This window comes from Polaromonas sp. (assembly GCF_029945925.1).
Lineage (GTDB): Bacteria > Pseudomonadota > Gammaproteobacteria > Burkholderiales > Burkholderiaceae_C > Polaromonas.
Genome location: NZ_JAQSDN010000036.1, coordinates 115344 through 170723, shown reverse-complemented (window position 1 = coordinate 170723; position 55380 = coordinate 115344). Strand labels below are relative to the sequence as shown.

The 55380-nt window shown below is 64.1% G+C and carries 58 protein-coding genes (2 of these 58 running past the window's edge); 36 read left to right on the top strand and 22 right to left on the bottom strand.

All coding sequences use genetic code 11. The annotated features are described in order from the left end of the window. Positions 1–595: the 3' portion of a ribose-phosphate diphosphokinase gene (prs, locus tag PSV40_RS10895; RefSeq protein ID WP_300537332.1), read on the top strand. It extends 365 nt beyond the left edge of the window; only the last 595 of its 960 coding nucleotides appear in the window; the start codon falls outside the window, past its left edge; its stop codon occupies positions 593–595. Here prs and PSV40_RS10890 read toward each other — a convergent pair. The 6 genes from PSV40_RS10890 to PSV40_RS10865 all read right to left on the bottom strand — a co-directional run bounded on the left by PSV40_RS10890 (position 564) and on the right by PSV40_RS10865 (position 6462). After that, positions 564–1646 (bottom strand): hypothetical protein, encoded by a 1083-nt coding sequence (locus tag PSV40_RS10890; protein ID WP_300537330.1) that lies wholly within the window; start codon positions 1644–1646, stop codon positions 564–566. The two genes, prs and PSV40_RS10890, sit on opposite strands and share 32 nt — an antisense overlap. Positions 1647–1949: 303 nt before the next feature. After that, positions 1950–2612: an esterase gene (gene ypfH, locus PSV40_RS10885; RefSeq protein WP_300537329.1), complete on the bottom strand. Its 663-nt coding sequence runs from the start codon at positions 2610–2612 to the stop codon at positions 1950–1952. An 80-nt stretch (positions 2613–2692) separates the two neighbouring features. Further along, complete coding sequence (locus PSV40_RS10880) at positions 2693–3340, bottom strand: ABC transporter ATP-binding protein (RefSeq protein WP_300537328.1); 648 nt, start codon at positions 3338–3340, stop codon at positions 2693–2695. Continuing rightward, positions 3337–4284 (bottom strand): tRNA (adenosine(37)-N6)-dimethylallyltransferase MiaA, encoded by a 948-nt coding sequence (gene miaA / locus PSV40_RS10875; protein WP_300537326.1) that lies wholly within the window; start codon positions 4282–4284, stop codon positions 3337–3339. The genes PSV40_RS10880 and miaA overlap by 4 nt, the downstream gene beginning before the upstream one ends. Then, positions 4281–5489, bottom strand: coding sequence for a multidrug effflux MFS transporter (locus PSV40_RS10870; protein ID WP_300537324.1), 1209 nt, complete (start codon positions 5487–5489; stop codon positions 4281–4283). Before PSV40_RS10870 ends, miaA begins: the two co-directional genes overlap by 4 nt. A gap of 127 nt (positions 5490–5616) precedes the next feature. Next, entirely contained in the window at positions 5617–6462 is an 846-nt protein-coding gene (locus PSV40_RS10865) for an alpha/beta fold hydrolase (RefSeq protein ID WP_300537429.1), read from the bottom strand. Between the two features lie 210 nt (positions 6463–6672). Between PSV40_RS10865 and PSV40_RS10860 the strand changes: the two genes are divergently transcribed. Continuing rightward, positions 6673–7854, top strand: coding sequence for a glycerophosphodiester phosphodiesterase (locus PSV40_RS10860; protein ID WP_300537322.1), 1182 nt, complete (start codon positions 6673–6675; stop codon positions 7852–7854). A 36-nt stretch (positions 7855–7890) separates the two neighbouring features. Here PSV40_RS10860 and gdhA read toward each other — a convergent pair whose 3' ends face one another. Continuing rightward, positions 7891–9234 carry an NADP-specific glutamate dehydrogenase gene (gdhA, locus tag PSV40_RS10855; RefSeq protein WP_300537320.1) on the bottom strand — a complete coding sequence of 448 codons (1344 nt, stop codon included), beginning with the start codon at positions 9232–9234 and terminating at the stop codon, positions 7891–7893. Between the two features lie 121 nt (positions 9235–9355). Continuing rightward, positions 9356–11278, bottom strand: coding sequence for a DNA mismatch repair endonuclease MutL (gene mutL / locus PSV40_RS10850; protein WP_300537318.1), 1923 nt, complete (start codon positions 11276–11278; stop codon positions 9356–9358). A gap of 158 nt (positions 11279–11436) precedes the next feature. On the opposite strand from mutL, the gene PSV40_RS10845 reads away from it, so the two are divergent. The 4 genes from PSV40_RS10845 to PSV40_RS10830 all read left to right on the top strand — a co-directional run bounded on the left by PSV40_RS10845 (position 11437) and on the right by PSV40_RS10830 (position 16028). Beyond that, the gene (locus PSV40_RS10845) at positions 11437–12090 is read left to right on the top strand and encodes a DedA family protein (protein WP_300537317.1); all 654 of its coding nucleotides are present in this window, start codon (positions 11437–11439) and stop codon (positions 12088–12090) included. A gap of 96 nt (positions 12091–12186) precedes the next feature. Beyond that, positions 12187–14040: a long-chain fatty acid--CoA ligase gene (locus tag PSV40_RS10840; protein ID WP_300537315.1), complete on the top strand. Its 1854-nt coding sequence runs from the start codon at positions 12187–12189 to the stop codon at positions 14038–14040. A gap of 85 nt (positions 14041–14125) precedes the next feature. After that, on the top strand, positions 14126–15433 hold the full coding sequence (locus PSV40_RS10835) for an aromatic ring-hydroxylating dioxygenase subunit alpha (RefSeq protein ID WP_300537427.1): 1308 nt from the start codon (positions 14126–14128) through the stop codon (positions 15431–15433). A 106-nt stretch (positions 15434–15539) separates the two neighbouring features. After that, positions 15540–16028 carry an aromatic-ring-hydroxylating dioxygenase subunit beta gene (locus tag PSV40_RS10830; RefSeq protein WP_300537313.1) on the top strand — a complete coding sequence of 163 codons (489 nt, stop codon included), beginning with the start codon at positions 15540–15542 and terminating at the stop codon, positions 16026–16028. Between the two features lie 595 nt (positions 16029–16623). Here the strand turns inward: PSV40_RS10830 and PSV40_RS10825 are convergent. After that, a complete protein-coding gene (locus PSV40_RS10825) occupies positions 16624–18033 on the bottom strand; it encodes an N-acetylmuramoyl-L-alanine amidase (RefSeq protein WP_300537311.1) in 1410 nt (469 codons plus the stop codon). Then, positions 18030–18539 (bottom strand): tRNA (adenosine(37)-N6)-threonylcarbamoyltransferase complex ATPase subunit type 1 TsaE, encoded by a 510-nt coding sequence (gene tsaE, locus PSV40_RS10820; protein ID WP_300537310.1) that lies wholly within the window; start codon positions 18537–18539, stop codon positions 18030–18032. Before tsaE ends, PSV40_RS10825 begins: the two co-directional genes overlap by 4 nt. Positions 18540–18554: 15 nt before the next feature. On the opposite strand from tsaE, the gene queG reads away from it, so the two are divergent. The 3 genes from queG (at position 18555) to PSV40_RS10805 (ending at position 20864) form a co-directional block, all read left to right on the top strand. Next, entirely contained in the window at positions 18555–19625 is a 1071-nt protein-coding gene (gene queG / locus PSV40_RS10815; protein WP_300537425.1) for a tRNA epoxyqueuosine(34) reductase QueG, read from the top strand. A gap of 124 nt (positions 19626–19749) precedes the next feature. Continuing rightward, the gene (locus tag PSV40_RS10810) at positions 19750–20127 is read left to right on the top strand and encodes a DUF2946 family protein (RefSeq protein WP_300537308.1); all 378 of its coding nucleotides are present in this window, start codon (positions 19750–19752) and stop codon (positions 20125–20127) included. A 254-nt stretch (positions 20128–20381) separates the two neighbouring features. Beyond that, the gene (locus tag PSV40_RS10805; RefSeq protein ID WP_300537306.1) at positions 20382–20864 is read left to right on the top strand and encodes a copper chaperone PCu(A)C; all 483 of its coding nucleotides are present in this window, start codon (positions 20382–20384) and stop codon (positions 20862–20864) included. Here PSV40_RS10805 and PSV40_RS10800 read toward each other — a convergent pair whose 3' ends face one another. Beyond that, on the bottom strand, positions 20865–22001 hold the full coding sequence (locus PSV40_RS10800) for a sigma-54-dependent Fis family transcriptional regulator (RefSeq protein WP_300537304.1): 1137 nt from the start codon (positions 21999–22001) through the stop codon (positions 20865–20867). 246 nt (positions 22002–22247) lie between these two features. Between PSV40_RS10800 and PSV40_RS10795 the strand changes: the two genes are divergently transcribed. The 8 genes from PSV40_RS10795 (at position 22248) to PSV40_RS10760 (ending at position 31328) form a co-directional block, all read left to right on the top strand. Next, complete coding sequence (locus PSV40_RS10795) at positions 22248–22715, top strand: (2Fe-2S)-binding protein (protein WP_096665720.1); 468 nt, start codon at positions 22248–22250, stop codon at positions 22713–22715. Positions 22716–22809: 94 nt separating this feature from the next. Beyond that, positions 22810–25185: a xanthine dehydrogenase family protein molybdopterin-binding subunit gene (locus PSV40_RS10790; RefSeq protein ID WP_300537301.1), complete on the top strand. Its 2376-nt coding sequence runs from the start codon at positions 22810–22812 to the stop codon at positions 25183–25185. A gap of 25 nt (positions 25186–25210) precedes the next feature. Continuing rightward, positions 25211–26002, top strand: a complete 792-nt coding sequence (locus tag PSV40_RS10785) for an FAD binding domain-containing protein (protein ID WP_300537299.1) — start codon at positions 25211–25213, stop codon at positions 26000–26002. A 226-nt stretch (positions 26003–26228) separates the two neighbouring features. Further along, entirely contained in the window at positions 26229–27137 is a 909-nt protein-coding gene (locus PSV40_RS10780) for a MoxR family ATPase (RefSeq protein ID WP_300537297.1), read from the top strand. Between the two features lie 325 nt (positions 27138–27462). Next, entirely contained in the window at positions 27463–28647 is a 1185-nt protein-coding gene (locus PSV40_RS10775; protein WP_300537295.1) for a VWA domain-containing protein, read from the top strand. Between the two features lie 142 nt (positions 28648–28789). Then, complete coding sequence (locus tag PSV40_RS10770) at positions 28790–29368, top strand: carbon monoxide dehydrogenase subunit G (protein ID WP_300537293.1); 579 nt, start codon at positions 28790–28792, stop codon at positions 29366–29368. 46 nt (positions 29369–29414) lie between these two features. Beyond that, positions 29415–30497, top strand: a complete 1083-nt coding sequence (locus tag PSV40_RS10765) for an XdhC family protein (protein ID WP_300537291.1) — start codon at positions 29415–29417, stop codon at positions 30495–30497. Positions 30498–30764: 267 nt separating this feature from the next. After that, positions 30765–31328 carry a hypothetical protein gene (locus PSV40_RS10760; RefSeq protein WP_300537290.1) on the top strand — a complete coding sequence of 188 codons (564 nt, stop codon included), beginning with the start codon at positions 30765–30767 and terminating at the stop codon, positions 31326–31328. 407 nt (positions 31329–31735) lie between these two features. On the opposite strand, the gene PSV40_RS10755 is transcribed toward PSV40_RS10760, so the two are convergent. Genes PSV40_RS10755 through PSV40_RS10740 form a run of 4 tightly spaced genes read right to left on the bottom strand, consistent with a single transcriptional unit; the run spans position 31736 to position 36063 of the window. Next, a complete protein-coding gene (locus tag PSV40_RS10755) occupies positions 31736–32698 on the bottom strand; it encodes an N-carbamoyl-D-amino-acid hydrolase (protein WP_300537288.1) in 963 nt (320 codons plus the stop codon). 19 nt (positions 32699–32717) lie between these two features. Further along, positions 32718–33953, bottom strand: a complete 1236-nt coding sequence (locus PSV40_RS10750; RefSeq protein ID WP_300537286.1) for a Zn-dependent hydrolase — start codon at positions 33951–33953, stop codon at positions 32718–32720. Further along, positions 33950–35182 (bottom strand): diaminopropionate ammonia-lyase, encoded by a 1233-nt coding sequence (locus PSV40_RS10745; RefSeq protein WP_300537284.1) that lies wholly within the window; start codon positions 35180–35182, stop codon positions 33950–33952. Before PSV40_RS10745 ends, PSV40_RS10750 begins: the two co-directional genes overlap by 4 nt. Next, entirely contained in the window at positions 35179–36063 is an 885-nt protein-coding gene (locus tag PSV40_RS10740; RefSeq protein ID WP_300537282.1) for a MurR/RpiR family transcriptional regulator, read from the bottom strand. The genes PSV40_RS10745 and PSV40_RS10740 overlap by 4 nt, the downstream gene beginning before the upstream one ends. 209 nt (positions 36064–36272) lie before the next feature. Here PSV40_RS10740 and PSV40_RS10735 point away from each other — a divergent pair, with 209 nt between their 5' ends. The 4 genes from PSV40_RS10735 (at position 36273) to PSV40_RS10720 (ending at position 39298) form a co-directional block, all read left to right on the top strand. Continuing rightward, complete coding sequence (locus tag PSV40_RS10735; RefSeq protein WP_300537280.1) at positions 36273–37070, top strand: transporter substrate-binding domain-containing protein; 798 nt, start codon at positions 36273–36275, stop codon at positions 37068–37070. A 144-nt stretch (positions 37071–37214) separates the two neighbouring features. Next, the gene (locus tag PSV40_RS10730) at positions 37215–37877 is read left to right on the top strand and encodes an amino acid ABC transporter permease (RefSeq protein ID WP_300537278.1); all 663 of its coding nucleotides are present in this window, start codon (positions 37215–37217) and stop codon (positions 37875–37877) included. Between the two features lie 11 nt (positions 37878–37888). Beyond that, the gene (locus PSV40_RS10725) at positions 37889–38533 is read left to right on the top strand and encodes an amino acid ABC transporter permease (RefSeq protein WP_300537277.1); all 645 of its coding nucleotides are present in this window, start codon (positions 37889–37891) and stop codon (positions 38531–38533) included. Positions 38534–38536: 3 nt separating this feature from the next. After that, complete coding sequence (locus PSV40_RS10720) at positions 38537–39298, top strand: amino acid ABC transporter ATP-binding protein (RefSeq protein WP_300537275.1); 762 nt, start codon at positions 38537–38539, stop codon at positions 39296–39298. A 395-nt stretch (positions 39299–39693) separates the two neighbouring features. Here the strand turns inward: PSV40_RS10720 and PSV40_RS10715 are convergent, their stop codons facing one another. After that, positions 39694–40659 carry a LysR family transcriptional regulator gene (locus PSV40_RS10715; protein ID WP_300537273.1) on the bottom strand — a complete coding sequence of 322 codons (966 nt, stop codon included), beginning with the start codon at positions 40657–40659 and terminating at the stop codon, positions 39694–39696. Positions 40660–40860: 201 nt separating this feature from the next. Here PSV40_RS10715 and PSV40_RS10710 point away from each other — a divergent pair, with 201 nt between their 5' ends. The 5 genes from PSV40_RS10710 (at position 40861) to PSV40_RS10690 (ending at position 45044) form a co-directional block, all read left to right on the top strand. Continuing rightward, positions 40861–42198: an acyclic terpene utilization AtuA family protein gene (locus PSV40_RS10710; RefSeq protein ID WP_300537271.1), complete on the top strand. Its 1338-nt coding sequence runs from the start codon at positions 40861–40863 to the stop codon at positions 42196–42198. Then, complete coding sequence (locus tag PSV40_RS10705; RefSeq protein ID WP_300537269.1) at positions 42199–42501, top strand: hypothetical protein; 303 nt, start codon at positions 42199–42201, stop codon at positions 42499–42501. A gap of 52 nt (positions 42502–42553) precedes the next feature. Continuing rightward, positions 42554–43513 carry a tripartite tricarboxylate transporter substrate binding protein gene (locus PSV40_RS10700; protein WP_300537268.1) on the top strand — a complete coding sequence of 320 codons (960 nt, stop codon included), beginning with the start codon at positions 42554–42556 and terminating at the stop codon, positions 43511–43513. Positions 43514–43848: 335 nt separating this feature from the next. Next, the gene (locus tag PSV40_RS10695; RefSeq protein WP_300537267.1) at positions 43849–44271 is read left to right on the top strand and encodes a hypothetical protein; all 423 of its coding nucleotides are present in this window, start codon (positions 43849–43851) and stop codon (positions 44269–44271) included. A 110-nt stretch (positions 44272–44381) separates the two neighbouring features. Continuing rightward, complete coding sequence (locus PSV40_RS10690; RefSeq protein WP_300537265.1) at positions 44382–45044, top strand: DUF6064 family protein; 663 nt, start codon at positions 44382–44384, stop codon at positions 45042–45044. 117 nt (positions 45045–45161) lie between these two features. On the opposite strand, the gene PSV40_RS10685 is transcribed toward PSV40_RS10690, so the two are convergent. Both PSV40_RS10685 and PSV40_RS10680 read right to left on the bottom strand, forming a co-directional pair. After that, complete coding sequence (locus PSV40_RS10685; protein WP_300537263.1) at positions 45162–46487, bottom strand: MFS transporter; 1326 nt, start codon at positions 46485–46487, stop codon at positions 45162–45164. Between the two features lie 47 nt (positions 46488–46534). Continuing rightward, positions 46535–46813, bottom strand: coding sequence for a metal-sensing transcriptional repressor (locus PSV40_RS10680; RefSeq protein WP_096662356.1), 279 nt, complete (start codon positions 46811–46813; stop codon positions 46535–46537). Positions 46814–46881: 68 nt separating this feature from the next. Between PSV40_RS10680 and PSV40_RS10675 the strand changes: the two genes are divergently transcribed. From PSV40_RS10675 to PSV40_RS10630, 10 genes are all read left to right on the top strand, one after another. Further along, positions 46882–47286 carry a hypothetical protein gene (locus PSV40_RS10675; protein WP_300537260.1) on the top strand — a complete coding sequence of 135 codons (405 nt, stop codon included), beginning with the start codon at positions 46882–46884 and terminating at the stop codon, positions 47284–47286. A gap of 65 nt (positions 47287–47351) precedes the next feature. After that, positions 47352–48089 (top strand): HupE/UreJ family protein, encoded by a 738-nt coding sequence (locus PSV40_RS10670; RefSeq protein ID WP_366915001.1) that lies wholly within the window; start codon positions 47352–47354, stop codon positions 48087–48089. Positions 48090–48109: 20 nt separating this feature from the next. Then, entirely contained in the window at positions 48110–48784 is a 675-nt protein-coding gene (locus tag PSV40_RS10665; RefSeq protein WP_300537258.1) for a transmembrane anchor protein, read from the top strand. Between the two features lie 284 nt (positions 48785–49068). After that, positions 49069–49419 carry a hypothetical protein gene (locus PSV40_RS10660; RefSeq protein ID WP_300537256.1) on the top strand — a complete coding sequence of 117 codons (351 nt, stop codon included), beginning with the start codon at positions 49069–49071 and terminating at the stop codon, positions 49417–49419. Positions 49420–49501: 82 nt separating this feature from the next. Further along, positions 49502–50104, top strand: coding sequence for a TerC family protein (locus PSV40_RS10655; RefSeq protein WP_366915000.1), 603 nt, complete (start codon positions 49502–49504; stop codon positions 50102–50104). A gap of 109 nt (positions 50105–50213) precedes the next feature. Further along, on the top strand, positions 50214–50909 hold the full coding sequence (locus PSV40_RS10650) for a Bax inhibitor-1/YccA family protein (RefSeq protein WP_300537254.1): 696 nt from the start codon (positions 50214–50216) through the stop codon (positions 50907–50909). A 99-nt stretch (positions 50910–51008) separates the two neighbouring features. After that, the gene (locus PSV40_RS10645) at positions 51009–51848 is read left to right on the top strand and encodes an undecaprenyl-diphosphate phosphatase (protein WP_300537252.1); all 840 of its coding nucleotides are present in this window, start codon (positions 51009–51011) and stop codon (positions 51846–51848) included. 76 nt (positions 51849–51924) lie between these two features. After that, positions 51925–53244, top strand: a complete 1320-nt coding sequence (locus PSV40_RS10640; protein ID WP_300537250.1) for a hemolysin family protein — start codon at positions 51925–51927, stop codon at positions 53242–53244. 164 nt (positions 53245–53408) lie between these two features. Then, entirely contained in the window at positions 53409–53753 is a 345-nt protein-coding gene (locus PSV40_RS10635; RefSeq protein WP_300537248.1) for a hypothetical protein, read from the top strand. Continuing rightward, the gene (locus tag PSV40_RS10630; RefSeq protein ID WP_300537247.1) at positions 53750–54046 is read left to right on the top strand and encodes a hypothetical protein; all 297 of its coding nucleotides are present in this window, start codon (positions 53750–53752) and stop codon (positions 54044–54046) included. The genes PSV40_RS10635 and PSV40_RS10630 overlap by 4 nt, the downstream gene beginning before the upstream one ends. A 79-nt stretch (positions 54047–54125) precedes the next feature. On the opposite strand, the gene crcB is transcribed toward PSV40_RS10630, so the two are convergent. The 4 genes in view from crcB to PSV40_RS10610 are tightly spaced (at most 23 nt apart) and all read right to left on the bottom strand, a layout consistent with a single transcriptional unit that may run on beyond the window. Next, entirely contained in the window at positions 54126–54512 is a 387-nt protein-coding gene (crcB, locus tag PSV40_RS10625; RefSeq protein ID WP_300537245.1) for a fluoride efflux transporter CrcB, read from the bottom strand. A 23-nt stretch (positions 54513–54535) separates the two neighbouring features. Next, positions 54536–54904, bottom strand: a complete 369-nt coding sequence (gene mnhG, locus PSV40_RS10620; protein WP_300537244.1) for a monovalent cation/H(+) antiporter subunit G — start codon at positions 54902–54904, stop codon at positions 54536–54538. Next, positions 54901–55179 (bottom strand): K+/H+ antiporter subunit F, encoded by a 279-nt coding sequence (locus tag PSV40_RS10615; protein WP_300537242.1) that lies wholly within the window; start codon positions 55177–55179, stop codon positions 54901–54903. The genes mnhG and PSV40_RS10615 overlap by 4 nt, the downstream gene beginning before the upstream one ends. Then, a protein-coding gene (locus PSV40_RS10610; RefSeq protein ID WP_300537421.1) for a Na+/H+ antiporter subunit E crosses the window boundary here: on the bottom strand, positions 55176–55380 show its final stretch. It continues 287 nt past the right edge of the window; 205 of the gene's 492 nt are visible here — the last part of the coding sequence; its start codon lies beyond the right edge, outside the window — the gene reads right to left on this strand; its stop codon occupies positions 55176–55178. The genes PSV40_RS10615 and PSV40_RS10610 overlap by 4 nt, the downstream gene beginning before the upstream one ends.

The window sequence follows — 55380 nt, the reverse complement described above, 5'->3', positions numbered from 1 at the left end:
AGGGCAACTGATCGCGCTCGAGGCCCACAACGTGGCGGCCTTCCAGAACGCCTTTCGCTGCACCACCCTGCATCTGGAAGCACACCGGGCTTTTGACGGCCTGGTGCCCAAACTGGTTGGTGAAGGGCCGCTGGCCGTGGCTTCGCCGGACCCCGGCGGCGTGAAGCGGGCGCAGCTGTGGCGCGAGTCGCTGGAGCATGCCTTGCAGCGGCCTGTCGGCTTTGCCATGGTGGACAAGCGCCGCAGCGCCGGCGTGGTCAGCAGCGAGAACCTGGTGGCCGGTGATGTGAACGGCAGCACCGTGCTGCTGCTCGATGACCTGATTGCCAGCGGCGAGACCATGAAACGTGCGGCCGTGGCGTTGCGCCATGCGGGCGCGCGCGAGGTGCTGGCGTTTGCGGCGCACGGTCTTTTCACAGGCCAGGCGGGCGAGGTGCTGGGGGATGACAGCATCGCCAGCATCGTCGTGACCGACAGCGTGCCGGCCTTTCGCCTGCCGGCGACGGCCGCGGTACGCAGCAAGCTGCATGTGGTGTCCGCCGCGCCGCTGTTTGCGCGGGCGGTCAGCGCGACCCATGCGACATGGCAGCGATGACGGGCGCACGGTTTGCCGGCCCGGCCAAGGTGTCCAGCGCCGCCATGGCGCAGGCGATGTACCGGCCGGCGCGCGGCGGCCACTTGTCGGGCAGGCGTGGCACGGGGTCAAGCAGATGCGCCATGGCCAGACGGGCGCGTACCAGGGCGCGGTAGGCGGTGTACAGGTGCATCAGCGCCGGGGGAGGGGCGTCCCCCAGGGCGGCGGCGCACCCTGATGCGAGGCGCTGCCCAATCCACGGCGCGCCCGCCACTTCGCATTCCATGCCGAGGTACGCGAGTTCATCAAAAGGATCGGCCTGGCGCAGCTGCGGGTTGAACTCGAGGCAGTCGATGACCACCGGGGGCTGGAGCAGGCACACGTGTTCGGGGCGCAGGTCGCCGTGTCCGTCGAGCACGCGCTGGCCGCAGGCGCGCTCGCGCAGCAGGTCGGCGCCCTGCGCCAGGGCCAGGTCCAGCCGGTCGATGGCCAGCGCGGCATCGGGCAGCTGGAACTGCGGCCGCAGCAGGACCTCCCGGTTGGCGGCCTGTTCGTACTGGAAGCGGGCCAGGTAGTCTTCCGGGCTCAGTGCCACGACTGGTGCGCTGCGGTAAAACGCGCCCAGCACGGCGATCAGCGCGTCGATATCCTCAGGCGCAACACGCCCTTGCGTGATCAGCTGGTCCAGCATTCGGTCCCCGGGCAGGCGCCGCATGCAGACCAGCCAGTCGACGGTGTCACCAGGGCTGTTGGCCGGTGTCTGCAAACGCGCTTGCGCTTCCGGCAGCAGTTCGAAGACGCCGTCATGCCATTGCAGTGCCATCAGTCCCAGGTAGACGCCAGGGGCCAGGCGCCGATTCAGCCTGACTTCTTCGCGGCAATAAAACTCACGCGCCGTCAGGGTGGTGAAGTCGAGGAAGGGAAAACGCACCGGCTTCTTGAGCTTGTAGACCTTGTCGCCGACCAGAAACACCCAGGACATGTGGGTTTCGATGCATTCGGGGGGAGGCGCGGCACCGCCGTAGGCCGTGGACCGTTTCAGGAATGTCAGCTTGTCCGAGAGGTGCGGCATGGATACAGCCCCTGAAACTGACCCGCCAGCCTTTTCAGGGGCTGGCGGCTGTGGTGAGGACCCCGGGTCAGTGTGTCGGGCTGACTCGTCTGGGGACGTCCTCATCCGTCCCGGTGGAACACACCGGAACTCGGATCGATTGCTCGACCCCCCCAGCTCCGTACCCACCGGCTTCGCTGAGCAAAACCCGCAAGATACGTTTTTAATATAGTGTCCGGCGCGCCATCTGTCCTTGATAAATCTCAAATCGGCTTCAAAAAGAGGGCACTGCAGCGGACGGAAAGCGGCGTTAACAGGCCTTCGTCAGGCCGAGCGCCAGAAACGCAACGGCACGCAGGTTTGCAGGCGGTGAACGGCCTGCTCCATCAATGCCGGGTGCAATTCATGGGCAACGGTCGAGGCAATGTCGCAGGTGGCATCGGCGCCCAGCGCCATCAGCTCGGCATAGGCCTGCCGGGCCAGCCGCGCCGGTACCACGGTGTCGAGCTGGCCATGCAGCAGGTGGATGGTGGTGAGAGCGGGCGCCTTGTCAGGCCAGGCAGCGTAAGGTCCCGAGAAGGCCAGCACGCGGCCGACCAGGCCGTCGTGCTGGTCGCTGAGCGCCAGCGCCATGGTGGCGCCCTGCGAAAAGCCGGCCAGCGCGGTGTCGGTCTGCAGGATGCCAAAACGTTCCTGCTGCTCGCGGATGAAGCGTGCCAGCGCCGGCACGGCCTGGGCCACACGTTCGGCCTGGTTCGCGTCGGTCAACCCGAAGGCCGGAAACCAGTGGCGTTCGGTCTTGCCGAGGTGGATGGCTTCGACGCCTTCCGGCATCACGATGGCGGCCTCGGCAAAAGCTTCGCCAAGCAGGGTGGCCAGGTCCAGCATGTCCACCGCCGAACCGCCGGCGCCATGCAGCAGCACAAACAGCTGGCGCGGCGGGGTGGCGGGCAGCAGTTCCAGGGTTTCGACGGGGGCGGCGTTCATCGGGCGGGCGTGTTGCAGTTCATGTGCAGTTGGGGCCGGGGACGGGATTGACAAGCTGCCGTCTGCAGTGCCGCGCCCTGTCAGCCCGTGATGCCTTCGCTGCTCAGGTGCAACACGCGGTCGGCGCGCGCGGCAGCGGTTTCCGAGTGGGTGACCAGCACCAGTGAGGCGCCGTGTTCACGGGTTTGCGCGACCAGCGCGTCCATGACCCTGGCGGCGGTGGTGGGGTCGAGGTTGCCGGTCGGTTCGTCGGCCAGCAGCAGGCGCGGGCGGTGGATCAGGGCGCGTGCGATCGCCACGCGCTGCAACTGCCCGCCCGAGAGTTGTTGCGGCAGGCGCCCGCCCAGGCCTGCCAGGCCAACGGCTGCGAGCATGGCCTGCACCCTTTCGTCGTCGTGCTGGCCGAGCAGCAACAGGGGCAAGGCGACGTTTTGCGCCACGTCCAGGTGCGGCAACACGTGAAAGGCCTGGAAAACGAAGCCGACTTTTTCGCGGCGCAGCAGGGCACGCTGGTCGTCGCCGAGCGCGCCGAGGTCCACGCCGTCCAGGCGGACCGAACCGGCGTCCCAGCTGTCCAGCCCGGCCATGCAGTTGAGCAGCGTCGATTTGCCGACGCCCGACTCGCCGACGATGGCGACAAACTCGCCGGGTGCGACCTGCAGCGAGACGTTGTTGAACACCACGACGTCGCCATAGTGTTTGCTGAGGTTCTGGACGATGAGGCTCATAAGGCTTTGTTCACCAGATCCTGCACCTGCTGCACCGCGTCTTGTGCGTCACAGGCGACCACCTGCCGCTCGGGCATGGAGCGCAGCCAGGTGATCTGGCGCTTGGCGAGCTGGCGCGTGGCGGCAATGCCCCGCTCGCGCAGTTCGCTCATGGGAAAGGCACCATCTAGAGCTTCCCAGGCCTGGCGGTAACCGACGCAGCGCATGGACGGCAGGTCGGGGTGCAGGTCGCCGCGCTCCCGCAGCGCCTGCACCTCGTCCAGGAAACCGGCGGCCAGCATGGCGTCAAAGCGCCGGGCGATGCGTTCGTGCAGCCAGGCGCGGTCTTGCGGTTCAAGGGAAATCAGGGCTCCAGCCCTTATAGGTAGTGCGCCACCAGCTACTTTTTCGATAGCATTTTTTTTCTGGAAGGATGACAGCGGCAGCCCCGTCAGGCGGAACACCTCCAGCGCGCGGGAGATGCGCTGCGAGTCATTGGGCGCCAGCCGCGCGGCTGTCACCGCATCCACCGCGGCCAGCTCCGCGTGCAGCGCGGGCCAGCCTTTCCCGCCAGCCTCGGCCAGCAGGGCGGCGCGAATCGCCGGGTCGGCCTTGGGCATGTCGTCGAGCCCGTCGAACAGGGCCTTGAAGTACAGCATGGTGCCGCCCACCAGCAGCGGCAGTTTGCCGCGCGCCGTGATGTCGTCGATCAGGCGCGTGGCGTCGGCGACAAACTCGGCCGCGCTGTAGGCCTGCAGCGGATCGCGGATGTTGATCAGGTGGTGCGGAACAAAGGCGAGTTCGGCCGGTGTCGGCTTGGCCGTGCCGATGTCCATGCCGCGGTAAACCAGCGCGGAATCGACGCTGATGATTTCCACCGGGTGGCGCTCGGCAATGGCGAAAGCCGCGGCGGTTTTGCCCGACGCTGTCGGTCCCGCCAGTCCGAGCCAGCGTGAGGTTGTCATGCGCGCGCGGGCGCGGCCAGCGCCGACGGCTCGCCATGTTTTTGCACCAGCGTCCACGAAATCAGTGCAATGCAGACGCTCCAGAACAACACGCCATAAGCCAGCGGAAACACCGTGCCGTCCAGGTGGCTGCCCAACCATCCGCCCATGGCAAAGGCTGCCAGCATCATCAGAAAGCCGTTCAGTGCCGAAGCAGCGCCCGCCGCGCCGGGGAAGGGGCTGACGGCGCCGCTCTGGCTGCAGGGCTGGTGCACGCCGTGCGCAAAGATGAACAGGTAGTAGGGCAGCAGCAGGGCCCAGACGTTGTGGACACCGGCCCAGGCCAGCGCGCTGATCAGCAGGCCGCCGCTGAGGGTGAGCCCGCCGGCCATGGCCACCGAACGGCGCACGCCAAAGCGCGGAAGCAGGCGCCGGCACCAGAAGGTGCCCAGCACATAAACGAAGGACATCGAAAACATCACCAGGCCGTATTCGGTCTTGGACAGGCCCAGCACCTTGATGAAAACAAAGGACGAGGCGGCCAGAAAGGTGAACAGCCCGCCGTAGGAAGCCGTGGACAGCGCCGAGAACGCGACAAAGGTCGGGTTGCGCACAATCGCCCACCAGGTGCCCACCAGTGTGGCCGGCTCCAGCGCGCGCGGGTTCTTGTGGACGATGCTTTCCTCGAAACGCAGGGCAATCATGGCCAGCGCCGCCGCGCCGAACACCGCCAGCGCCAGCAGCGCCACGCGCCAGTTGAATACGTCCGAGAGCAGGCCGCCCAGCGGCGCGCTCAGGCAGGCGATCACGCCCAGTCCGCTCAGGCCACGAGACATGGCGCGTGCACCGGCCAGCGGCGTGTAGAGGTCGCGCACGATGGCGCGCGCGCACATGACGGCCGCGCCCATGGCCGCGCCCTGCACGATGCGCCAGCTGATCAGCAGCGCCATCGAAGGCGCCAACGCGGCGCCTATGGCTGCCAGCACGTAGGCCCCCAAGCCCCACAGCAGGATGGGCCGGCGGCCAAAGCGGTCGGACAGCGGACCCCAGAAAAGCTGGGAAATGCCAAACGCCAGCAGCAGCCCGGTGAGCGTGAGTTGGGCCTGCGCCATGGGCGCGGCAAAACCTTCGGTGAGCGCCGGCAGCGCCGGCAAATACAGGTCGGTGGTGATGGGCTGGATGCCCAGCAGCAGGGACAGCACCAGCACAATCAGCGCGGGGGACATGGCTGGCGGTTCGGCGGTCACCGCGGGGGCAACGGAGGCAGGAGCAGGGGGTGTGGCGGACATTGATCTGAGCGTATCAGATAGCCGCGCGCCGGGTGGTTGCGAGGGGTGCCGTGCCGGCGCCGGCCTATTTCAGTCTGAACAGCTGCGCCAGCGCCTGGCGGTACTGCGCCTGGCCGACGGAGTTGGTGTTGTGGTGCGAGCCGCCTTCGACCAGCATGAACAGCTTGGGTTGCGCGGCGGCGTCGAACAGCTTGCGCCCGAGGTCGGGGGCGATCAGCCGGTCTTCGCCGCCGTGCACCACCAGCAGCGGCGAGCCGATCCTGCCGACCTTGCGGGCGGCCTCGAAACGCTGGGTGATCAGCAGCGACACCGGCATCCACCCCCATTTGGAGGTGCTGACCACGTCGGCAATGGAGGTGAAGGTGCCTTCGACAATCGTGCCGCTTTCGTCGTTGACCTCGGTGGCGAGGTGGATGGCAATCGGGCCACCCAGCGAGTGACCAAAGATATAACGGGGCCGGTCCGGGTATTTTCTGGCGAGCCAGTCCCAAGCGGCACGCGCATCCTCGTAGGCGGACTCTTCCGAGGGCAGGGCCTGGGTGCTTTTGCCGAAGCCGCGGTAGTCCACACCCAGCACCGAAAAACCCAGCTCCTGCATGCGGCGCATGCGCGGGGCCGACCCGGTCACGTTGAAGCGCGCGCCGTGCAGGTAGAGAAGAATGGGGGCCTTTGGCTGTTCGGCAGGCAGCCACAGGCCGTGCAGGGTGGCCTGCTCGTCACCGGTGGCTTTGGCCTTGAATGCTATCCAGACGTCGTCCATGCCTTCGGCAGCGGCCAGGCCACCGCTCCAGCTGCGGTCGCTGGGCTGGAAGATCCAGGCACGCTGCCGCTCGTCCAGTGTGCTGCAGCCCGCCAGAACGGCAATACCAAGGGCCAGTGCGGCGGCGGCGAGCAGGGTCCAGCGTTTCATAAGCATGACTGAGTGGCCAAGGAGGTAAAAAGTTCGCATTGTCAGGAATTTTCCCTTGCAGGCAGACCCCTCCCATGTCTGTGGTGTGAAGCTCCGGCAAAGCCGCCGGCAAAGCCGCCGGCAACGCGCGGGGTAAGCCCTTGCAACAGCACTTCATCAAACCGTCACTTGCATGCACCATAGTGGGACATTCATTCACGGAGACGACCCATGTATTCATTGCGCATCCTGACGGCCGGGCTGGCCGCTGCCGGCCTCCTGGGTCTGGCCGCCTGTGCCGGGGGCTCGACCGCCGCTACACCGGGCCGTTATCCGACACTGGACGGCAAGGCGCCGCTGGTCATCGGCCATCGCGGCGCCAGCGGCTATCTGCCGGAACACACATTGGAGTCGTACAAACGCGCGATCGAGCTGGGCGCCGACTTCATCGAGCCCGATGTGGTGGCCACCAAAGACGGTGAACTCGTGGTGCGGCACGAGCCCAATATCACGGCCACCACCGACGTGTCCACACGCCCTGAGTTTGCGAGCCGCAAGACCACCCGGCAGGTCGATGGGGTGGCGGAAACCGGCTGGTTCACCACCGACCTGACGCTGGCCGAGCTCAAGACCCTGCGCGCGAAACAGCCCATGGCGGAACGTGATCAATCCCACAACGGGAAATACGCGATTCCGACCCTGCGCGAGGTGCTGGCGCTGGCGCGCAGCGAAGGCGCGCGCGCCGGCCGCACTGTCGGCGTCTACCCCGAGACCAAACACCCGACTTACCACGTGAATGCCGGACTGGCGCTGGAAGACCGGCTGCTCGCGCTGCTGGCCGAGTACGGCTACACCGCGAAAAACTCGCCGGTCATCGTGCAATCGTTTGAAGTGGCCAACCTCAAGTACCTGCGCAGCAAGACCGCGGTGCGGCTGGTGCAGTTGATCGACGGCGACGGTGTGGATGCCCAGGGCCGGGTCACGCTCAAGCCGCCGTTCGACAAGCCTTACGACTTTGCGCTTGCCAACAACAGCCGCACCTTTGCCGACCTGCTGACGCCCGCCGGCCTGAAGGAGATCAAAACCTACGCCGACGGCATCGGCCCCTGGAAGGCCTACCTGCTACAGGCGCGGCAGGTGGACGCCAACGGCGACGGCAAGCCCGATGACCTCAATGGCGACGGCCTGATCGACGAGCGCGACCGCGTGCTGCTGCCGCCCACGCCGGTGGTCCGGGACGCACATGCGGCAGGTCTGTTCGTGCACCCGTTCACCTTCCGCAGCGAGGCCAAACGCCTGGTGTCCGACTACCGCGGCGACGCGGCCGCGGAGTACCGCAAGTTCTTCGAGATGGGCGTGGACGGCGTGTTCAGCGACTTTCCGGACACGGCCGTGAAGGCGCGGGCGCGTTGAGCGCCCGCCGGCCTGCGGCGCCGGTGAGGGCGTGACTCAGACCACGCCCTGCGCCAGCATCGCATCGGCCACCTTGACGAAGCCGGCCACGTTGGCGCCGTCCACATAACTGATGCGGCCGTTGGCGCGCCGTCCGTACTGGAGGCAGGCTTCGTGAATGCCTTGCATGATCTGCAACAGCCGCGCATCGACCTCATCGCGCGGCCAGGACAGGCGTGCCGCGTTCTGGCTCATTTCCAGGCCGGACGTGGCGACCCCGCCGGCATTGCTGGCCTTGCCCGGGGCGTAGAGCACGCCGGCAGCCTCGAAAGCCTTGGCAGCCTCCATGGTCGAGGGCATGTTGGCACCCTCGGCCACGCAAACCACGCCATTTTTGATCAAGGTGGCGGCATCGCTGGCGTCGAGTTCGTTTTGTGTGGCGCAGGGCAGGGCCACGTCCACCGGCACATGCCACGGGCGCACACCGGCCTGGAAGGTCGCACCCACACGTTTGGCGTAGTCGTCCACGCGGCCATACAGGTGGTTCTTGACCTCCATCAGCACGGCGAGTTTTTCGGTGGTGAAACCTTCTTCATCGATCACGGTGCCGCTGGAGTCGGACACCGTGACCACTTTGGCGCCCAGCGCCATGGCTTTCTCCACGCTGTACTGGGCGACATTGCCCGAGCCCGACACGCTGACACGCAGGCCGTCGAAGGAGCGGCCGGCGGTCTTGAGCATTTCCTGCGCGAAGTAGACCGTGCCGTAGCCGGTGGCTTCGGGGCGGATCAGCGAGCCGCCGAAGGCCAGGCCCTTGCCGGTGAACACGCAATCAGCGCGGTTGGTGAGCTTTTTGTACATGCCGGCCATGAAGCCGACTTCGCGGCCACCGACGCCAATGTCGCCGGCCGGCACGTCGGTGTCCGAGCCGAGGTGGCGGTACAGCTCGGTGATGAAGGCCTGGCAAAAGCGCATGACCTCCGCCTGGCTTTTGCCCTTGGGGTCGAAGTCCGAGCCGCCCTTGCCGCCGCCCATGGGCAGGGTGGTCAGCGCGTTCTTCAGCGTCTGCTCAAACGCCAGGAATTTCAGCACCGAGAGGTTGACCGAGGGATGAAAGCGCAAGCCGCCCTTGTACGGGCCGATGGCCATGCTGTGCTGGATGCGAAACCCCCGGTTGACCTGGACCGTGCCATGGTCGTCCATCCAGGACACGCGAAAGATCAGGATGCGCTCCGGTTCCACCAGCCGTTCCAGCAGGCTCAGGGTGGCGTACCGGGGGTGTTGTTCGATGTAGGGCCACAGGCTTTCCATGACTTCCGTGACGGCCTGAAGGTATTCGGTCTGGCCGGGATTGCGTTGCGCGACGTGGTCAAGAAAGCTGTGGACGTTAGCGTGCTTCATTAAAAATCCTGTTTATGGTGCGTTTATCTATGCAAATTATGTATTTTGCAATAAACAATAAGACATAACGGTGCATTGATGCACTGTTATGGTGTAAATGCACCGGAGTGGGGTTTGTATGTCAGCGCCCGCGCAGGAACAGGTTGTCCAGTTCCCGGACCGTGATTTGCCGCCAGGTCGGGCGGCCGTGGTTGCACTGGTCGGAGCGTTCGGTGGCTTCCATCTGGCGCAGCAGGCCGTTCATTTCGTCCATGGTGAGTTTGCGGTTGGCGCGCACCGCGCCGTGGCAGGCCATGGTCGAGAGCAGCTCGTTTTGTGCGCGCTGGATCACCGTGCTGGCGTCGTGTTGCGCCAGCTCGGCCAGCACGCTGCGCGCCAACTCCACCGCATCACCCTGCGCCAGGCTGGTCGGCACGGCGCGTACCGCCAGGGTGCGCGGCGAAAAGGGCGTGATCTCCAGGCCCAGCGCCGTCAGGGTGTCGGTATGGGCCTCGGCGGCGGCGACTTCCTGCGGCGTGGCGGCAAAAGTGGCCGGAATCAGCAAGGGCTGGCTGGTTATGCTGGCGCTGTCGAGCTGGCTTTTCAGCCGCTCGTAGACGATGCGTTCATGGGCGGCGTGCATGTCCACAATCACCAGGCCCTGGATGTTTTCAGCCAGGATGTAAATGCCCTGCAGTTGGGCAATGGCGCGGCCCAGCGGCCAGTCGCCGCGCGGCAGGTCGGTGTTGTCCGTGCCCGCATGTTCCGTTCGCCCTGAGCCTGTCGCGGCCGGGGCCGCATAGGGCCCTTCGACAGGCTCAGGGCGAACGGTGGAAAGGCCGGCGGTGGGCGAAGGCCACATCGCCTCAAAGTCGGAGACCCGCGGGTCTTGCCGGTACGCCTGATGCGCTCCGAAATTGATAGCTGGTTGAGCCCAGGGGGAAAGGGCTGGAGGCTGATTTGATTCAAAGTTTTGTGCAGGCGTGCCGCTGGCCGCTGCCAATGCGGCCGCGGCCGCGCGCGGCGCCGCCAGGGCGTTCTCGACCGCGTGCCGCACCGCCTGGTGCACTTCGCGGCTGTCACGAAAACGCACTTCGATCTTGGTCGGATGCACATTGACGTCCACCCGCGTCGGGTCCATGGTGACGTAGAGCGCGTACACCGGCTGGCGGTGGCCGTGCAGCACGTCCTCATAGGCGCTGCGTGCGGCATGGGTCATCACCTTGTCGCGCACATAACGGCCGTTGACGTAGGCAAACTGCTGGTCGGCCCGCGAACGCGCGGCGTCCGGAATGCCGGCGCGGCCGGTCACGCGCAGTGCGCCTGCGCTGTAGTCCACGGCCACGCTCTGGTCCAGCAGTTCGCTGCCGAGCACATCGGCCAGGCGCTGGTCGTGCGCGGTCTCGCCGGTGCAGGCGCGCCACTGTTCGACGAGTTTGCCTTCGTGCCAGATCGCAAAACCCACGTCGGGCCGCACCAGCGCGTGGCGGCGCACGGCCTCGATGCAGTGCGCCAGCTCGGTCGCGTCGGTTTTCAGGAACTTGCGGCGCGCCGGCGTGGCATAAAACAGCTCGCGCACCTCCACCGTCGTGCCGCGCGCGCGCGCGGCCGGTGTCAGTTCGCCGGAGCGGCCATCGAGCTGCCAGGCGTGCGCCGCGTCGCCGCTGGCCGAGGCTTCGGAACTGCGCGACAGCAGGCTCATGTCGGCAATTGAATTGATGGCGGCCAGCGCCTCGCCGCGAAAACCCATGGTGCCCACGGATTCAAGGTCCTGCAGCGAGGCAATTTTGCTGGTGGCGTGGCGGCGCAGCGCAATCGCCAGTTCCTCGCGCGGGATGCCCAGGCCGTCGTCCTCGACCGAAATCAGCCGCACGCCGCCGGCCAGCAGCCGCACCGTGACCTGCCGCGCGCCGGCGTCCAGCGCGTTGTCCACCAGTTCACGCACCACCGACGCCGGGCGCTCGACCACTTCGCCGGCCGCGATCTGGCTGACCAGCTCGTCGGGCAGTTCGCGGATGGGGCGGCGTGGGGCTGGCAGGGGGGAGAGGGGGGTGGCAGTGGTCACCTTGTGATTCTAGAGGGAAGTGTTTTTTGCGGGCTGATGTGGTGGTTTCTGGATAATTTGGTTTGCCTGCAAGCCGGGCAACCCCCGGCTTGCTCGAAGCACCCGCAAAGCACAGGCTTGCAAAAGCCGAAGGAATTCATCATGTCAAAATCACCCCCATGGAACTTCTCGCTTTTCTGATGGACTTCATCCTTCACGTGGACAAACACCTGGAGGCCTTTACACAAAGCTACGGCACCTGGGTTTATGCCTTGCTTTTCCTCATCATTTTTGTGGAAACCGGCGTGGTGGTCATGCCTTTCCTGCCCGGCGATTCGCTGCTGTTCGTGGTGGGCGCCCTCTGTGGGGTCGGCCTGCTGAGCCTGCCGGTGGCCATCACCGTGATGCTGGTGGCGGCCATTCTGGGCGACCAGTGCAACTATTTGATAGGCCGGCACTTCGGGCCCCGGGTGTTCCAGTGGGAGCAGTCGCGGTTTTTCAACAAGCGCGCGTTCAACCAGGCGCACGAGTTTTACGAGCGTTATGGCGGCGTCACCATCATCATTGCGCGCTTCATGCCCTTCATCCGCACTTTCGCGCCGTTTGTGGCGGGCGTGGCCGAAATGAACCGCACCAAATTCACGGCCTACAACGTGGTGGGAGCCCTGATCTGGGTGGTGGGCCTGTGCACGGCCGGTTATTTCTTCGGCAACCTGCCGTGGGTCCAGGCCAACCTGAGCAAGATCATCTGGGCCATGATCCTGATTCCCGGGCTGTTTGTTTTGTACGGCGCCTGGAAAGCCAGCCGGTCCGCCCGGCAACCGGCACACTGACGGGTTTTTTACCCGCTGTATTGACCCCGGGCAGGGCGGGCGCGTCCGCGTGGTGCACACTGCGCTGGAGAACTCCCCGTTTCCAACAAGCTGCCCATGACTGTCACCGAGATCGATTTTTCCACCGTCCACACGCTCCCCGAGTTGCTGGCCTTTCGGGTGGCCCAAAGCCCGCAAGCCGAGGCCTACCGCGAATTTGATGCTGGCGCCGGCCGCTGGGTCGCCACCACCTGGGCGCAGGCCGGCGAGCGTTTTGCCCAATGGCGCCAGGCGCTGGCGGCCATGAGCTTGCCGAACCACGCCAGCATTGCCATCCTGCTTCCCAATGGGCTGGATGCCGTCAGCCTTGACCAGGCGGCCCTGGCGCTGGGCCATGTGCCGGTGCCGCTCCACGCGCTCGACAACCCGGGCAGCATCGCCTACATCCTGGCGGACTGCGAGGCCGCGCTGCTCATGGTTTCGTCCCTGGCGCAATGGCATGCGATCAGGGCGCTGGGTGTGGCCATGCCGGCCCTCAAGCGCGTCGTGGTCAGCGGTGAGGCCGTGGCGTCCGATGCGGGCGGCGCGGACGTGCCGGTGTGTTCGCTGGCCGATTGGCTGGCGGCCGGGCAAGGCCAGGAGGGCGCTTTTGTGCCGCCGTCCGGGGACGACCTGGCCGCCATCGTCTATACCTCGGGCACCACCGGCAAACCCAAGGGCGTGATGCTCACGCACCGCAACGTGGTGGCCAATGTGCAGGCCATCCTGGCGCGCGTGGTGCCCACGCTGGACGATGTGTTCCTCTCGTTTTTGCCGCTGTCCCACACCTTCGAACGCACCGCGGGTTACTACCTGCCGATGGCGTCCGGCAGCTGCGTGGCCTACGCGCGTTCGGTGTCACTGCTGGCCGAAGACCTCAAAACCGTGCGCCCCACGGTGCTGATCTCGGTGCCGCGCATCTACGAGCGGGTGTTTGCCAAATTGCAGGAAACACTGGCCGCCTCGCCGTTGAAGACGCGCCTGTTCGAGGCGACCCAGGCCGTGGGCTGGCGGCGTTTTTGCCGGGCGCAGGGCCTGCCGCTCGCCGCGGGCGAGGGGAGTAGCTGGGCCTGGCTGGACCCGCTGGTGTGGCCCTTGCTGGACCGCCTGGTGGCACGCACCCTGCGTGCGCAGTTTGGCGGGCGTGTGCGGGTGGCCGTCAGCGGCGGTGCGCCGCTGTCACACGCGGTGGCCCGCTGCTTTCTGGGGCTGGGCCTGCCCCTGCTGCAGGGCTACGGCATGACGGAAACCTCGCCGGTGGTGGCGGCCAACGGCGTGGAAGACAACGACCCGGCCACCGTGGGCCGCGCCTTGCCGGGGGTGGAGGTGCGCCTGGGCGAGAACCGCGAACTGCAGGTGCGCGGCCCGTCGGTGATGCGGGGTTACTGGAAACGGCCCGAAGACACGGCGCGTGTGCTGACGCCCGACGGCTGGCTGTCCACCGGCGACCAGGCGGACATGCCGGGCGGGCGCATCCGCATCATGGGGCGCATCAAGGAAATCATCGTCACCTCGACCGGCGAGAAGGTGCCGCCGGGCGATCTGGAGCTGGCCATTGCGGTCGATCCGCTGTTCGCACAGGTGTTTGTGGTGGGTGAGAACCATCCCTTCATCGCCTGCGTGGCCGTGGTGAACCCGGCGGAATGGCGACGGCTGGCCGAGGCGCTCGGGGTCAACCCCGATGACGCTGCCGCCCTGAACCTGCCGGCGGTGCACCAGGCCGCGCTCAAGCGCATGGCGGCCCAGACCGCGAATTTTGCGCGTTATGCCATGCCGCGCGCCGTGCTGCTGACGACGGAGCCGTGGACGGTCGAAAACGCGCTGATGACCCCGACGCTCAAGCTCAAGCGCAACAACCTGATGAAGCGTTTTGCGCAGGAGATCGAGGCCATGTACCAGCCGCAGGCGCGCCGGGGTGGCGGGTCCGCATAAACCCTGTTTCCCGGAATTGATAAGTAAGCTTATTATTACGGGATGAACTACAGACCGGACAGCCGGTCGGGAAGATGCTTGCATGATGGCTGATCAATCCCTTTCCCGCTGGAGCGAACCGGGCTCCAGCCGTGTCCCCTTCTGGGCCTACACCGACGCGCAGTTGTACCAGCGCGAACTGGAAAAGATCTTCTACGGCCCGCACTGGTGTTATGTCGGGCTTGAAGTCGAGATTCCCAACCTCGGTGACTTCAAATTAAGCCATGTCGGCGAACGCCAGGTCGTGATGGTGCGCGACCGCGTGGCACCGAAAGACCGTGACACCGACCACGGCATCCGTGTGGTCGAAAACCGCTGTGCCCACCGCGGTGTGCGCTTTTGCCAGAACGGGCAGGGCAATGCCCGCAGCTTTGTCTGCCCCTACCACCAGTGGACCTACAAGCTCAACGGCGACCTCGCCGGGTTGCCCTTCAAGGATGGTGTCAAGGAGGGCGACTGCATCAATGGCGGCATGCCCGAAGGCTTTGAGCTGAAAGACCACGGCCTGACCAAGCTGCGCGTGGCCGTGCTGCACGGCCTGGTGTTTGCGACCTTCAGTGAGTCGACCGAGCCGCTGGAAGATTACCTGGGCCCCCAGGTGATGCCCTGGCTGGACCGCATCTTCAAGGGCCGGCAACTCACCTTGCTGGGCTACAACCGCCAGCGCATTCCGGGCAACTGGAAGCTGATGATGGAAAACATCAAGGACCCTTACCATCCGGGCCTGCTGCATACCTGGTTTGTCACCTTCGGCCTGTGGCGCGCCGACCAGAAAAGCCGCATGGTGATGGATGAGCACGGCCGCCACGCGGTGATGATCTCGCGGCGCAATGAAGGCGGGCAGAACGCCGCGGTGACCGAAGGCGTGACTTCCTTCAAGGCCAACATGGCGCTGCACGACGACCGCCTGCTCGACGTGGCGCCCGAAGCCTGGTGGAAGGTCGATGATCCCTCGAATCCCGGCACCGACATCACGCCGACCGTGACCATGATCACGCTGTTTCCCAGCCTCATCATCCAGCAGCAGGTCAACTCGCTGAGCACACGCCACATCGTGCCGCGCGGCGAGGGGGAGTTTGATTTTGTCTGGACCCATTTCGGTTTTGCCGACGACACGCCCGAGATGACGCGGCGGCGTCTGCGCCAGGCCAACCTGTTCGGGCCGGCGGGCTTTGTCAGCGCCGACGACGGCGAGGTCATCGAGTTCAGCCAGGACGGTTTCCGCCAGGGCGGGGAAGGGCGTTCGACGCTGTGCGAGCTGGGTGGCACGGGCACCGAGGCGACCGAACACATGGTCACCGAAACCCTGATCCGCAGCATGTATGCCTACTGGAAGAAAGTGATGGCGGTATGAGCGCACTTGGCGAGGGGCCCCACAAAGTGCGGATCGACACAGCGCGAATGCCGCCGGCCGCCGACACCTGGGTGTTTGCAGACGTTGTGATGACGGAGGCGGCGCCATGAGCAGTACGACGCTGGAACGGCTGGTGCTTCAGTTCGAGATCGACCAGCTTTATGCGGCCTATGCGGCCGTGCTGGACGAGAAACGTTTTGATGCCTGGCCGGAATTTTTCCTCGAGGGCGGTCGTTACACCGTGCAGGCGCGCGAGAATTTCGACCGCGGCCTGCCGCTGGCCCTGATGGACCTGGAAAGCCGCGGCATGATGAAAGACCGCGTCTACGGCATCACGCAGACGATTTACCACGGGCCGTACTACATGCGGCATGTCGTCTCTGCGGCGCAGGTCCTGTCGGCCGACGGCGATGTCATCACCGCGCAGGCGAACTACGCGGTGTTTCGCACCAAGCCGGCGGGGGTCAGCGAGGTCTACAACGTGGGGCGTTATGTCGACGAGATCGTGCGGACAGGCGAGGGCCTGAAGTTCAGGCGCCGCCTGTGTGTGTACGACAGCGAGATGATTCTCAACTCGCTGATCTATCCGGTGTGATTGCCAGCGGCGCCTGGCCGCTTGGTTTCAAGCTTGGGCGCACGCACCGTTCGGGCTGAGCTTGTCGAAGCCTTTGCAAGCTTGCGTTTCAGCGGGTTTTCAAGCAAGCCGGGACTCGCCCCGGCGGGCGACTCACTTTCTCTTGCGTCGCCAAGAGAAAGTAAGCAAAGAGAAGGCGACCCGATGGTCTGGGTCCCTCCGCTTCGCTGCGGGCAACCTGTGGTGCTCGCCAAAAGCGGGGTCTGGCTAAACTCGCCTGCGGCTCAAACAACGCCAGCCCTGATCCGCTTTTGACTGCGCTCCTCGGCCCAGCCCGACGGGTGGGGGAAGAAATGCGGGTTCGGGTGCGGGGAGACATGACGCGCGTAGCGCTCATGTCGGCGCCAAGCGGCCGTCATGTTTGCACGCGAGCGCAACACACGCGGCCAAATGAAGCTCCCCGCCATCGCCCAGCGGGGCGAGGGAGGGGCGGGGGGGTGGGAGTGGGGAGTCCAACCTACTGTCCATCGCGGACCGTAGCGGTAGCAAGACGCTTGATGTCTGCTCAGGGCTATCTGAACCGTCGCTCGCGCGATCGCGCGGGGCGTGTCCGCGTCTACAGCGGACGGTTGCGCGCCAGTGGCGGGTTTTTGGCGAAGTAGCTGCTGATGCCGCGCATCAGCGCGTCGGCCAGTTGCACCTGGTAGGCCTCGCTGCGAAGCTTGGCCTCTTCGTCGGGGTTGCTGATGAAGGCGGTTTCCACCAGCACGCTCGGAATGTCGGGCGCCTTGAGCACGGCAAAGCCGGCCTGTTCGACCCGCGGCTTGTGCAGCTTGCCGACGCTGCCGATTTCGCCCAGCATGGCGCCGCCGAGCTTGAGGCTGTCGTTGATCTGCGCGGTCGTGCTCATGTCGAGCAGGGCGCGTTGCACCTGCGCGTCCTTGGCCTTCACATTGACGCCGCCCACCAGGTCGGCGGAGTTTTCCTTGTCTGCCATCCAGCGCGCCGAGCTGCTGGTCGCGCCTTTTTCGCTGAGCGCAAACACGCTGGCGCCCTGCGGTCGGGGCGTGAAGAAGGCGTCGGCATGGATGCTGATGAACAGGTCGGCCTGCACACGGCGGGCTTTTTGCACACGCACGTGCAGCGGCACAAAAAAGTCGGCATCCCGCGTGAGGAAGGCGCGCATGTTCGGGATCTTGTTGATGCGTTCGCGCAGGCGCAGGGCGATCTGCAGCACCACGTCTTTCTCGCGCGTGCCGCCGGGGCCGATGGCGCCCGGGTCTTCGCCGCCGTGGCCGGGGTCCAGCGCCACGATGATGAGGCGGTCGGTCTTGTTGCGGCTACCCGCACCCGCGCCCACGCTTTCAGACGGTGCCTGGGCGACGGGGGGGCTGGCGCTGGCTGCCCGGTCCTTGTCCGCACCTGCGGTCGGAGCTGCGGGGGCGGGCGCCGGATTGTCGGCAGCGGGCTTGCCGGCCGCGGGCCGGGCCGTCTGCCGCGCCAGCAGTTCACCGATGGCGTCGGACGCGGCACCCTGATCCGGCTTGTCCTTGAGCCGCTCGGCAATCAGGGCCTCCAGCGGGTCCAGCACCTGGGTCGGGTAGAGGTCGAACACCAGCCGGTGCTGGTAAGCGGCGACCGGCGGCAGGGTGAACACCTGCGGCAGCATGTGCTGCTTGAGGTCGATGACCAGGCGCACCACGCCGGGCGCGTTTTGCCCGACACGTATGCCGGAGATGTTCGGGTCGTCGGGCTTGACCTTGGCCACCAGCTCGCGCAGCGCCGGGATCAGGTCGATGCCTTCGATGTCCACCGCCAGGCGCGGCGGCTCGGCAATAAAGTAGGTTTTGGTTTTCAGGCCCGTGTCGGACTCGATGGTGACGCGGCTGTAGTCCTTGGCCGGCCAGACCCGCACCGCCAGAATCGTCGCGCCGCGGGCGATCTGCTGCACGCCCAGCAGCAGGACCAGGCTGCCCATCTGCAGCGCGCTGCGCCGGCTGAGAGTGGCGGAAGGCTTGCCGCTCATGGCAGCAGCGCCGCGCCGGCGTCCGTGTGGGCGGTGAGCGTGACGGCGCGCGTCTCGCTGGCCAGCATCTCGATGTCGATGTCCAGATCCGCCGGGGGCAGGTGGCTGCCGGCTTTTTCAGGCCACTCGACGAGTTTCAGGCCGGGGCTGGCGAAGATGTCGCGAAAACCGGCTTCTTCCCACTCATCGGGATCGTTGAAGCGGAAAAAATCAAAGTGCCAGATGGACAGCACGCCGCCCGCTGCGGCCGGGTCGGCCACGCTGTAGGGCTCCACCACCGCATAGGTCGGGCTTTTGACGCGGCCCGTCACGCCCAGGGCCTTGAGCAGATGCCGGGCCAGGGTGGTTTTTCCGGCGCCCAGATCACCATGCAGCTGGATCAGCGCGTTGGCGCCCGTGGCACTGGCGCGCAGTTTCCCGGCCAGTGCTTCGGCAAAGGCCTGGGTCTGGGCTTCGCTGTCCCAGGCCATCCTTTTTACAATGTGTCGGTGATCTTCAATAGCCATCAATTCGTTTCTCACATTCAAACATGGGCGCGCGAGCTTGGATTTTCGCAAATTGGCATTGCGGGTGTGGACCTGTCATCGGCTGAACCGGGCTTGTCGGCCTGGCTGGCTGCGGGTTTTCATGGTGACATGAATTACATGGCGGCGCACGGCCTCAAGCGGGCCCGGCCGGCCGAACTCGTGCCCGGCACGGTCAGCGTGATCACCGCGCGCATGGACTACCTGCCGGCTTCCACGCCCGCGCAGCCGGGGCAGTGGCAGGCTGCGGAGCTGGCGCGCCTGCAGCGGCCCGGCGAAGCCATCGTATCGGTGTATGCGCGGGGACGCGACTATCACAAGATCATGCGGGCGCGCCTGCAAAAACTCAGCGAGCGCATCGAAGCCGAGGTGCACGCGCTGGGTCACCGCGTGTTCACCGACTCGGCGCCGGTGCTCGAGGCCGAACTCGCCGCGCGCAGCGGCCAGGGCTGGCGCGGAAAACACACGCTGCTGCTCAACCGCGAGGCCGGGTCCATGTTTTTTCTCGGCGAGATCTATGTCGATCTGGCCCTGCCGCCCAGCGCGCCCGTCAGCGACCATTGCGGCAGTTGCAGCGCCTGCATCGCGATTTGCCCGACGCAGGCCATTGTGGCGCCGCACAAGCTCGATGCACGGCGTTGCATCTCTTACCTGACGATTGAACATGCGGGCCCGATTCCACTGGAACTGCGGCCACTGATCGCCAACCGCATCTACGGCTGCGACGATTGCCAGCTGGTCTGCCCCTGGAACAAGTTTGCGCAGCGCAGTGCCTTGCCCGACTTCGACGAGCGCCAGGGCCTGACCGGCCAGCAGCTGACGACGCTGTTTGCCTGGACCGAAGAAGAGTTTTTGCGTTACACCGAGGGCAGCGCCATCCGCCGCATCGGCCACGAGCGCTGGCTGCGCAATATCGCGGTGGCGCTCGGCAATGCCCTGCGCGCCGGTGCGGACGACAGCCTGCGCAGCGCCTTGCTGGCGCGGCGCGAACATGGCAGCGAGGTGGTCAGGGAACATGTGGCGTGGGCGCTTGATCAGGCGCCCCTCCTGGAGATGTCCATAAAATAGGCATCCGGCCCTTGACGGGCGGGCTCAAGCAGCTATTCATTTTGTAGCAGTATAGGCGGGGTGAAGCCCCGCAGTCCAGCCCCGCCGGCAAAACCCCGCCGGCGGCGGTCCTTATAATCCTGCTGTGCACAACACCCCGTCCTGTCGCCCGCTGTGGGCCCGCTTCGCCGCGTGGCTGGGGTTTCTGGCTGTCTTCTCGGCGCTGCTGGCGCCCGTGTCCATGCTGGCCGAGGACATGCGGACCGGCAAGCTGGGCGGTCTTTGCACCGTGGCCAGCGGCGCATCGTCCGCTGCGGCCGGGGACCTGTCGGGCGGTGACGAGTCTTCACCGGCTGCCGCGCATTGCGACCTCTGCGGCTCGACTGGGCCCGGTTTGCCGCCGCCGTACCAGGCCGGCGTTTTTTCTGCACCCATCACCGCGATGGTTGCCGTCTTCCAGGATGCCGACCGCCCGGCGTCTTTGCCGGGGCTGCCCTTCAGCCGCGGCCCGCCTGCACTTTGAACTGAAACGCCTCTGACGAGGTTTTCCGCGTGTGGGCCTGACCGCCCGTGTGCTTGTGTTCATTTCAATGTGTGGTTTCCATGAAATTTTCATCAACTATCAAAAAGATAGCACTCCGCGCAGCCGTGACGGGCGCTGCGTCCGATTTCCCCCATATTTCCCTGGCCGAGGGGTTGGCCCCGGCCAGATAGCACCACCACTGACACTGACCACATTTTTTCGACTCATCCTCATTTTTTTAACGAAAGCTAATCATGAAAACAAAAGTTATTGCCGCCCTGTTGGTACTTTCCGCCGGCGCTGTGTTTGCCCAAACGGTCGAGGTCAAGGACGCCTGGGTGCGCGCCGCCGTGCCCGGCCAGTCGGGCACCGGCGCCTTCATGAACATCACGGCCAAAGACGGCGCCAAGCTGGTGGGCGCGTCCTCCCCGGTGGCCGGCGTGACAGAAGTGCATGAAATGAAGATGGACAACGACATCATGCGCATGCGCGCCATCCCCGCGCTGGATTTGCCGGCCGGCAAAACCGTGGCGCTCAAGCCCGGTGGCTACCACGTGATGCTGATGGAGCTGAAGCAGGCCCTGCCACCAGGCGGCACGGTACCGCTGACCCTGATACTGCGCGACGCCAAAGGGCAGGAAAGCAAGGTGGAACTGAAGCTGCCGGTGGCCGCTTCTATGCCGGGTGCGGGCATGCCGGCATCGGGCATGCCCGGTGCCATGCAGCACAAGCACTGATTATTTGGATTTGCCGCCCAGGCGGCGGTAGACCGTGGCGCGGCTGATGCCCAGCGCCCGCGCCGCTTTCATGACGTTGCCCCGGGCTTCGTTGACCGCCTTGCGGATCAGCGCTGTTTCGACGTCCTTGAGCGGAAGGGCCGGCCCCGACGCCGCCCGGCCGCCGAACCGGCCCGGGGCGGCCGCACGGCCACGCAGCAGCGGCAGGACGTGCAGGCGCAGTCCGGACCACAAGGGCACTTCCATGGGCTGGGGGCTGCCCGCGGCGTCGCTCCTGGCGGCGTCGAACAGCATCTCGTAGGGCAGGGCAAACAGCTCGCTGCAGTGAACGGCCGCCGGGCTGCCGGCCTGCAGCGCCGGCACCATCTGCCGCGCCGCCGGGTTGGCGCCGCTGACCCAGCCGTCCGGGTCCAGGCTGACCATCCCGTCGCTGTCCTCTCCCAGGCTGTGGCTGGACCAGTTCAGCCTGATCAGCAGATCGTGCGGCCGGCTCTGGATCAGGGCGTTTTCGATGTTGCGCGCCGACTGCACCACCAGGTGTTTGAGTTCAGGGCGCTCGACCGCGTCCACTCCGGTCAGGTCCAGCATGCCGGCGCAGCGGCCGTCCGGCCCGAACAGCGGCGCGCCGGCGCAGCTGTAGGCCGAGTTGGCATTGAAAAAATGCTCGCCGCGGTGCAGCCAGACGGGCTGCAGCTCGGTCAGCGCCGCACCGATGGCGGTGGTGCCCACACTTTGTTCGGACAGGTCCACGCCGATGCGCGTGATCAGGTCGGCGCGCCGGTCACGCCGGTCGATGGCGCCGTTGACGTCGACCACCACGCCCTGCGCGTTGGTCAGGATGGCGAAATAACGCGTGCTGGCAATCGCCGCACCCAGCTTTTCCAGCACCGGGCGTGCCGCCTGCACCAGCACATGGTTGGCTTCTTCGGTACGGCGCAGCGCCTGGGCGGACAACACGTCGAAACCGACCTCCTGCTCGGGTCTTTTGCCGCTGGCCAGGCAGCGCTGCCAGGAACGTTCTATCCACGATTCTGCCAGCAGGCCGGGCTGGCTCCGGCCGTCCCGCAGCACGGCCTGGCGCGCTTGCGCAATCTGTAACAGGCGCTGTTCAGGGGAGGAGGGAAGGACGGTCAGCATGGGTAGTCAATGCCCGTGAAAGGCGGCTGTCTGCGGGAGGATGCCCGCGGTGGCAGCAGCGTACCAGACCTCGCGCCGACACGCTGGCGGCCTGTCAGCAACTGTTCCATTTTGAGAATTTAACCGGGCTTTGGCAAGCTCCTAGGGTTTAACCTAGGCTCCCGCGGGGTCGCCACTTCAACAATGACCCTTGTTCCGCCCGTAGCCCAACCCGTCGTCAAAAAACAGCCCACTGGAGACAAGCTCATGCAAGTTCAATTCAAAGTCAACGGAAAAGCCAAAAGTGTGGAGACCCCGCCCAACACCCTGCTGGTGCAGGTGCTGCGCGAGCAGCTCAAGATGACCGGCACCCATGTCGGCTGCGACACCGCCCAGTGCGGCGCCTGCACGGTCATCATGAACGGGCGCGCGGTGAAGTCCTGCAACATCCTGGCCGCCCAGGCCGAGGGCAGCGAGATCACCACCATCGAGGGCCTGGCCGCCGCCGACGGAACCATGCACCCGATGCAGGCCGCCTTCAAGGAATGCCACGGCCTGCAATGCGGCTTCTGCACCACCGGCATGGTCATGAGTGCGGTGGACCTGTGCAAGCACCACCCCAAGGCCAGCGAGGGCGAAATCCGCGAGCTGCTCGAGGGCAACATCTGCCGCTGCACCGGCTACCAGAACATCGTCAAGGCAGTGCAGCAGGGCGCTGCCGCCATGGCGACCTGAACTGCTGCGCTGACCCCTTTTTCGGCACCGCCATCGGGAGAGCCGCCGGCAACCCGGGCAACCGTTCCTTTCCAAATTTTTCAGGAGTACACACATGGGTGCATCCGACTTCGTCAACCTGCCAAACATTGGCACCTCCGTCCGCCGCAAGGAAGACTACCGCTTTCTCACCGGTGGCGGGCAATACACCGATGACATCACGTTGGCCAATCAGAGCTACGCGGTGTTTGTGCGTTCGCCGCACGCCCACGCCAAAATCAACAGCATCAACACCGCCGCCGCCAAGGCCGCACCGGGTGTGCTCGATGTGTTTGTCGGCGAGGACGTGGCGGCCGACAAGATCAACGGCCTGCCTTGCGGCTGGCTGATCACCAGCACGGACGGCAACCCGATGAAAGAGCCACCGCACCCCATCCTGGCTCAGGGCAAGGTGCGTTATGTCGGTGACCATGTCGCCATGGTCGTGGCCGAAACGCTGGAGCAGGCCAAAAACGCCGCCGAGCTGGTCGAGGTGGATTACGAGGTGCTGAGCGCCGTGGTCCGCGTGACCGATGCCGCCAAGGCCACCGCCCTGCATGAAGCCGCCCCCGACAACCATTGCTACAAATGGGCCATCGGCGACAAGGGCCAGGTCGATGCGGTCTTTGCCACGGCCGCCCACGTGACCAAGCTGGACCTGACCAACAACCGGCTGATTCCCAACGCCATGGAGCCGCGCGCCGTGATCGGCTCCTATAGCCGTGCGACCGATGAATACGTGCTTTATGTCTCCAACCAGAACCCGCACGTCGAGCGCCTGCTGTTGACGGCGTTTGTGATGGGCCTGCCCGAGCACAAGGTGCGGGTCATCGCGCCCGACGTCGGCGGCGGCTTCGGCTCCAAGATCTATTTGTACGCCGAAGACGTGTGCCTGACCTGGGCGTCCAAAAAACTCAACCGCAACATCAAATGGACGGCCGACCGCAGCGAGGCTTTTGTCAGCGATGCGCATGGGCGCGATCATTCCAGCCACGCCGAGATGGCGCTGGACAAGGACGGCAAGTTCCTGGCCATGCGTGTGCACACCGACGCGAACATGGGCGCCTACCTTTCGACCTTTGCGCCGGCGGTGCCAACCATCCTGTACGCGACCCTGCTGGCCGGCCAGTACACCTGCCCGCAGATTTATGTGGAGGTCGATGCCTGGTTCACCAACACCGCGCCGGTCGATGCCTACCGCGGCGCAGGTCGCCCTGAGGCGACCTACCTGCTGGAGAGGCTGGTTTCGCGCGCCGGCTGGGAGCTGGGTCTGGCACAGGACGAAATTCGCCGCCGAAACTTCGTGAAAGACTTTCCCTACCAGACGCCGGTGGCGCTGCAGTACGACGTGGGCGACTTCCATGCCCTGCTCAAGCGCGGCAACGAGCTGGCGGACGTGGCAGGCTTTGAGAAACGCAAAACCGCCTCGGCGGCCAAAGGCCTGCTGCGCGGCATGGGTTACTCCTGCTACATCGAGGCCTGCGGCCTGGCGCCCAGCAACATCGCGGGCGCGCTCGGGGCGCGTGCCGGTCTGTTCGAGTGCGGCGAGGTGCGGGTGCACCCGACCGGCAGCGTGACCGTGTTCACCGGCTCGCACAGTCACGGCCAGGGCCATGAGACCACCTTTGCGCAGGTGGTGGCCGCGCGGCTCGGCATTTCGGTGGACCAGGTCGATGTGGTTCACGGCGACACCGGGCGTGTGCCTTTCGGCATGGGCACCTATGGTTCACGTTCGCTGTCAGTCGGCGGCACGGCCATCATGAAGGCGCTCGACAAGATCGAGACCAAGGCCAAGAAGATTGCCGCGCACCTGATGGAGGCCAGCGATGCCGACGTGGAGTTTGCCAACGGCGAGTTCACCATCAAGGGCACCGACAAGAAGGTGACCTTCGGCCAAGTGGCGCTCACGGCTTACGTGCCGCACAACTACCCGCTCGACAAGCTCGAGCCCGGCCTGAACGAAACCGCGTTTTACGACCCGACCAACTTCACCTTCCCGGCCGGCACCTACATCTGCGAGGTCGAGGTGGACCCGGCCACCGGCCAGGTGCGTGTGGACCGTTTCACCGCGGTGGACGATTTCGGCAACATCATCAACCCGATGATTGTCGAAGGCCAGGTGCATGGCGGGCTGGTGCAGGGGATCGGCCAGGCGTTGCTGGAGAACTGCGTGTACGACCCCGAGTCGGGCCAGCTGCTGACCGGCTCGATGATGGACTACGCGCTGCCGCGTGCCGACGACATGCCCAGCTTCACGCTGGACACCTTGTGCACGCCGTGCAGCCACAACCCGCTGGGCGCCAAGGGCTGTGGCGAGGCCGGTGCCATCGGTTCGCCGCCGGCGGTGATCAATGCCGTGCTCGACGCCCTCAGGCCGCTCGGCGTGACGGACTTCGACATGCCGGCCTCCCCCAGCCGCGTCTGGGAAGCCATTCAGTCGGCCAAAAAATAAACAGCTATCCAAGGAGAAACCCACCATGTATCCATTCACCCTGGAACGTCCCACCTCCCTGGCTGCCGCCGCGCAGCTCACGGCCGGCGGCGCCAAAGCCCTGGCCGGCGGCCAGACCCTGCTGGCGTCGATGAAACTGCGCCTGTCCAGCCCCGACCAGCTGGTGGACCTCAGCGGCATCAAGGAGCTGACCAGCATCAAGCGCGAGGGCAATGCCTTTGTGATCGGCGCCATGACGCGCCACGCCGATGTGGCGACCAACGCCGAACTCAAGGCAGCGCTGCCGGCGCTGGCCGACCTGGCCGCCAACATCGGCGACCGCCAGGTTCGCGCCATGGGCACGCTGGGCGGTTCGGTCGCCAACAACGACCCTTCGGCCTGCTACCCGAGTGCGGTGCTGGCGCTGGGCGCGACCATCCACACCACCAAGCGCAAGATTGCCGCGGACGACTTTTTCCTCGGCATGTTCGCCACGGCGCTGGAAGAGGGCGAGCTGATCACCGCGATCAGCTTCCCCATTCCCAAGCGCGCGGCCTACATGAAGTTCAAGCAGTCGGCCTCGCGTTTTGCGCTGGTCGGCGTGTTTGTGGCGCAGTTCGATGCCGGCGTGCGCGTGGCTGTCACCGGCGCCTCCAGCGGCGTGTTCCGCCACGCGGGGCTGGAAGCGGCGCTGGACAAGAGCTTCACACCCGAAGCGGCCGCGGCGGTGAAAATCGACGCGACGGACCTCAACAGCGACATCCATGCGACGGCGGCTTACCGCGCCAACCTGATCAGCGTGCAGGCCCAGCGCGGCGTGGCGAAGGCGCTGGCCTGACAGTGCCATGACTTGTCATTGCGGGCTTGACCCGCAATCCATGCCTGCGCTCTGCTTCCCGCTGAAGATGGAAGATGCGACATGGAGCCCCCCGGATCGGAGTCCGGGGCAGGCTCCTCAGGTCCGGGATGACATCCGCGGCAGCATGTTGAATAAATAGGCCTCCCGCCCTTGATGGGCGGGCGCAAGTAGCTATTGAATAGATAGCAACAGGTACACTGATCCGATGACACCTTTTCCCACGATTGATGCGCTGACCCAGGCGCTGCAGGGTGCCGGCTACTTTGCCGACCGGCGGCTGGCCACGGCGGTGTTTCTGGCGCTCAAGCTGCAGCGCCCGCTGCTGCTCGAAGGCGAGCCCGGCGTCGGCAAGACAGAGCTGGCCAAGGCGCTGTCATTGGCGCTGCAGCGCCAGCTGATCCGCCTGCAGTGTTACGACGGGTTGGAGCAGCGCGAAGCCCTCTACGAGTGGAACTACGCGGCGCAATTGCTGCATATGCGCGCAGTCGAGGGCCGCAATGACGCTGCAGACGTGGAACGCGAGGTTTATCAGGACCGCTACCTGATACGAAGGCCGCTGCTGCAGGCGTTGCAGGCCCCGGCGCCAGGCGCGGTGCTGTTGATCGACGAGGTGGACCGCGCCGACGAACCTTTTGAGGCCTTTCTGCTTGAGTACCTCGGCGAGTACCAGGTCAGCATTCCGGAAATCGGCACGGTACGCGCGCAGGTCACGCCGGTGACCATATTGACCAGCAACCGTACGCGTGAACTCAACGACGCGGTCAAGCGGCGATGCCTGTACCACTGGCTCGATTACCCCGACCGTGACCGTGAACTGGCGATTATTCGCGCCCAGGTGCCGGAGGCGGGCGAACAGCTCTCGGCCCAGGTGGCCGGTTTTGTGGACCGGCTGCGCCGCTCGCCGTTTGGCAACGCCTTCCAGCGCGCGCCCGGCATTGCCGAAAGTGTCGAGTGGGCCAAGGCGCTGGTGGCGCTGGATACCCTGGTCGTGGACCCCGAGGTGGTGGCCGATACCGCGGGCATTTTGTTCAAGCAGCGGGAGGACGTGGCGGCGCTTACGCATGAGCTGGCCGTCGAATTGTTGAAGCCCGCTGAGACGGTGGAGCCTGCATGAACCCGCTCAACGGCGGGCAGCCCTCACCCCAACCCTCTCCCAGGGGGAGAGGGAGCAGGTCGGGCAATTCATCCTCTCTGCCAGAGGAGCAGATCTGGCAATTCATCCCCTTTGCCGGAGGGAGCAGGTCGGGCAATTCATCCTCTCTGCCGGAGGGAGCAGGTCGGGCAATTCATCCTCTCTGCCAGAGGGAGCAGGTCGGGCAACTCATTCCCTTTGCCGGAGGGAGCAGGTCGGGCAATTCATCCTCTCTGCCGGAGGGAGAGGGGGCAAGTCCAGTCTTTTTCCCTCTCCCCCTGGGAGAGGGTTAGGGTGAGGGCTCTCCATGCTCTTAGGTGACGCACGCAGCGGCAAACTCGCCGACAACATTGCCGGTTTCGGCCGCGCCCTGCGCCGCGCCGGTGTCAAGGTGGACAGCCAGCGCATTGCCCTGGCCAAGGAAGCCGCACTCGCTGTCGGCATCAGCGAAAGGGAAGACCTGAGTGCCGCCTTCGAAGCCGTGATGGTCAGCCGCGAGCAGGACAGGCTGGTGTTCCGCGAGCTGTTCGACGTGTATTTCCAGGACCCGAAAGTCGCCAACAAGCTGCTCGCGCAACTGCTGCCCAGTGCCGAAGGCCAGGCCGAGCCCAGCAAGCGCCGGCCGCGCGTGCGCGAGGCGCTGGCGCCGCAAAAGGCGTTCGGTCAGCAGGCCAAACCGACGACTGAAGACCAGAAGGTCGAGTTCGACGCCGCCATGACCGCCAGCGACATAGCCCGTCTGCAGCATGCCGACTTCAACGCGCTGTCGGCCACCGAGTACCGGCTGGTCGAGCGCCTGGCGCGCGACATCAAGCTGCCCCTGCCGATGTTTGCCTCGCGGCGCAGCCGGCCGGCCGCCAGTGGCGCGCGCATGCACTGGCCGGGCGTGATGCACCAGGCCGCACGCACCGGCGGCGAGCTGATGCACCTGCCGCGCCTGCAGCGGCGCCAGCAGGCCCTGCCGCTGCTGGTGCTGGTCGATGTGTCGGGTTCGATGGAGCGTTATGCGCGCCTGCTGCTGGCCTTTTTGCATGCCGCCACGCGGCGCCATCCGCACCGCGACGTGTTTGCCTTCGGCATGCACCTGACCGATCTGACGCAGGCTTTCCGCCAGGCCGACACCGACGAGATGCTGGCCCACGCCAGCCTGGCGATTGAAGACTTTGCCGGCGGCACCCAGCTCGGGGCGTCGCTGGCCACCTTGCGCGAGCACCATGCCCGCCGCCTGGTCGGCCGGCGCACCATCGTGCTGGTCATCACCGACGGGCTGGACACCGGCGAGCCGGCCGACCTGGCCCGCGAACTGGCCTGGTTGCGCCGGCGCAGCCGCCGCCTGCTGTGGCTCAACCCCTTGCTGCGTTTTGACGGCTACGCGCCGCTGGCACGCGGCGCGGCGGTGCTGCATGCCCATGCGCACGGCATGCTGGCAGTTCACAATCTGGCCAAGCTCGAGGAACTGGCAACCAGCCTGGCGGCTCTGATGAGAAAGTAACATGACAAAACACTGTTTGTCATTGCGGGCTTGACCCGCAATCCATGCCGCGTCAACCCGGCAATTCTGAAAAGTGCCGGCATGGATCCCGGATCGAGTCCGGGATGACAAGTCCCAAAAAGTTAGATAAAAGGAAAAAAACATGGACATGCAAGGAAGCCGCCAACTGGCCGTGACGCAACAACAGGCCTGGGACGCGCTGAACGACCCGGCCGTGCTCAAGGCCTGCATCCCGGGCTGCGACAAGGTGGAGCCCACCGGCGAGAACCAGTACGCCATCGGCATGGCGCTGAAGATCGGCCCGGTCTCGGCCAAGTTCACCGGCAAGATCACGCTCACCGACATCAACCCGCCGGCCAGCTACAAGCTGTCGTTCGACGGGCAGGGCGGCGTGGCCGGCTTTGGCAAGGGCAGTGCCGCGGTGACACTGACGCCCAATGCCGACGGCTGCGAACTCTCCTACACCGTGCATGCCTCGGTCGGCGGCAAGATCGCACAGCTCGGCCAACGCCTGATTGACGGCGCGGCCAAGTCCATGGCCGAAGATTTTTTCAAGCGTTTTGACGAGGAAATGCAGCGCCAGCACCCCGAAAGTTACGCCGCCAAAATGGTCATGGGCTATGTCTCGGCGGAGCCGGCCGTTGGTCGAGGCATCCCGGTGTGGGTATGGGTCGTGGGTGCCGCCGTGCTGATCGCCGGCGCGGTCTGGCTGGCGCGTTAGGCCTGCCCAGGTCCGAAAGATCAGAAGGTCAGAAAGGAAACAGGCCATGGAAAACCTCGATGTGATGGTTCTGCGCACCCTGCGCGACTGGCGCACGGCGGGCAAACGCGCCTTGCTGGCCACCGTGGTGCGCACCTGGGGCTCGTCACCGCGCCCGGTCGGCTCCATCATGGCGCTGTGTGAAGACGGCGCGGTGGTCGGCTCGGTCTCCGGCGGCTGTATTGAAGACGACCTGATCTACCGCCACACCCAGGCCTACGCATCGGCGTCGGCGTCCGCGCAGGGCGGCGGCAACACCATTCCCTCGGGGCCGCCGACCTTTGTCAAATACGGCATCACCGCCGACGAAGCCCACCGCTTCGGCCTGCCTTGCGGCGGCACGCTGGAGTTGCTGCTCGAATACGACCCCGACGCCGCGGCACTGACGCAGCTGGTGCAGGCGCTCGAGGCCGGGCAACTGATGCAGCGCACGGTGCGCCTGACCGACGGCGCGGTCACCCTGGCCACGGCCAGGGCTCCGGCCGAACTCAGTGTCTCGTCAGTCGAGCTGGTCAACACCTTCGGGCCCGAGTACCGCATGTTGCTCATCGGCGCGGGCCAGCTGACCGAATACCTCGCGACCATGGCCCTGTTCAGCGGTTTTGCCGTCACCGTGTGCGACCCGCGCGAGGAGTACCGCAGCGCCTGGTCGGTCGCGGGCGCCAAAGTGCTCAGCGAGATGCCGGACGACGTGGTGGTCGCATTCAAGCCGGACCGGCGCAGCTGCGTGATCGCGCTCACCCATGACCCCAAGCTCGACGACCTGGCGCTGCTCGAAGCGCTGGCCACCGACGCGTTTTACGTAGGCGCCATCGGCTCGCGCCGCAACAACGAGGCGCGCCACCAGCGCATGGCCGAACACTTCGGCCTCAACGAAGCCGCGCTGGCGCGCCTGCGCGGTCCCATCGGCATCTACATCGGCAGCAAGACGCCGCCCGAAATCGCCGTCAGCGTGATGGCCGAGGTGCTGGCCGTGAAAAACGGCGTGGTCCTGCCGCGCGACATGGAAGTGGCGCAGGCCAAGAACGAACGTGCGGTGCTGGCCAATGAGCCGGGCGATCTGGTGTGTGGGGTGGCGCGGAGTTCTTGAGTAGGGCGGGCGGCTTGGGTGGCTGCAATGCAGCGGAAGCCGACATTTCGAGAACTCCTCCAATTGGGGGATGGGCAAGCACTGACAGGACCATCACAATCGACTGCAACAGACTGCGGTGTTTGTCGTGATTTTTATACTGTATAAATCCTTGAAAACCGCAGAAAGCAAGGCTGTTAGCCACTTTCAGGAGGAAGTCATGTTCAGAATATCGAGCACGGGGCAGTTTATCGAGCATGTTTCGCCCTATACATTACGTTAGCCCGCATGGCACATCGCACCGTTTCCCGCGTCGAAGCTGAAGACGAGTTTGCCTTTATAGATAGTGACGAAGAGCTCGAGGCATTCCTAGAGCAAGTGGCTCCACACATCGGGTGGATAGTTGTCTACTTCAACTCCCTGGAGGACCACATTGGTGATTTCATTCGCCAGCTAATTCTTCGGGACCCGTACCAAGACGAGCGGCTTGAGGTATTTCTATCTGACATGATGTACGCGGCCAAGTCCCGAGCATTGCTGCATCTGTACGGACAGGTCATAGCTGATACGTCCGTGAAGGTGACCCTAGAGGAACTGAGAGAGCTTGAGCAGTTGCTCAACGAATGCGCGATTCGTCGGAACGAGTATGCCCACGCCGATTGGATAGGTGTTCGGAAGGAAGGCTTTCTTCGTGTCAAGTCTCAATCCAAGAAGACTGGAGTAGTGCACCGGTACAAACGGGTGGACCTGGAACAACTTAAAGAAGATGTCGCTTTCATCCGTGCTGCCCGACACACGCTGGTCGATTTCGACGATGTAATTCAGGGTCAGCTATGGGAGCGGGCTCGATGACGGCTAACAAGCCCGTCAACGCGGATAACATGCGGCGTCCCGCCGCTGCGCAGCTGTTTACTGCATGTTGCCGGTTACTTGAACGTTAAAGACGGCCTTAGAGCAAACTGAAAGTCCGCAAACAGTCTGATGCCGACCACGAACCACGCCAGCATGTTGCTCGGCGCTCAGCATTGGTAGCTCTTCTAGATGCGAAATAAGCCTCCAGCCCTTATGCAGCAAGCGCAAGCAGCTATTAAAAAAGGAGCAACCCGACTGATTCAACCTGGCCGCTCAAGCAGGCATGAGGTGCGGCCCGCCCCCGGCGACCACCCCTAAAGTTACCCCCACCCCCTGTTGCCTAAGCTGTGGATAAGGCCTTGAACAACCCGCAAATGCCGCGCCAGTGCTGGCGATACGGGGCATGCTCAAGAAACAGGCAGGCGCAGCGGTGAGCCGTCGGCGGCGAGTGTCTCGCCCTTGCGCTCGACGATCAGGCCGTAGGCATGAGGCTGGCGGTGCAGGTCGAAGTTGAAGGTGGTGCGTTTGTAGACGGCGCAAAAATCCAGGTCGCAGCGGGCGATGGCCATCTCGTCGTCCTTGGTCAGACAGCGTGCCACCACCTCACCAGACGGGGCGACGATGCAACTGCCGCCTATGCTGTCCACGCCTTCTTCCAGACCGGCCTTGGCCACGCCCACCACCCAGGTGCCGTTCTGGTAGGCGCCGGCCTGCATGGACAGCTGGTTGTGGAACAGCGACAGGTCGTCATGCTGCGGCGCCGGCGCGTTGTGCACCGGGGTGTTGTAGCCGATCAGCACCATCTCCACACCTTGCAGGCCCATCACGCGGTAGGTCTCGGCCCAGCGCCTGTCGTTGCACAGGGCCATGCCCATGACGCCGCCAAAGGCCTGCGTCACACCCCACCCGGGGCCGGGGGTGAAGTAGCGTTTTTCCAGGTGCTGGAAGCGCCGCCAGGGTTCATGTTCCTTATGGCCCGGCAGGTGCACCTTGCGGTACTTGGCCACGATGGTCCCGCTGCGGTCCACCAGGATGGAGGTGTTGTAGCGCACCGCGCCCATGGCCTCTTGCGCCAGCTCGGCGTAACCCAGGTAGAAGCCCATGCCGAGTTCCCGCGACAGGTCGAACAGCGGCTGGGTGGCGGCGTTGGGCATGGACTGCTCGAAGAAGCTGTTGATCTCGGCTTCGTCCTCGATGTACCAGCGCGGGAAGAAAGTGGTCAGCGCCAGTTCGGGAAAAACGATGAGCTGCGCGCCCACGGCGTGGGCCTGGCGCATGAGGTCACACAGGCGGGCCACCACCTGGGGGCGGGAGTCGGCGCGTTGAATGGGGCCGAGCTGGCCGAGGGCGACGTTGAGATGGCGTGGCATAAAAGTAGAAGGGCAGAAGTTAGGAAGGGCGATTGGCCAGCGCCAGCACCACTTGCAGCAGCAGCTGTGCGCCGCGCTGCAGGTCGGCCGGTTCGGTGTGTTCGCGCACGTTGTGGCTCAGGCCGCCCACGCTGGGCACAAAAATCATGGCGCTGGGGCAGACGCGGGCCAGCATTTGCGCATCGTGCCCGGCACCGCTGGGCATGCGCTGGTGGCTGCAGCCCAGGGCCTGCGCCTGCTGCTCCACCAGGTTGACCACCATGGGGTCGAAGTCCACCGGCTCAAAACGGGCCAGTGCGCGCGAGCTGATGCGCGCGCCCTCGGCCTGGGCCGCTTGTTGTGCATAGGCATGCAGGTCCGCCTCGGCCTGCGCCAGCGCGGCGCTGTCGGTGTTGCGCAGGTCCACGGTGAACACGGCTTTTTGCGCGATCACGTTGACCAGATTCGGGCTGAGCCGCAGCGCGCCCACGGTGGCCAACTGGCGGCCGCCCATGCGTCTACTCAGTTCACGCACAAACACCGCCACTTGCGCCGCCACCAGCGCGGCGTCGTGGCGCAGGGCCATGGGGGTGGTGCCGGCGTGGTTGGACTGGCCTTCCACCGTGAACTCGGTCCACGAGATGCCTTGCACACCTTCGACCACGCCGATCTGCAGGCCCATCTGTTCCAGCACCGGGCCTTGCTCGATGTGCAGTTCCACAAAGCTGTCCACCACCGGCGTGCCCACCGGGGTCGCGCCCTGGTAGCCGATGCGCTGCAGCTCGGCCTGCACCGACACGCCGTCGGCATCACAGGTGGCCAGCGCCTCCTGCAGCGGCTGGCCACCGACATAGACCAGGCTGCCCATCATGTCGGGCTGGAAGCGCGCGCCTTCTTCGTTGGTGAACACCGCCACGGCCAGCGGGCGGCGGGTTGGCAGGCCCGCCTCGCGCAGCGTGGCCGCCACTTCCAGACCGGCCAGCACGCCGTAGTTGCCGTCATACAAACCACCGGTGCGCACGGTGTCGATGTGGGAGCCCATCATCACCGGGGGCAGATCTTCGGTGCCCGGGAACGTGCCAATGATGTTGCCAATCGCATCCACTTCCACGCGCATGCCCAGCGCACGCATGCGCGCCACCGTCCAGTCACGCCCCTGCCGGTCGGCATCGGTCAAGGCCAGGCGGTTAACGCCGCCACCGGGCAGCGCGCCGATCTGCCCCAGCGCCTGCAGGCTCTCCAGCAGGCGCGGGCCGTTGATCTGTGGGGCGGTCATGCGGCCGCTCCGTCCTGCAGCACCTGGGCGGCGCTGCGGCCCACCAGTTGCTGGTACAGGGCCGGGTCGGTATCGCCCTCGCTGCCGAACAGCAACACGCGGCTGTCCGGCCCCAAACCCAGCGAGGCGCGGGCGGCGGGGTCTTGCGCCGCAAGCAGCGCAGAGGCCAGGCCCGCCACGGCGGACTCGCCGGCCACGATGACCGGGTCACCGCCCTGCGGGCTGGCCAGCAGGCGCATGCCGTCCACAGCGGCAGCATCGGGAATCGTGCAAAAGGCGTTGGCGCCGGTGGCTAGAAAGTCCCAGGCCAGCAGGGAGACTTCGCCGCAGGCCAGGCCGGCCATTAGGGTGTCCAGATCACCCTTGACCGCGACCACGGCGCCGGCGCGCGCGCTTTGCAGCAGGCAGTCGGCACGCTCGGGCTCCACCACCACAAACACCGGGCGTTGCGCGGTGTCGCGCTCCCAGAAATACGCACACACCGCCGCCGCAAAACCACCCACGCCCGCCTGCACAAACACGTGGGTGGGCCACTGCGGCAGGGCGCTGACGGCCTCGTGCACCATGAGCTGGTAGCCCTGCATCACGTCGCGCGGAATGTCCATGTAGCCGGGGTAAGAGGTGTCGGAAATCACAAACCAGCCCTTGGCCCTGGCATCGCGGTCGGCCTGCTGCACCGCATCGTCGTAATTGCCGCTGGTGCGCACCACCTGCGCGCCGTAGCGGGCAATCGCTGCTTTGCGCCCTTCGCTGACAGTGGCGTGAATGTAGATGACACAGCGGCAGCCCAGCATCTGCGCGCCCCAGGCGACCGAGCGGCCGTGGTTGCCGTCGGTGGCGCAGGTGACGGTGATGTCGGCACAGGCCTGGCGCAGCGCGGGCTCGCTCTGCAGCTGCGCGTGGCTGACACTGCGGCCCAGGCGCAGGCCCAGTTCGCGGCACAGCAGACGCGCCACGGCATAGGCCCCGCCCAGCGCCTTGAAGCTGCCCAGACCAAAGCGCGAACCTTCGTCCTTGTAGTGGATGCTGGCCACACAGGCGGAGTGGGCGAGGCCGGACAGGGAACACAAGGGCGTGACCGCGTAGCCGGGCCAGGACGTGATGACGGCGCTGGCTTGCTCCAGGGCCGCCGCGCTGAGCAGCGTGCTGCGGTGCGCACCATAAGGCTCGCCGGGGGCAAAGCGGGGATTGGGCAGCAGGGTGAAAGGGTGTTGGGTGAAGGCGGTCATGAGGTGGGAGGGTTCAGAGAGGATCGGAGAGGAGGTTCGAGGTCGGCCAGTTGCGCATGGACTTGTTCGATGGCGGCCATGCGGGCGCGGGCTTTTTTGGGCAACTGGGCCAGCGTGGCGGTGGCCAGGAAATTGATGAGGCTGATGGCGCTCACATAGGAGTCAAAGATCGGCTCGTCCAGTGGCGGGCAGATGAACAGGGCCTGCGCCCGCGCCGCCAGCGCCGACACACGGGCATCGCTCACCAGCACCAGTGCGGCGCCGGCATCACAGGCAATGCCCACCACCTGGGACAGGCGGCGGGTGCGACGGCGAAAGTCCATGGCCAGCAGCACGTCGCGCGGCTGGATTTCGGCCAGCAGTTCGGCGTCTTCACCCGTGCCTTCATTGAGCAGATGAACCTCGGCGCGCAACTGCGACAGCAGGGCCTGCGCATAAAAGGCGGCCATGTAGCCGTTGCGGTAACCCACCACCCAGACGCGGCGCGCGCCTGCCAGCAGCGTGGCCGCCTGTTGCACGCCCTGGCCGGTCACGCTGTCGGCCAGGGCCTGCAATTGCTGGACGTCTTGCGCCATGTGGTGTTGCAGCGGGCTGGCGCTGGTGCCTTGCTGCACCATGCGGTACAGCGGCGAGGGCTGCAGCGCCCCGTCACGCTGGTGCTGCCGGAAGGCCTGGAAGTCGGCAAAGCCCAGGCGTTTGAAAAAACGCGCCGTGCTGGCCTTGGAGACACCGGCCAGCGCAGCCAGCTCGGTGGCGCTGTAGGCCAGCAGGTCTTTTTCACGGGCCAGCACCAGGTCGGCCAGTTTGCGGTCCACCAGGGACAACGCAGCGTACTGAACCTGAATTCGCTCGCGCAGGGTGATGGTTTTGGACTTGGTCATGGCAGGGTGGCTGAGAGGTTTTGGTGCCAATGACCCCAAAACAGAGCATGCGCACCATTGTGAAACATATTTTTCATGGATTTATGTTCAAGAAACAGGTATTTCATATTCTCCTGCATCTGTTTGCAAGGGCAATGCCATGCGAAACAGGTGGCACACATTTTGCGGAAGGGTTGTCGTCTCCCCAACATCTTTACAGGAACCCCTCCATGAAATTCAAAGCACTCTCCACTCTGGCTGGCCTGTTTGCCAGCGCCGTCCTGGCCGTGGCCACGCCGGCCCACGCGGCTGATGAATCACTCTCGGCCGTACTGGCCAAGAAGTCGATTGCCCTGGGCGTCGCCTCCGACTTTCCGCCTTACGGCTACATGGGCTCGGACTTCAAACTCACCGGCGTGGACGTGGCCACGGCGCAGCTGATCGCCGACAAGCTGGGCGTGAAAGCCGAGTTTGTGCCGGTCAGCACCCCCAACCGCATTCCCTATCTGCAGACCAGGAAGATCGACCTGATCGTCTCGGCCCTGGGCAAGAACCCCGAGCGCGAGAAAGTGATCGACTTCACCGTGGCCTACGCCCCGTTCTTCCAGGCCGTGTTCGGCCCCAAGGCGCTGAGCATCAAGAGTTTTGACGACCTGGCCGGCAAGAGCATTGCCGTGACCCGCGGCACCATCCAGGACGACGTGCTGCAGAAGGTGGCCCCGCCCACGCTGAAGATCCAGCGCTTTGAAGACGATTCCACCACCGTGGCCGCCTTCATCTCGCAGCAAACCCAGTTGCTGGCCACCGGCGCCGCCGTGGCCGCGGCGGCCGTGCAGAAGAACCCGCAAGTGCAGGCCGAATACAAGCTGCTGCTGAAAGACTCGCCCAACTTCATCGGCGTGCGCAAGGGCGAAACCGCGCTGCTGAACAAGGTCAACGAGATCCTGCGCGCCGCCAAGGCCGACGGTACGCTGGAGCAGTACTCGCAAAAATGGCTGGGCCGCGGCACCGGCGTGTTGCCTGATTAAGGCTGTTGAGCGCTTCCAAACCTTTACCCAACATCCGTTCGCCCTGAGCCTGTCGAAGGGCCCTTCGTCAAGCTCAGGACAGGCTTCGACAAGCTCAGCCCGAACGGAGCGGGGCCATCACTTCGGCAGCATTCCTGACTCATCATGATTGAATTCAACTTTCTCACCGTGCTGGCCCAGTGGCCCATGCTGTTGCGTGGGCTGGGCCTGACGGTGGCGCTCACCGCCGTTTCGGCGGTGCTCGGTGTCGTGGTGGGTACGGCGTGTGCCTGGGCCCGGCTGCATGGCGGCTCGGTTCTGAAACGGGGGGTGGGTGCTTATGTGGAGCTGATGCGCAACACGCCCTTCATCATCCAGCTGTTTTTCATATTTTTCGGTCTGCCCTCGCTGGGTGTGCGCCTGTCGGTGGAAATGGCAAGCGTGCTGGCCATGGTGTTGAACCTGGGGGCCTATGCCTGCGAGATCGTCCGCGCGGGCTTGCAGACCACGCCACGCGGCCAACTGGAAGCCGCCATGAGCCTGGCGCTGACGCCCTGGCAGATCTTTTCACGCGTGGTGCTGCCGCCGGCACTGGCGCGCATCTGGCCGGCGCTGGTGAGCCAGATCATCATCGTGATGTTGGGCTCCGCGGTATGCGGGCAGATCTCGGCAGAAGAACTCTCGCAGGCGGCCAACCTGATTTCCAGCCGGACTTTTCGCAGTTTTGAGGCTTACATCATCGTCACCGCGGTCTATCTGCTGCTGGCGATTGGCGTGCGGCAGTTGCTGTACTGGGTGGGGCCGCGCTTCATCTTTTCCAGTCGTTAACGGGAGCCACCATGGTTCAGTTTTCTCTCTGGGACATCTTCACCTTTTTGCTCGGCGCCCTGCGCTGGACGGTGGCGCTCTCGCTGATTGCCTTTGTCGGTGGTGGGCTGGTCGGTATGGGCCTGCTTTTGCTGCGGTTTGCCAGGGTGCGTGGCGCGGCCACGGCGGTGGCCTGGTACGTGCAGATTTTTCAGGGCACGCCCCTGCTGATGCAACTGTTTCTGGTGTACTTTGGCCTGGCCCTGCTGGGCATGGACACCTCGCCGCTGGTGTCCGCGGCGATTTGCCTGACCCTGTATGCGAGTGCCTACCTGACCGAAATCTGGCGCGGTTGTGTCAACGCCATTCCGAAAGGCCAGTGGGAAGCCTCCACCACCCTGGCGCTGAGCTTCACGCAGCAGATGCGCCATGTGATTTTGCCGCAGGCGCTGCGCGTGGCCATTGCGCCCACGGTGGGTTTTCTGGTGCAGATCATCAAGGGCACGGCGCTGGCCTCGGTCATCGGGTTTGTCGAGCTGACCAAGGCCGGCCAGATGATCTCCAACGCCACCTACCAGCCCTTTCTTGCCTACACCTTTGTGGGCCTTTTGTACTTTGCCCTGTGTTACCCGCTGTCGTGGTGGAGCCAGCGGCTGGAAAACCGCCGTCTGGCCTGATTTATGACCCAACCCTCACCCAACCCCCCGTTTGCGCTGGTCGACATCCGTGGCCTGCACAAGAGTTTTGGCGCCACCGAAGTGCTCAAGGGCATCGACCTGCAGGTCAGGCGCAAGGAAGTGGTCTGCATCATCGGCAAGAGCGGCTCGGGCAAGAGCACCTTGCTGCGCTGCATCAACGGTCTGGAAACCTTCGAGCGCGGCAGCCTCGCCGTCGATGGCCAGGCCCTGCAACACGGCGATACCAACGCCATGCGTGCGCTGCGCCAGCAGGTCGGCATGATTTTCCAGAGCTTCAACCTTTTCCCGCACCTGAGCGCCGGGCGCAACGTGATGCTGGCGCCGACGCTGGTCAAGGGCCTGCCCAAGGAAGAAGCACGCACGCGCGCCCAGGCGCTGCTGGAGCGTGTGGGACTGGGCAGCCTGTTTGACCGCATGCCCGATCAACTTTCGGGCGGGCAGCAGCAGCGCGTGGCCATTGCCCGTGCGCTGGCCATGGACCCCACGGTGCTGCTGTGTGATGAGATCACGTCAGCGCTTGACCCGGAGCTGGTCGGCGAGGTGCTACAGGTGGTGGAGATGCTGGCCAACGAAGGCATGACGCTGATCCTGGTCACCCACGAAATGGCTTTTGCCCGCAAGGTGAGCGACCGCGTGGTGTTCATGCACCAGGGGCTGATTCACGAAGCGGGCACGCCGGACGAAATTTTCAACCGCCCTCAGACGCCCGAGCTGCGGCAGTTTCTGGCTGTCTTGCACGACTGATCGCGGAAAGCCCCGGTGGGAGGGGCTGGTGTTGCGCGAAACTTGGCGTCCGAGGCTGGTTATATAGGAAAAAGGCCTCCAGCCCTTATGCTGTAAGCGCAAGCAGCTATCAAAACAGGAGCATTTCGGCTGGTCAATCCGGCCGGCAGCGCAGGCTGGCGGTGCAAGCCCGCACCCGGCGAGCACCTTCAAGTTACCCCCACGCTCTGTTGCTTAGGCTGTGGATAAGAGCCTGAACAACTCGCGAATGCCGCGCCAGTGCTGGTGATGCGGGGCTTGCTCAAGAAAGAGGCAGTGGGGGCGGCGGCGAAGTTTTCGCCAGTTGTGTCATCACACCGTTCGTCCTGAGCCTGTCGAAGGGCTTTTTGTCAAGCGCGGACCAGGCTTCGACGGGCTCAGCCCGAACGGCCGTTGGTGTTCAGGTCCGGCACCAGGGCAGCCAGCTTTTCATAATCGAGTTCGAGGCTGCCAGGCTGCAGCAGCGACTGCATCTGTTTTCTGATCGGTTCGGCCAGGGCATCGGCCGCGGCGGAGGGCGCGCGTCCTTGTGCCCTCAGCAGAAACACCTCGCGCACGATGCCGGGTGCGGCCAGCGGCTTGATGGCGAGCTGGCTGCTGGTGAAGTGGGACAGCGTCAGGCTGGGCACCAGGCTGATGCCGACCCCGCTTTCCACCAGGCCCCGCACCGCCTCCAGCCGTTCGACTTCCAGCACCGTGTTTGGTTTGTGCGGCCGCAAGGCCGCGTCGATCTGGTGGCGCAGTCGGGTGGTCGTTGTGAAGTGGATAAACGGATGCTGAACCAGCTCTTCAATCGTGATGGCCGCGTTGCCGGCGAGCACGTGGTCTTTTCTGCAGACGACGTAGAAGCGGTCCAGGCACAGCAGTTCCTTGTGGATGTCGGCGTCTTTCGCGTCGATGGTGGACAGGGCCAGGTCCACCTTGCCTTCCCGCACCAGGTCCACACAGGGCTGGGGCAGCGCATCGACCACCTCGATATCAATGGCCGGGTGTTTGCGCCGGTAGTCGGCCACCACCACCGGCAGGAAGCGGGCGCACAGCGAGGGAATGCCGGCCACCGCCACGCGGTCCACGATGCTGAGGTCGCGGCAGACGGCGCCCATGACATCGTCGAAGTGCGAGACCACCTCGCGTGCGGCGCGCTCAAAGCGCCGGCCGGCCGCGGTCAGGTCGACGTTGCGCGTGTCCCGGTCAAACAGCCTGGCAGCCAGCGTGTCTTCGAGTGAACGAATCAGGGAACTGAACGCGGGCTGGGACAAATGCATCTGCCCGGCGGCACGTGTGAAGCTGCGCAGGTCAGCCAGTGCCAGGAAAGCACGCAGTTGACGTGTGGACAGGTTCATCCGTGCGGATGATACCCAAGGATGCCGATGGCCCGCCCCGAGGCGCCGGCCCGCCGGGCCGATTGATCCGGATTGATCCGGTTTTCCTTTGAGTCTCATCCGGAATTTCGAATTCACAGGCGGCCCAGCTTGCCCCATAGTCCGTCTGGCGTGACCAGTCACACCTTGCTTCAACATCGCGTTTCCTGTGAAAGCCCCTTCATGAAGACCATCCGCATCGGTGCCGGCGCCGGCTACTCGGGGGACCGCATTCCGCCCGCCGTGGAACTGGCAGAAAAAGGGGACCTCGACTACCTGGTGTTCGAATGCCTGGCCGAGCGCACCATCGCCCTGGCCCAGCTCGAGCGCAGCAAGGACGCGCGTCTGGGCTTTGACCCCTTGCTGCGGGACCGCATGGAGGCGGTGCTGCTGGCCTGCGCCGGCCGGGGGGTGAAGATCATCACCAACATGGGGGCCGCCAACCCGCAGGCGGCCGGACAGGAAGTCATCCGCATCGCGCGCGAGCTGGGGTTGGACCGCCTGAAGGTGGCGGTGGTTCAGGGCGACGACGTGTTGGCCGGCCTCCATGACCAGGACCTGACCCTGCTGGAAAGCGGCGCGCCGCTGCAGTCGCTGGGCAGCGCCGTGTTGTCGGCGAATGCCTATCTCGGCGCCGAGGCGCTGGTGCGGGCGCTTCGGCTGGGTGCGGACGTGGTCATCACCGGGCGTGTCGCTGATCCGGCGCTGTTTCTTGCGCCGCTCATCCACGAGTTCGACTGGTCCATGGCGGACTGGCAGAAGATGGGCCAGGGCACGGTGGTGGGCCATCTGCTGGAGTGTGCCGGGCAGGTCACCGGCGGGTATTTTGCCGACCCCGGTTACCGCGATGTGCCCGACCTGGCCAAGCTGGGTTTTCCGCTGGCCGAAGTGTCGGCCGACGGGAGCGCCATCCTCACCAAGGTGGCCGGTTCGGGCGGCTGCGTCACCACCGCCACCTGCACCGCGCAACTGCTGTATGAAGTTGAAAACCCCGCCAGCTACCTGCAGCCCGATGTGGTGGCGGACTTTTCCAAAGTCACGCTGACCCAGGTGGGCCCCGACCGGGTGCGCATCGACGGCGCCCAGGGCCACCAGCGCTCGGCGACGCTGAAGGTGACCGTGGGTTACCGCGACGGCTTCATCGGGGAAGGGCAGATTTCCTACGCCGGCCTGGGGGCCGAGGCGCGGGGCCGGCTGGCGCTGGACGTCCTGAAGCAGCGGCTGGAGGCGTCGGACATCCATGCGCTCGACAGCCGTTATGAACTCATCGGGGTCAACGCCATGCATGGCGAGGCCCTGTCCGTGGGCCACACGCCTTACGAAGTCCGGGCGCGTGTGGCCCTGCGTGTTGCCACCCTGAAAGAGGCGGAGCGGGTGGCCAATGAGGTCGAGGCCATGTACCTCAACGGGCCGGCCGGGGGCGGCGGTGTCACCAAGTCGGTCCGCGAGGTGATCGCCGCGGCGTCCACGCTGGTGCCGCGCGACGTGGTTCAGACCTCGGTCACCATGATGGAGATTTAAATGCTGCTGCGCGACATTGCCCACACCCGCACCGGCGACAAGGGAAACCGGTCCATCATTTCCGTCATTGCCTACGACCTCAAGGACTTCCCGGCGATCGAGCGCGCCCTCACCGCGGAACGGGTGCGTGCGTATTACGCGGACACCGTCAAGGGCGAGGTCGAGCGTTACGTGGTGCCGCATCTGGGCGCCCTGAACTTCGTGCTGCACGACGCGCTGGGCGGGGGCGTGACCCGGTCCCTGGCGCTGGACGCACATGGCAAGTGCCTGAGCTCCGCCATTCTGGGTATGGTCATCGAATAAGCTAGGCATGTTGCCGGACGTATTCAACAATTTTTTAACAGGAGATCTCCACATGAAATACAAGTCGATTCTTTTCGCGGCTGCGGCCAGTTTTTCCCTGGCCGCGTTCGGCCAGGCGTATCCGAACAAGCCGATCAAGGCCATCGTGCCCTTTGCGGCTGGCAGTGCCACGGACCAGATCGGGCGCGCTTTCGCGGCCAAGATGTCGGAGACGCTGGGGCAGACCATCGTGGTCGAGAACAAGGCCGGCGTCAACGGCATGCTGGGGGCCGATGCTGTCGCCAAGTCGGCACCCGACGGCTACACCTTCCTGATCGGAACCAACAGCACCAACGCTGCGCTCAAGAGCCTGATGAAAAAGCTCCCCTACGACCAGGACACGGCCTTTGCACCGCTGGGCTACATGGGTTCGGTGCCGCTGATCGTGGCCGTCAACAACGACGTGCCGGCCAAAAACCTGCGTGAATTCGTGGACCTCGCCAAGGCCAAACCGGGCCATGTCACCTTTGCCAGTGCCAGCACCTCGCAGCTGGTGTCGTCTGAAATGATGGCCGGCATGACGGGCATCCAGATGACCAACGTGCCCTACAAAAGCGGCCCCGCGGCCATGACCGACCTCATCGGCGGCCAGGTGATGATGTTCACCGCCGACTTCGCCGTCATGCTGCCGCAGGTCAAGGGCGGCAAGGTCCGCGGCCTGGCGGTGACTTCCAGCAAACGCTCACCCGCGGTGCCGGAACTGCCAACGGTCAACGAAGCCCTGGGCCTGAAGGACTATGAGCTGATCGCCTACTTCGCCATGTTCGCGCCGGCCGGCACGCCGCCCGACATCATTGCCAAACTGAACCAGGCCATCAACGCCGCGGCACAGAGCAAGGACCTGCAGGAGAAATTCGCACCGATCGGCTTCCTGGTCGAGCCCGGAACGCCCGAAGCCCTGGCCCAGCGCAGCAAGCTGGAAACGGCCAAGTGGGCCAAGGCGATTCGCGACGCGAAGATCGAGCCGCAATAAGCAGTCGAACCGACACAATCAGGCCCGCCTGTGCCGCATGATCGCGGTCAGCGTGGGCCCGGTGGATGTGGCCGGGCTGGCGCTCCGGCAGTCGGATAATTAGCTTCCAGCCCTTGTCTGGCGGGCGCAAGCAGCTATAAAAAATATAGCGAATGGAGGGCTGATCTGTGCGCGCTCGGCGACTTTGCCGTTTTCAATAGCGCTGTTCACTTGCACCGGTCGCTGGGGTAAGCTCCCGAAAGTATGAAGATTTTCGAAAATGCTTCAGCCACTTTGTTTTGCCGGTCGCCATGTGATTCTGCGGTTTTGCGGGATATATCAAAGTTAGGTGGCTTATGTCACGTCGTTTGCAATCCGTCTTCGCCATGCTCATGGCTGTTCTGCCAGCGCTTGCTGCGCCTCAGTCGGCCCCAGACTATCGGTGCCGGATCGAACGCATCACCATGCCGGGTATTCCAAAGGCTTCGGTGGAGTACTGGCAAAAGCTGTATGAGGGCAAAGAATTTACTGTCGATCGACAGACCGGCATCATGGCTGGCACTCTCAAGAACTTGTTCACCACGAAGCCCGTCGTGATCGACATCGGTTCAGACCAGAATTCTTTCAAAGTGGTGACCACGATGAGACGAGATCAGGGAGCTGGCGTTGGTTCCAACGTCTACGTGTTGGTCGTTCGTGAGTTCGAAAAAGCTCCACGAAAGCCGTTTTTGTTCCTGGATAACGAAGACACGTTCATAGGAACATGCGAGCACTTCTAGTCCCGCCACCTAACAGGTCCTTTGACACGGACGCGCAAGTGCGTCCGTGCGCGTTGCGCACTCGCCTCGTGTGCGCCGGTCAAATCCGACCTTAACCGTCAGGAGCCGCCATGCAGCTGCCCTTCACCAATGAGCAGTTCTTTGGCGTCTTCCGGCTGTACAACAGCACCGTCTGGCCGGCGCAGGTTCTTCTCGTCCTGCTTGCGGTGCTGGCCATCGTCTTCATTGCGCTTCGGCGCCCCTGGTCCGGCGCGGCAGTGTCAGCCATTCTGGCTTTGCTCTGGATCTGGCTTGGCGCCGCCTACCACCTGGCGTTCTTTGCGCGCATCAATCCTGTGGCCTACGGGTTCGGCGCGCTGTCCATCGCCCGAGGTCTTCTGTTCGCCTGGCACGGCGTGATCTGCCGCCGCTTCGAGTTTGCTTTTGACAGGAGCGTTCGTACGGGTCTCGGGGTAACCCTGCTCGCCTTCGCACTCGTCGTTTATCCCGTCTGGGCCACGCTGGCAGGGCATGGGTATCCTGAACTGCCCACCTTTGGTCTGCCGTGCCCCACCACCATCTTCACGATCGGTGTGCTCGCGCTCGCGTCGGGCGCACGCCTGCGCGCAGTCCTCGCTGTGCCCATCCTTTGGTCCTTGGTGGGTGGTCAGGCCGCCTTCCTCCTGGACGTCAAACCCGACCTCGGTCTGCTCGTGGCCGGTGTCGCAGCGGTGGGGCTATTTATCTGGCCTGTTCGCGTCGGTAAGGCCTCGTCCACCAGCGCGCGAAACTGAGGGCTATCCCGTCAGGCAAGCGGACAGGCACCGGCGAACGCCGCGAACCGCTCCCTCTTCACCGTCCGATGTGGCGAATGGGCTGAAAAACGGCCCGGCAGGCCGCAAGTTCCGACGTCAGCGACCCGCGCTGGGCCAGTGGGGGTGCTGGTCATCGACCACGAAAGCATGCGCATGACGCACCCGATCACCGTTGTCGACAGCACCCTGGGTGTGCGTGTGCCCGGCCGGCAAGTCCGGGTGTTCGTGCTCGATGATGTCGGGATCCTGAGATGGCCAGACCATCGTGGTGACCCAGACGGCCACTGCGCCTGCACAGCCCAGCATCACGAACGTCGCTGTCATCCCAAAGCGGGTACCGAGCCAGCCGGCCAAGGGATAGAAGAACAACCAGCAGGCGTGAGAAAGCGCGAACTGTGCGGCAAACAACGCAGGGCGATCCTCGGGGTTCGAGGATCGCCGCAACAAGCGCCCGGAGGGTGTCTGGGCAGTGGAGTAGCCCAGACCAAGCACGAACCACAAGACCATCAGCGAAGCGTGTCCATTCACCAAGGTTCCCGCAAACAGGCCCGCGACCATCACCCCGATGCCGCCGAGCATCACACTGCGATCAGTCAGTTTCTCCAACAGGCGTGGCAAGACCAGTGCGGCCACCATGGAGCCGGCGCCGAAACTGGCCAACGCCAAGGCCACCGCGCTCTGGGTCAGGCCCAAGCCGGCCTGAACAATCACCACCGTGTTGACAAACACCATGGAGCCTGCCGCAGCCACGGCCGCATTGACGGCCAGCAGCCCGCGCAACCGGGGCGTGGCCAGGTAGATGCGCAGCCCGCGCGTGGTCCGGTCGTAGATGCCACGGCGCTGCGGGGCAGGGTGCGCAGGCAACACCACCGACACCACCAGCGCTGCCGATGCCAGGAAGCCCACTACCGTGCCGGCAAACAGATCGTGAAACCCGATCACAGTAAGCAGCGCAGCAGCCAGCATGGGGCTGACCAGACTCTCCATGTCGTACGCAAGGCGTGAGAGCGACAAGGCCTTGGTGTAGTCCTTTTCCTCTGGCAACACGTCGGGAATGGTGGCCTGGAAAGTGGGCGTGAAGGCAGCCGACGCCGACTGCAGCACGAAAATCAGCACGTACACCTCCCAGATCTGGGAGACAAACGGCAGCAGCAGCGCCACACCTGCCCGCACCAGGTCCAGCGTGACCAGCATGGTGCGCCTTGGCAGACGCTCCGCAAATGCCGCTGCAACCGGAGCCACGCCAACGTAGGCGATCATCTTGATGGCCAGCGCCGTGCCCAGCACCATGCCCGCGTTGTCGCCGGCCAGGTCGAATGCCAGCAGCCCGAGTGCCACCGTGGCCAGCCCGGTTCCGATCAAGGCAATCACCTGAGCGGCAAACAAATGGCGATAGGTGCGGTGGAAAAGAATGTCAAGCATGTTGTGTCTCGGGGCCGATGCGCTCGGGAGCAGTGGGAGCCCGTGGCTCAGAGGTAGCGTGTGATTTCCCTGAATTCGTCCAGGGAGTGGCGCTGGCCGACACCCAGAGGGCCCACGAGATCTTCAAGACAGTGGTCCAGATGGCTCTGGATCAGGGCTTTCTTGGCTTGCTGAATCGCTTTCTCCACCGCCTGCAGCTGTTGCGCGACATCGAGACAGGTTCGTCCCTGCTCCAGCATGTCCATGGTGCTGCTCAAGTGCCCACTGGCTCTGCGAAGGCGCTTGATGATGGCTGGATGGGATGCATGTGTATGCGGTTGTTTCATGACAGATTTTATCCTCCCGGGGGGGTTACTATAATCCCCATCTTTGGCCTTAAAACTCAATTGCACCCATGACCTTGCTTGTCTCATGCTCCTTGCGCCCCAACGGGGCAGCGCTGGGCGTGCGATGGCTGGTTCTGGTGGTGATCCTGTTCGGGACGATCATCTCCTCGATTGGGAGCACGGGTTCCCATGGCCTCGCAGTCATCGCAGCAGCGCTCCACGTCGCTCCGTCCTCCTCGGCCGAGTCGCACGGACATGTGCACGAGGACAGAGGCGGCGAATTGGCCATGGAGAATCAGAGCGCAGGTGCCGACCATCCCCACCACGGGGCGGATCACTCGCACGACAAAGCCCACGCCTTGCCCGTTGCCTGGAGTTCTGCGGCACCGCAGCTTCCCGGTTGGTGGGGGCTGGTGCGACCGTGGATTGAAATGGTTCAGGCGTCCCGGCTCGAACGCCCGCCCATGGGCTGAGACGCGTCCCGTCCTCGCGCTGCTCCTCGCAGCGCTTCCCTTTCTTTCAGACCATCGGAGTCTTCATGCACAGCTATGTTCACGACAGGCTGCCACGTTCGCCATGGGCGATCTGGCAATCCCGTCTCTTGCTTCTTTCGGCATTCTTCATCTGTCTTTTCGTGGGCGGCACAGAGGCCTTGGCCCACGCAGTCACCGCAGGCGACAAGGGCTATATCCAGGAAATTTCGGGCGTCAATCTGCTGCCCTTCATGTACCTGGGCGCCAAACACATGATGACGGGCTACGACCACATCCTGTTTCTGTTCGGCGTGATCTTCTTCCTCTACCGGATCCAGCACATCGGCATCTATGTGAGCCTGTTTGCGTTGGGTCATTCCACCACCATGATCCTGGGCGTTTACTTCAACGTCGGAATCAACAGCTACCTGATCGACGCGATCATCGGTCTGTCCGTCGTCTACAAGGCCCTGGACAACATCGGTTCCTTCCAGCGATGGTTCGGGTTCCAGCCCAACACCAAGATCGCGACCTTGGTGTTTGGCCTGTTTCACGGCTTTGGTTTGGCTACCAAGATCCAGGAGTACGAGATCTCACCCGACGGACTGCTACCCAACCTGCTGGCCTTCAACGTGGGAGTGGAAATCGGACAGCTGCTGGCATTGGCGGTCATCCTGATCGGCATGAGCTATTGGCGCCGCACACCCAGCTTCATCCGCCACGCCTACACCGCCAACGTCGCCATGATGAGCGCGGGCTTCATTCTGGTGGGCATGCAGCTCACCGGCTACTTCGTGTCCTGAACACCCAAGGAATATTTAACATGTACAACAGCGATACCCCCCTGCGCGCCGAACTGCCTTCTTCCAGGCAGCTCCTGCGCTCCACCATCCTGGCCGCCATTTCGGCGCTGGTGCTGCTGGTTGCCGTCGTGCTTCCGGCCGAATACGGCATCGATCCCACCGGTATCGGTCGAGTCCTGCGCATGACTGAAATGGGCGACGTCAAGCAACAGCTGGCGGCACAGGCCGCAGCCGATGCTGCCACCGCGACGTCGGCAACACAGTCACCGGCAGCCGTAGCAACGCAGGGCGTGGTTACAGCCAATGCGGCCGAATCACTCGCAAGGTCGGCGGCGGCAACTGCCCCGAAGGAGACGACTCAGGCTGCCGCGCCCAAGATGGAATGGCGCGACGAGATGCCCGTTACTCTGACTCCAGGAGAGGGCACGGAAATCAAGCTGAAGATGGTCCAAGGCGCCAAAGCTCAATATTCGTGGGTCGTCGAGGGCGGCGTGGTCAACTTTGACACCCACGGTGATGCGCCCGGCAAGTCGATCAGCTACGAGAAAGGCCGCGCGGTGGCGTCAGATGAAGGCGTGCTGGAAGCCGCATTCACGGGCAACCACGGCTGGTACTGGCGCAATCGGGGCAAGTCAAACGTCAAGGTCATCCTGCGCACGCGCGGTGACTATACCGATATCAAAAAAATGATGTGAATGCAGGGCGCTGCGACTTGTGTCGCGGCGCCCGCTGCATGCACGCTCTCTGAAATTTTCTCACCTCAATATCTCCATGAAAACTCTAAAAACTGTTGTCTCCGCCTTTCTGATGGTCTTTTTCCTGGCCTCGCTCGCCGGATGCAACAAGGTCGGCTCACATGGAAATGGCGGTCACGGCCACAGCCACGAGTGACGCCGGAAAGCCCGTGAGCTTTCCGGTTACCCGAAACGCCCCGTCCACTAATCCCAATTAAAGCTACACTTACATATATATGTGTCGCTTGTTCGTTCTCCTCGTTTGCGCACACTTTTTACTGTCCGGCGGACAGGTCGCGTCCCTACACACATTGGACGCAACACAACAGCACGCCAAACATGCTCAAACTCAAATCCTCAGCGATGCATTGTCGCTAACGGATAGCGGGATGGGCGGCGACATTGATTTGGATAACACTGATCCGCTTCTGGTTGACTTACCCCCTGAAGTGACGGAGTTTTTCAATAGCGTGATCGTTGCAGGGTCTGCCGATATCACTGCTGGGGCCTATTCAGCTCTTGATCTTCCGGCGCCATCACCGCCTTTCCTTGAGGGGCCGCAGCGCCCCCCACGTTTCCCCAGCTCCCTCAGCTGAGCGCTGACGCGGGCTTTCCGCGTCTTCATACCCTTCAGGAACCAGCGCGGGATCGCGCCCGCAGAACCGCCTTCTGCAGAAATTGAGCTATGGACTTTCTTCTAGACCCGAATCTCTGGGTCGCCTTTGCGATGTTGACTGCCTTGAAATCGTTCTGGGCATCGACAACATCATCTTCATTTCCATTCTTGTCGGCCGGCTGCCGCCGGAGGTGGGCGATAAAGCGCGACGCCTCGGCCTTGGTTTCGCAATGATCTCCCGACTGCTGCTCCTTTTCACGCTCAGCTGGGTGATGGGCCTCACGGCCGACCTCTTCAACGTTGCCGGGCAAGGAATCAGTGGTCGCGACCTGGTACTGCTCTTCGGAGGGCTTTTCCTGCTCTACAAAGCCTCGCATGAGATCTTCGTGGAAGTCGGAGCACGAGAACAGGCTCCCGTTGCTGACACGGTGGAACTCAAAGCGACAGGCAGAAAGCTGTTTTGGGTCATCATTGGCCAGATCGCAGTGATCGACATCGTCTTCTCGCTCGATTCGGTGATCACTGCAGTCGGTATGGTCGATGAGATTGGCGTAATAGTCGCTGCGGTCGTCATTTCTGTTGGCGTGATGCTCCTGGCAGCCAAGCGGTACCGAAGGGCTGCATCTATGCCGCTATGGCTTTTTCCCTCGCTGTCGAGGCACTGAACATACGGGCACGCAGCAAACGTCAAGCGGCCAGGAATGCAGTCGAAAACTCCTGAACGCCGCTGAACCGTCCCGCCTCCTTCTTAACTTAATTAACGAGAGCACTCTCATGAATCAAACCCTCCCCACCTTCCCCACCGGATCTGTCGATCAGGCTGCCTTCGTTGAGCGCAACCGGGTTCTGCGCAACACCTACTGGCTGCTCGCGCTGTCGATGGTGCCCACCGTCCTGGGGGCCTGGATTGGCGTTAGCACAGGAATTGCCAGCGCCATGTCGCCCGGCATCGGCTTGATGGTATTTCTGGGCGGAGCCTTTGGCTTCATGTTCGCGATCGAGAAGACCAAGAACTCGGCGGCTGGGGTACCGGTGTTGCTGGCGTTCACCTTTTTCATGGGCGTGATGTTGTCGCGCCTGGTAGGCTCAGTGCTGGGCCTGTCCAACGGGGCAAGCCTGATCATGACGGCTTTCGCCGGAACAGGTGCCATTTTCCTGGGCATGGCGTCCTTGTCTTCAATCATCAAGCGTGATCTGAGTTCGATGGGCAAGTTTCTGTTCATCGGGGCCATCATGTTGCTGGTAGTCGGCATCGCGAACTTCTTTATTCAATCCAGCGCCCTGATGATCACACTCTCGGTCTTGGCCATCGGCATCTTCTCGGCTTTTATCCTGTACGACCTGAAGCGTGTGCAGGACGGGCAGGAGACGAACTACATCACGGCCACGCTGGGCGTTTACCTGAGCGTTTACAACGTGTTCCAGTCATTGTTGGCTCTGCTCGGCATCGCCGGGTCCCGCGACGAATGAGCTTACCCCCGCGTTTCTCAAGCCTCGAGCGGCGTCCGCCAAACTTCAAGTGAGACCGACCACGCTTAACGAGCCGGCTGAGCGCAAGGCACGGGTCTTGTGAGTACCGCCGTACAGTGGGCCGAGGCCGCCCTTCTCGGCATCGTGCAGGGACTGACGGAGTTCCTGCCGATCTCGTCAAGTGCGCATTTGCGTATCATCGGGCCGCTGCTGCCTTCGGGCGGTGATCCGGGCGCAGCATTCACTGCCATAACCCAGATCGGCACCGAAGCGGCCGTTCTTCTGTACTTCAGGCATGACATCGCACGCATGGCGAAAGCCTGGTGGAGGTCACTGACTCAGCCGCGCCAACACAGCGATCCAGACGCGCGCATGGCCTGGTTGATCGTCATTGGCACGCTGCCGATCGCCCTTCTCGGCCTGCTGTTCAAGGACGCCATCGAGAGCTCGTTGCGCAATCTCTACATCACCGCCGCCATGTTGATCGCTTTCGCAGCCGTTCTCGCCGTTGCCGACCGGGTGGGCACGAAGCAGCGCGGGCTGGCGCAAATGGGTTGGGGACACGGTCTGTTGTTCGGACTGGCTCAAGCGATGGCGCTGATCCCCGGCGTCTCGCGTTCTGGCGGCACCATCACGGCGGGGCTTTTGATGGGCTACACGCGTGAGGCCGCGGCGCGTTATTCATTCTTGCTGGCCATTCCCGCAGTATTGGCTTCGGGTTTTTATCAACTTTACCGGAGCCTGGGACACACCACGCCGATCGCGGCTGGCCCCACAGCGCTAGCGACGCTGGTGGCGTTTGTCGTCGGCTACGGCGTCATCGTGCTGTTCCTCAAATTTGTCTCTACCCGCAGCTATATGCCTTTTGTGTACTACCGCGTCGTTCTGGGAACGATCGTTCTTGCCTTTCTCTACAGCGGACTGCTCAAACCGCTCTGAGCGATACAGCACCTCCAAGCACTGGCAATTCGCACGCCCCTCCTCACTACTCACTACTCACTATCTGACACTCTTTATGGAAATCGCCATCCTCTTTGCCCTGATCCTGCTCAACGGCTTGTTCGCCATGTCCGAGATCGCACTTGTCACAGCACGAAAGGCCCGGCTGCAGAAGCTTGTGGATGAGGGAGACAGCTCCGCTGCCGCGGCGGTCAAGCTCGGCGAGGACCCCACCCGGTTTCTGTCCACTATTCAGATCGGCATCACTTCCATCGGCGTACTGAACGGCATCGTCGGCGAAGCCGCGCTGGCGGCGCCGTTGGCGCTATGGCTGGCGTCTCTGGGCGTGCCTCCAACCTACAGCACCTACGGCGCCACGGGGCTGGTGGTTCTGGTCATCACCTACTTCTCCATCGTCGTCGGTGAGTTGGTGCCCAAACGCATCGGCCAGTCGCACCCAGAGACCCTGGCCCGCCTCGTAGCGCGCCCGATCAACTGGCTGGCCATCGGCACAAAGCCTTTTGTACTGTTGCTTTCCATGTCCACACGGGGCCTGCTCCGGCTTCTGGGGGTGAAGGAAAGCAGCGGTGGTGCTGTCACGGAAGCGGAAATTCACGCCATGCTGGCCGAAGGCACCACTGCCGGCGTGATTGAAATGCATGAGCACAACATGGTACGCAACGTTTTCAGGCTCGACGATCGCCAGATCGGTTCGCTGATGGTGCCGCGCGGGGATGTTGTTGTACTCGATGTCGGTCTTTCGTTCGAGGACAACCTTGCGCGCGTCGAGCAATCGGACCACGCCCGTTTTCCCGTGGTGCGTGATGGACTGGACAACGTGCTCGGCATCGTCAACGCTCGCCAATGGTTATCGCAGGCATTGCGCGGGGAAAAACGCGACTTGACCCACCAGCCGCTCCAGACGCCGCTTTATGTACCGGAAACGCTTACGGGCATGGAATTGCTGGACAACTTCCGCACGTCGGATGTTCACATGGCCTTTGTCATAGATGAATACGGCGAAGTGCAAGGGATTGTCACGCTGCAGGACCTGATCGAGGCCATTACCGGTGAATTCAGGCCACGAGATCCCAAGACATCCTGGGCCGTGCAGCGTGACGATGGCAGTTGGCTGCTCGACGGACATATTCCGGTGCCTGAGCTGAAGGATCGCCTGAATCTGGACGCAGTTCCCGAGGAAGACCGCGGGCGTTATCACACGCTCAGCGGCATGCTGATGCTATTGACTGGCCGCCTGCCGAAGGAGGCCGACACAGTCACCTGGGAAGGTTGGCACTTGGAGATTGTGGATATGGACGGAAAGACCATCGACAAGGTATTGGCAAGTCGTACAGATGCCAAGTCCCCGAGGGACAGTGAAGAAGCTGCCAGTTAACAATGTTTGGCGTTGTATCTGCTTTGCTCTTTGAGTTTCCGCGTAGAGTGTTCGGTGGCATTTGGCGTACAGTTGCACTGCTCGGTTGCATATCTCTAGTCGCAGCTTGTTCGGATGGATATCCGGTTGAAGACGCCCCCTTGCTCAGCTCATCCGAAATGAGCATGGATCAGCTCTTGATCACGATGAATGCGGTAGGAAAAAAGACCCATCACCCATACCGCCGGCGCTATGCCCTGGAACCGGGATGCGTTCTTGAAGTGAAGGTACGACGCCCTGGCTTGAGTCCCCAGACAATGCTCGTCCCACTTGATGGTGCAGATATTGAGATGGCGCCAGGAAGTACAGACGAAACTTTTAACATCCAGTTGAAACCCAGTGGCAACACCCCGACGAAGGTTCCGGTGCTGGAGGGTGGAAAGTGGGCTGATGCTATCCAGATGAGATCATTGCTGATGCACTTGCAGCGCAACTGCCACATCACAACAACCTCTTGGAACAGGCCGTGAACCTGCCCTCGTTGATGGAGTTCTTCGCGAGCCGCTGGCGCGGGGAGGTGCCGCTTCCGGTGCTGTTTTGGCGCGACATGCTGGTAGTTGGCAGTTTGATCAATCTGACTGCCAGTTTTGCAACCTTAATGCTGATTGCACAAGGCGCAAGCCCAAGCGCCGCCTTATTGGTGCACTTTGCGCCGCTACCCTACAACCTTTTTCTGTATGCAGCTGTTTGGCGATTACCCCAACATACCTCACGAGTGAAATGGATCGGAACGATCTGGTTCCTGGCGGTAGTCTTTTTTTGATGAATGCCCATTTGAGTCGTCCAAATCGGACCGGCCACTGGTGCTGCCGCCAAACAAGAAAAGTGCCACGGGCCCTTGTCTACTGGGCGCGGGAGGCTATCAAAAACAGAGCAGTTTTGATGCCGATCACAGTCATGAGCAGCGAGCCCAGCACATGCAGCGCGGCCGTGCCCAGCGCCAGGCCGTAGCGCTCTTCCAGCAGGAAAGTGACAACTTCGGCTGAAAAGGATGAAAAAGTGGTGAGCCCGCCCAGAAAGCCGGTCACCAGCATCAGGCGCCAGACCGGGTCGAGTTGCGGCAGGGACTGGAAAATGGCCAGGCAGATGCCGATCAGGTAGCCGCCAATCAGGTTGGCGGCCAGCGTGCCCCAGGGAATGAGGCCGCCGGGCGTCAGCCACAGCGCCAGGCCCCAGCGGGCCAGTGCGCCGGCGCTGGCACCCAGACAGATGGCGATGACTGCATGCATGGTGCGCCCGATCGTGAATAAAGTTAAAGCTTACCCTGATCCGGCGCCCGGGCCGACGTAGCGGCCGGCGGCACCGCACCGCCCTTCTGCCGTTCGCGGAACAGCGCGGCGCGCATCAGGAAGATCGTCGTGACGGGCGCCGTCAGGGCCACAAACAGCGTGATCAGCAGGGCGTGCAGGAACAGGCTGCCGCCCTGGATTGAAAAATAGATGATGGTCGCCAGGGTGATGCACCACACGCCGACCGTCGCGCCCAGGGTGGGCGTGTGGATGCGGCGGAAAAAGGTCGGCAGCCGCACCAGCCCGAAGGAGCCGATGGCCGCAAAGGCGGCACCGAGAACGGCGAACACGGCGGTGAGGACTTCGGCCCACAGCGGCAACGCGGTACTCACTCGATCACCTCGCCGCGCAGCAGAAACTTGGCCAGGACGGTGGAGCCGACAAAACCGCACAGCGCAATCAGCATGGCGGCTTCAAAGTAGACATTGCTGGCGTACACAATGCCCAGCACCAGCATCATCAGCATGCCGTTGATGTAGAGGCAGTCCAGCGCCATCACGCGGTCCTGCGCGGTCGGGCCGATCAGCAGCCGGGCGACTGCACACAACATGGCGACGGCTAGAAGGAAGAGGGCGAGTTTGAGCCCCCAGAAAAGAAAGTCGCTCATGATTCGAAAATCTCCATCAACGGGGTTTCATAGCGCGTCTTGATCAGCGTGATGAAAGCCGCCTCGTCTTTCACGTCAAACACGTGCAGCAGCAGCCTGGACCGGTCAAACGACAGTTCTCCCCAGGCGGTGCCGGGTGTCAGGCAGCAGATCATGGCCAGCACCGCGAGTGCATTGGGGTCGCGCAGCTGCAGGGGGATC

Excerpts from the sequence above, each read along its gene's own strand:
- PSV40_RS10890 (WP_300537330.1), bottom strand. The coding sequence starts at position 1,646 with ATGCCGCACCTCTCGGACAAGCTGACATTCCTGAAACGGTCCACGGCC.
- ypfH (WP_300537329.1), bottom strand. The coding sequence starts at position 2,612 with ATGAACGCCGCCCCCGTCGAAACCCTGGAACTGCTGCCCGCCACCCCG.
- PSV40_RS10880 (WP_300537328.1), bottom strand. The coding sequence starts at position 3,340 with ATGAGCCTCATCGTCCAGAACCTCAGCAAACACTATGGCGACGTCGTG.
- miaA (WP_300537326.1), bottom strand. The coding sequence starts at position 4,284 with ATGACAACCTCACGCTGGCTCGGACTGGCGGGACCGACAGCGTCGGGC.
- PSV40_RS10870 (WP_300537324.1), bottom strand. The coding sequence starts at position 5,489 with ATGTCCCCCGCGCTGATTGTGCTGGTGCTGTCCCTGCTGCTGGGCATC.
- PSV40_RS10865 (WP_300537429.1), bottom strand. The coding sequence starts at position 6,462 with ATGAAACGCTGGACCCTGCTCGCCGCCGCCGCACTGGCCCTTGGTATT.
- PSV40_RS10860 (WP_300537322.1), top strand. The coding sequence starts at position 6,673 with ATGTATTCATTGCGCATCCTGACGGCCGGGCTGGCCGCTGCCGGCCTC.
- gdhA (WP_300537320.1), bottom strand. The coding sequence starts at position 9,234 with ATGAAGCACGCTAACGTCCACAGCTTTCTTGACCACGTCGCGCAACGC.
- PSV40_RS10845 (WP_300537317.1), top strand. The coding sequence starts at position 11,437 with ATGGAACTTCTCGCTTTTCTGATGGACTTCATCCTTCACGTGGACAAA.
- PSV40_RS10840 (WP_300537315.1), top strand. The coding sequence starts at position 12,187 with ATGACTGTCACCGAGATCGATTTTTCCACCGTCCACACGCTCCCCGAG.
- PSV40_RS10835 (WP_300537427.1), top strand. The coding sequence starts at position 14,126 with ATGGCTGATCAATCCCTTTCCCGCTGGAGCGAACCGGGCTCCAGCCGT.
- PSV40_RS10830 (WP_300537313.1), top strand. The coding sequence starts at position 15,540 with ATGAGCAGTACGACGCTGGAACGGCTGGTGCTTCAGTTCGAGATCGAC.
- PSV40_RS10825 (WP_300537311.1), bottom strand. The coding sequence starts at position 18,033 with ATGAGCGGCAAGCCTTCCGCCACTCTCAGCCGGCGCAGCGCGCTGCAG.
- tsaE (WP_300537310.1), bottom strand. The coding sequence starts at position 18,539 with ATGGCTATTGAAGATCACCGACACATTGTAAAAAGGATGGCCTGGGAC.
- PSV40_RS10805 (WP_300537306.1), top strand. The coding sequence starts at position 20,382 with ATGAAAACAAAAGTTATTGCCGCCCTGTTGGTACTTTCCGCCGGCGCT.
- PSV40_RS10800 (WP_300537304.1), bottom strand. The coding sequence starts at position 22,001 with ATGCTGACCGTCCTTCCCTCCTCCCCTGAACAGCGCCTGTTACAGATT.
- PSV40_RS10795 (WP_096665720.1), top strand. The coding sequence starts at position 22,248 with ATGCAAGTTCAATTCAAAGTCAACGGAAAAGCCAAAAGTGTGGAGACC.
- PSV40_RS10790 (WP_300537301.1), top strand. The coding sequence starts at position 22,810 with ATGGGTGCATCCGACTTCGTCAACCTGCCAAACATTGGCACCTCCGTC.
- PSV40_RS10785 (WP_300537299.1), top strand. The coding sequence starts at position 25,211 with ATGTATCCATTCACCCTGGAACGTCCCACCTCCCTGGCTGCCGCCGCG.
- PSV40_RS10780 (WP_300537297.1), top strand. The coding sequence starts at position 26,229 with ATGACACCTTTTCCCACGATTGATGCGCTGACCCAGGCGCTGCAGGGT.
- PSV40_RS10775 (WP_300537295.1), top strand. The coding sequence starts at position 27,463 with ATGCTCTTAGGTGACGCACGCAGCGGCAAACTCGCCGACAACATTGCC.
- PSV40_RS10770 (WP_300537293.1), top strand. The coding sequence starts at position 28,790 with ATGGACATGCAAGGAAGCCGCCAACTGGCCGTGACGCAACAACAGGCC.
- PSV40_RS10765 (WP_300537291.1), top strand. The coding sequence starts at position 29,415 with ATGGAAAACCTCGATGTGATGGTTCTGCGCACCCTGCGCGACTGGCGC.
- PSV40_RS10760 (WP_300537290.1), top strand. The coding sequence starts at position 30,765 with ATGGCACATCGCACCGTTTCCCGCGTCGAAGCTGAAGACGAGTTTGCC.
- PSV40_RS10755 (WP_300537288.1), bottom strand. The coding sequence starts at position 32,698 with ATGCCACGCCATCTCAACGTCGCCCTCGGCCAGCTCGGCCCCATTCAA.
- PSV40_RS10750 (WP_300537286.1), bottom strand. The coding sequence starts at position 33,953 with ATGACCGCCCCACAGATCAACGGCCCGCGCCTGCTGGAGAGCCTGCAG.
- PSV40_RS10745 (WP_300537284.1), bottom strand. The coding sequence starts at position 35,182 with ATGACCGCCTTCACCCAACACCCTTTCACCCTGCTGCCCAATCCCCGC.
- PSV40_RS10740 (WP_300537282.1), bottom strand. The coding sequence starts at position 36,063 with ATGACCAAGTCCAAAACCATCACCCTGCGCGAGCGAATTCAGGTTCAG.
- PSV40_RS10735 (WP_300537280.1), top strand. The coding sequence starts at position 36,273 with ATGAAATTCAAAGCACTCTCCACTCTGGCTGGCCTGTTTGCCAGCGCC.
- PSV40_RS10730 (WP_300537278.1), top strand. The coding sequence starts at position 37,215 with ATGATTGAATTCAACTTTCTCACCGTGCTGGCCCAGTGGCCCATGCTG.
- PSV40_RS10725 (WP_300537277.1), top strand. The coding sequence starts at position 37,889 with ATGGTTCAGTTTTCTCTCTGGGACATCTTCACCTTTTTGCTCGGCGCC.
- PSV40_RS10720 (WP_300537275.1), top strand. The coding sequence starts at position 38,537 with ATGACCCAACCCTCACCCAACCCCCCGTTTGCGCTGGTCGACATCCGT.
- PSV40_RS10715 (WP_300537273.1), bottom strand. The coding sequence starts at position 40,659 with ATGAACCTGTCCACACGTCAACTGCGTGCTTTCCTGGCACTGGCTGAC.
- PSV40_RS10710 (WP_300537271.1), top strand. The coding sequence starts at position 40,861 with ATGAAGACCATCCGCATCGGTGCCGGCGCCGGCTACTCGGGGGACCGC.
- PSV40_RS10705 (WP_300537269.1), top strand. The coding sequence starts at position 42,199 with ATGCTGCTGCGCGACATTGCCCACACCCGCACCGGCGACAAGGGAAAC.
- PSV40_RS10700 (WP_300537268.1), top strand. The coding sequence starts at position 42,554 with ATGAAATACAAGTCGATTCTTTTCGCGGCTGCGGCCAGTTTTTCCCTG.
- PSV40_RS10695 (WP_300537267.1), top strand. The coding sequence starts at position 43,849 with ATGTCACGTCGTTTGCAATCCGTCTTCGCCATGCTCATGGCTGTTCTG.
- PSV40_RS10690 (WP_300537265.1), top strand. The coding sequence starts at position 44,382 with ATGCAGCTGCCCTTCACCAATGAGCAGTTCTTTGGCGTCTTCCGGCTG.
- PSV40_RS10685 (WP_300537263.1), bottom strand. The coding sequence starts at position 46,487 with ATGCTTGACATTCTTTTCCACCGCACCTATCGCCATTTGTTTGCCGCT.
- PSV40_RS10680 (WP_096662356.1), bottom strand. The coding sequence starts at position 46,813 with ATGAAACAACCGCATACACATGCATCCCATCCAGCCATCATCAAGCGC.
- PSV40_RS10675 (WP_300537260.1), top strand. The coding sequence starts at position 46,882 with ATGACCTTGCTTGTCTCATGCTCCTTGCGCCCCAACGGGGCAGCGCTG.
- PSV40_RS10670 (WP_366915001.1), top strand. The coding sequence starts at position 47,352 with ATGCACAGCTATGTTCACGACAGGCTGCCACGTTCGCCATGGGCGATC.
- PSV40_RS10665 (WP_300537258.1), top strand. The coding sequence starts at position 48,110 with ATGTACAACAGCGATACCCCCCTGCGCGCCGAACTGCCTTCTTCCAGG.
- PSV40_RS10650 (WP_300537254.1), top strand. The coding sequence starts at position 50,214 with ATGAATCAAACCCTCCCCACCTTCCCCACCGGATCTGTCGATCAGGCT.
- PSV40_RS10640 (WP_300537250.1), top strand. The coding sequence starts at position 51,925 with ATGGAAATCGCCATCCTCTTTGCCCTGATCCTGCTCAACGGCTTGTTC.
- PSV40_RS10635 (WP_300537248.1), top strand. The coding sequence starts at position 53,409 with ATGGATCAGCTCTTGATCACGATGAATGCGGTAGGAAAAAAGACCCAT.
- crcB (WP_300537245.1), bottom strand. The coding sequence starts at position 54,512 with ATGCATGCAGTCATCGCCATCTGTCTGGGTGCCAGCGCCGGCGCACTG.
- PSV40_RS10615 (WP_300537242.1), bottom strand. The coding sequence starts at position 55,179 with ATGAGCGACTTTCTTTTCTGGGGGCTCAAACTCGCCCTCTTCCTTCTA.